We start from the raw sequence: 56677 nt of genomic DNA, 5'->3' as shown, positions 1-56677 counted from the left end.
ACATTCGGGAAGACCCGGTACGAGCGGCCCGCCAGACTCGCCACCAGCTCGGCGTAGAGGTTGCTCTCGCCGGGCGCGAAAAAGTAGTTCCGGGTCTGGATGGTCAGGGCGTCTTGCGCCGGGAACAGCACGTCGTGGCCGGAGTGCAACCGAAACTGCGGCGGCAAATCGAGGTCGTCGTCGGATGATACGATGTCGGCCTGATGGCCCGGCACCCAGCCCAGTGGTGGCGTCCGCCAAGTTTTTAAGAGCCACCAACCCGTCAGTACGACGGCCAGCAGCACCAAGAACACAGTCATAGCCCTGAACCTAGCGTTTCAGCCCTGACAGGAAGCTTGCAAGGGCCACTGGTGCGCTGCCTGAAGACACAGTTCCAACCCCTCCGACTTCGGTTCGCTCAGGCGGACAAGTGGCGTTGGAGGGCCGGGCAATCGCCGATTTCCTTTACCACACAACATTTGGTGCTCTCAGCGCTTGGCTTTGAACGCCCCCACGAAGCCGTCCATGACGGGCTGGAGCGCCGCTTGCTGACCCTGAATGGTCGTGCCGGTCAGCACATAAGCTTTTTTGCCGACCAGGGCATAGGTCTGGGTGAAGTACAGCTTGTACTGTCCCTGCCGCCCGGTGTAGTTGAGCTGGGTGGCCTTAAGTCCGTCCAGGGTCACGGCCTTTTTGCTGATCAGTTTGCCGTCGGTGATCAGCTTGGTGATCTGGTCCAGGGTGACGGCGTCGTAGTCTTTGAGGGTAACGCCTGCGGGCACCGCCTGGACCAGCACGTTGATGTTGGGGTTGAATGCCGAGACCGTCTTTGGAGCCAGAAACACCACCGAGGTGCCTGGATAGCTGGACTGCTTCCAGCCGGTCGGAGCCGTGACCGAGAAGCCGTCGGTGGCGTCGGTGTAAGCCAGCGCGGCGGCACTGAGCAGGAGAGACGAGAGCGTAAGCAGCCGAAACGCCGGGCGATACTGGGTGGTCATGCTTCATAGTAATGGCTGTGTGGAGGTGGAATCCCGCTTCGCCAGTCCGCCTCCTGTGCCCGACGACGCCAGACGCTTGACCCAGCCGGGCCGTACTAAGATGCCAGCATGCAACTGCTGAGCGTCAATATCGGCCAGCGTCAACCCATCGCCGCCAAAAGTGGGCAGAGCGGCATCTTCAAGCAGCCCGTTTCGCAGCCGGTGCTGATCGGCACACTTGGTCCGTCGGGTGACCACATTCAGGACACCCGAAACCACGGCGGCCCAGATCAGGCGGTGTACGTGTTCACCCAGCCGGATTACGACGCTTGGAGCGCCTTCTTGGGCCAGCCGCTCGAACCCGGCATTTTCGGCGAGAACCTGTTGATCTCGGGCCTGGAATCGGCACCGACGCCCATCGGGACGCGGTTGCGGGTGGGCGGTGCTCTGCTGGAAGTCACGGCGGCGCGCATTCCCTGCGATACGCTGGCCGCCCGCATGAATGACCCGCAGTTCGTCAAGACGTTTCGCCGTCAGCGCCGCCCCGGTTTTTATACCCGGGTGCTGGAGGAAGGTGAAGTCGGTGCAGGTGACGCTGTGACGCTGGAGGGCCAGCTGCCGCCCGGCACCCCCACCGTCCTGGACGCTTTCGAGTTCTTCTATACCAAATCGCCTACACGCGAGCAGATGCAGCACCTGCTGGGCGCTCCCATTCATCACAAGCTGCGCGCCGAGCTGGAAGAACGGCTCCGCCGGAGCTGAGTTGTCTGGACCCACAGCCGCGCCGTGCTAGCCTGCTCGGTGCATGAGCAGCCCGGTGATCCCCGAAACCTTCGATACGGTGGTGGTGGCGGGCGTGGGGCTGATCGGCGGCAGCGTGGCGCTGGGGTTGCGCGAGCGCCTGCTGGCGCGGCGCATCATCGGCCTCGACGCCAGCGCGGCGGCTCTGGAAGAAGCCCTGGCGCTGGGCGTTATCGACGAGGCGCGCACCGCTCCCGGCGAGTGGCTGGGCCGCGCCGATCTGGTGGTGCTGGCGGTGCCGGTCAAGGTGCTGGCCTCGCTGGCGCGCAGCCTTGCGCCGCACCTCGCGCCCGGCACACTGATTACCGACGTGGGCAGCGTCAAGATGGGCATCGCTGCCGAGTTCGAGGCGTTGGGGGTACGGGCCTTCGTGCCGGGCCACCCGATGACCGGCTCGGAACGCGGTGGGGTCGCCAACGCCTCGGCGGGGTTGCTCGAAAACGCCGTGTGGGTGCTAACCCCCACCGAGCGCACGCCGCTGACCGCCCTGTCGCGGATGCGCCGACTTGTCGAGCAACTCGGTGCGGCCCCGGTGGTGATGCCGCCCGACGCCCACGACAAGCTGGTCGCCACCGTCAGTCACCTGCCGTATCTGGCCAGCCTGGCGCTGACCCACATGGTCGCCCGCGACGAGCGATTGAGTCTGCTGGCTGCAGGCGGCTTCCGTGATCTGACCCGAGTGGCCAGCGGTGACCCGCTCATGAGCCGCGACATGGTGGTCGAGAACAAGGTGGCCCTGCGCGAGGCCCTGCACAGCTTCTCGCGTCAGCTTTCGCACCTGGCCGACACACTCGACGACCCCGAAGAGTTGCTGCTGGCCGCCAGCGAGGGCAAGCGCACCCGCGACAACCTGCCGGTGGTCAAGCGCAGCCTGCTGCCGCCCAAGTATGACCTTGTGGTGGCGGTGCCGGACAAGCCCAACCAGATCGGGGCCATCACGCGGATTCTGGGAGAAGCCAGCATCAACATCAAGGACATCGAGGTGCTGGCGATCCGTGAACACGGCGGGGCCATTCGCCTGGGGCTGGAGGAGGCCGGGGACGTGGACCGGGCGGCGGCGCTGCTGCGCGAGGAAGGCTACACCACCCGCAACCGGGGCTAGCGAGCAGATTGTCGCCAGCTTAAACTCAAGCTCAGTTGAGGTCGCGTGCGGGCACCGGCACGAAGCTGACCAGGGTTTCCAGACGCTCGGTCAGGCTGGGGGCTTCCAGCACCTGCTGGCGTTCCTCGCCGCTGAGCGGCAGCAGGGCCGAGGCAAACGAGGCCAGCAAGAGCGGCTCGGGCGGCGCATGGTGCACGATGGCCTCGCGGTCGTCGGGGCGCATCCGCAGCAGATCGGTGACCAGTCGGTTGGACAGCGCCCGCAAAATGGTGTCGCTGTGGGCGTCGTCGTCGGCCTGCAAGGGCAGCAGCTCCACCTCGGCGCACAGGTAGTCCTGGTCAGTGACGAGGTGCTGAATCCGGAATCGCTCGCCGCCGACCACCGTGATCGAGGAGGTGCCGTCCTCGTGCGGCGCGACCTCGCGCAGGTGCGCCAGCGTGCCGATCATCGAGAGCCGGGCTTCCAGCGGGCGGGGGTCCTCGGTGGAGGGGGTCAGGATCTGCGGCATGCCGAACGCTTCACCACTTTGCTGCACGCGGGCCAGCAGCGTTCGGTAGCGCGGCTCGAAGACATACAGCGGCACCACCTGGCCCGGAAAAAGCACGAACTGGGGCAGCGGAAACAGGGGGATAAGCATGGCCCTATGCTGGCCCTCCGGCTGGGCTTTGATATGAACAGAAGCTACAAATCGCTTCTTTTTCGCTATGCTGACCGAACTGTGCCGCCCCCATCCCTGCCGTTTTCCTCGCTGGCCGTCGTCCTCAATCCGCAGGCCGGGCGGGGTCTGGCGCGGCGCGAGTGGCCCCGGCTGGAAGCGGCGCTGAACGCTCAGGGGGTGCCGTGGCATTGGCTGAGCGCGGCCAGCGCCGGGGACGCTCTCAGTCGGGTGCAGACGCTGCCGCCGGGTGTGGCGGTGCTGGCGGTGGGCGGCGACGGCACCGTGAACAGTCTGCTGCCCGCGCTGGTCGGCACGGGCCGCTTGCTAGGCGTGGTGCCGCTGGGCACCGGCAACGACTTTGCCGGAATGCTGGGGTCGCGCCCCGGCGACTTCGGAGCGGCCCTTGCTCGCCTGAAGCACCCGCCCCGCGCTGCGGATGTGCTGCACTGCACCTCTGCGGGCCAGGAAAGCTGGCTGATGAACGGGCTGGGCATGGGCTTCGACGCACAGGTGGCCGAGCTGCTGGGGCGTGCTCCGGCGCGGCTCTCGGGGTTCGGGCGCTACCTGTGGGCGGCGCTGAGCGCGGTACGGCAGCTCAAGACCGAAACGGTGGAGGTCGTGTTGGACAACCAGATGCTCTACGCTGGACCGTCGTGTTTGGTGGCGGTCATGAACGGCACGCGCTACGGCGGCGGCTTTCTGATTTCGCCAGCGTCCGACCCTTTCGATGGGCAGCTCAACGTGGTGCTGGGCACCCGGCTCAGCCGCCCGCGCTTGCTGGCGCTGATGGCCCAGGTGCTGCGGGCCAGGCACCTGACGGACCCGCGGGTGCGCTCCGGTGCCGGGCAGCAGGTCACGGTCCGCTGGCAGAGTGCCGTGATGACCCACCTCGACGGTGAGGTGATCGGCCCCCGGACTGAGCTGAGTGTGCGGCTTCTTCCGGGAGCGGTGCAGATGCTGGCCGGGCCAGAGCCGACGGCCCATACCTCTATTCTCAAGGTAGACTGAGCACGTGAACACCACGCAGCAGCTCCGCATGCTGATTCTGGGGGTGCTGGAGCGCCAGCCCGAGCACGGCTACGCCATTGCCCAGGCCATCAAGGGGCGTAGCGAGGGGCTGCTGAGCGCCAAGGAAGGCACCCTCTACCCGGCCCTTCACGCGCTGGAGGCCGAACAGCTCCTGGAAAGCAGCGAGGTGGAGGTCGGTGGGCGGCTGAGGCGCGAATACCGCCTGACTGTGAAGGGCCGCCGCGAACTGGCGCGGGTGCAGGGCGACTGGCAGCGCCAGATCCGGGCCGTGAGCGCGGTGATGGGCGGCAAGACGTGACGCTGGAGCGCTGGCTGGCTGAGGCGACCCGGGGCCTGCCTGCTGCCGCCCGGCTGCGGTTGGAGAGCGAGTACCGTGCCCACTGGGAAGACGAGCGCTGCGACGCCGGGCACGCCAGCAGCCCAGACGAGCTGTTCGGGTCGCCGCTAACGGTGCGGCTGGCGCTGAGGCGGCTGTACCTGTCGCCGCGTCAGCTCGCCTGGCGGCTGGGCGGCCTCTCGCCGGGGATGCTGGTCAATTTGCTGGGTATCGGTGCCGTATTTGCCCTGACGCTGGGGCCAGCGCTGGAGCGGCTGGCGTTCTGGACCGTGCTGACGCTTCCGGCGCTGGCCGCGACTTTGTTCGGGCTGGCTTCTGTGGCTACGCGGAAGCTGGAGCGCGTCCGGCGTTCGTTCGTGATGGACGTGGTATGCGTGCCGCTGAGTTTTGCCCTGCCGACGCCACTGCTGCTGGCAAGCTGGCCCACAGGTCAGCGGCTGAACGGCCTGCTGGCGAGTGGCTGGCCGCTGGCCCTGCTGGGCTTGGGCGCACTGGGCCTGGGTGTCATGCTGTGGCACGAGGCCAGGTTTCGCCGCACGCTGGCCCTGGTCGGGGTGGCATGCGGCTGAATTCTGCTCACGGATTGAGCTGATGGAGCGCTGGCGAGGGCCGACTCAGCCCTGCGGCACCGCGCACGAGCCGTCCTCGCAACCTTGCGCGTCCGCAGAGCCCATCAGCTGGAGGGGAGCCTGCTCGCGCCAGACCTGTTTGAGTGCGCTCAGCAGCGTTTCGGGAGCCTGAGCGCCGCTAACGCCATACTTGCCGCCCAACACGAAGAAGGGCACGCCCTGAATGCCGTAGGCCTGGGCCTGCGCTTCGTCCTGGCGCACGGCATTGGCGTAGGTCTGCGCTTCGAGGGCCGTGCGGATTTCCTCAGTTTTTAGGCCGACTTCAGCACCCAATTTTACCAGCGTGTCCACCTGACCCAGGTGCTGCCCCTCGCTGAAATAGGCGTGTAGCAGCCGCTCCTTCATGGCGTCTTGCAAGCCGTGCTCGGTGGCCAGATGAATCAGCTGATGGGCTTGGAAGGTATTGGCGGGCTGGGCCTGGTCGAAGTGATAGCTCAGGCCCACTTCGGCAGCGGTCTGGGCCATGCTGTCAAGCATGCCCTGGGCTTCGGCAGTGCTGCGCCCGTACTTACTGGCGAGGCCATCGCGCATGGCGTTGAGGCTGCTGGGTTTGCTGATCGGCGCGGACAGATCGAGTTCGAAGCTGTGCCAGACAATGTCCACGTCGTCTTTGCCCTCAAACTGCGAGAGTGCCTGCTCGAAGCGCCGCTTGCCGATGTAGCACCAGGGACAGGCGATGTCCGACCAGATGTCCACTTGCAGGCGTTGGGCAGCGGGGGAGTTCAAGAGTCGAGTCACATCTCTACTGTGCCGCAGCCGCCACCAAGACGAGGAAAGGCAGATGACAATATAAAGCAATTTGATTTATTTAGGTTTTAAAGATTTGAATCTTTATCTGAAATACAGAGGATTTATACAGCTACCGACTGTAGGGTAACCATTCAGCTCTTTCATAGGTTTGCCCTTAGCAACATGCACAACCAGTTGGGCAGATTCAATGGACTGCCGTGCCTTCTGGATATTTTGCATAACCATACATTCCCCTCGCGTCCCACTTCTCCATCCGTGCCATACTCTATTTTTAGAATGCCCAAGCGTACTGACCTTCAAACGATTCTGATCCTCGGCAGCGGCCCCATTCAAATCGGGCAGGCGGCCGAGTTTGATTACTCCGGCACTCAGGCGCTCAAGGCGCTCAAAAAAGAAGGCTACCGCGTGGTGCTGGTTAACTCCAACCCCGCGACCATCATGACCGACCCCGACCTCAGCGACGCCACCTACCTGGAGCCGCTGACGCCCGAATTCGTGGAAAAAGTGATTGCCAAAGAGCGCCCCGACGCCCTGCTCCCCACCCTCGGCGGCCAGACGGCGCTGAACCTGGCGATGGAGCTGCACGAGCGCGGCACGCTTGCCAAGTACGATGTGGAACTCATCGGTGCAGGTGTGGAGGCCATCAAGAAGGGCGAGGATCGCGAGCTGTTTCAGGCGGCCATGAAAAAAATCGGCGTGGAAACGGCCAAGGGCAAGATGGTCCACAGCATGGAAGAGGCCATCGAATACCAGAAGGAACTCGGCCTGCCCGTGGTCATCCGGCCCAGCTTCACGCTCGGCGGCACCGGGGGTGGCATTGCCCACACCTACGAGGAATTCCTCGACATCACCGAGGGCGGCCTGCGCGACTCGCCCGTCACTTCTGTGCTGCTGGAAGAGAGCATTCTCGGCTGGAAGGAATATGAGCTGGAAGTCATGCGCGATACCGCCGACACGGTGATCATCATCACGGGGATCGAGAACTTCGACCCGATGGGCGTGCATACCGGCGACTCGATCACGGTGGCCCCGGCCCAGACGCTCAGCGATGTGGAGTACCAGCGGCTGCGCGATATGTCGCTGGCGATCATCCGCGAGATCGGTGTGGCGACGGGTGGCAGCAACATTCAGTTCTCGGTCAACCCCGACAACGGGCGCGTGATCGTCATCGAGATGAACCCCCGCGTGAGCCGTTCCAGCGCGCTGGCGAGCAAGGCCACCGGCTTCCCGATTGCCAAGATCGCCGCGTTGCTGGCGGTGGGCTACCACCTTGACGAGCTGCCCAACGACATCACCAGGGTCACGCCCGCGTCGTTCGAGCCGAGCATCGACTATGTGGTCACCAAGATTCCGCGCTTCGCCTTCGAGAAGTTCCCCGGCACCTCCGATCACCTGGGCACCCAGATGCGCTCGGTGGGTGAGGTGATGGCGCTGGGCCGCACCTTCAAGGAGAGCTTGCAAAAGGCGCTCAGAAGCACCGAGGCGGACGTGCGCGGAATGTATGCCGAGCTGGACGAAGCGGGTCTGCGCGCTTTGCTGTACCCCAACCCGCGCCGCCTGGAAGCCGTGATCGAGTTGCTGCGGCGCGACCTCAGCGTGAATGAGCTGTTCGACCTGACCCGGATCGACCGCTGGTTTTTGGGGCAGCTCCACGAGATCGTGGCCGCCGAGCGCGAGATTCTGGACCTCGGCCCGATTGCCGAATGGAAGTACGAGTACTGGCGCGAGGTCAAGCGGCTGGGCTTTTCGGACGCCCGCATCGGCGAGATCGTGGGCCTCAGCGAACTGGAAGTCCGTGCCCTTCGCAAAAAGGCCAACGCCACCCCGGTGTACAAAACGGTGGACACCTGCGCCGCCGAGTTCGAGGCGCACACGCCCTACCACTACTCCACCTATGAGTGGGAAGATGAGGTCAAGGCCACCGACAAGCCCAAGATCGTCATTCTGGGCAGCGGTCCCAACCGCATCGGGCAGGGGGTGGAGTTCGATTACGCCACCGTCCACGCGGTCTGGGCCTTGCAGGAAGCCGGATACGAGACGATCATGATCAATTCCAACCCGGAAACGGTCAGCACCGATTACGACACCGCCGATCGACTGTACTTCGAGCCGCTGACCTTCGAGGACGTGATGAACGTCATCGAGCACGAGAAGCCGGTGGGCGTCATCGTGCAGCTCGGCGGGCAGACGCCGCTGAAACTGGCGGGCCGCCTCGAAGCCGCCGGAGCGCCGATCATCGGGACGAGTCCGGCGACCATCAACGAGGCCGAGGACCGGGCCAGCTTCAACGCGCTGTGCGAGCGGCTGGACATTCCGCAGCCGAAGGGCCTGGTCGCTGAGAATCCCGGCGAGGCTCAGGAACTGGCGGCCAAACTCGGCTTTCCGCTGATGGCGCGCCCCAGTTACGTGCTGGGCGGGCGGGCCATGCGGATCGTGGGCAGCGCCGAGGAGTTGCAAACCTACCTGGATGAGGTGTACGCCGCCGTGGAAGGGCAGCCGAGTATCCTGCTCGATCAGTACCTCTCGGGGGCGCTGGAGCTGGACGTGGACTGCCTGTGCGACGGCGAAACAGCGGTGGTGGCGGGCATCATGGAACACATCGAGGCGGCAGGCGTGCACAGCGGCGACTCGGCCTGTATCACGCCGCCGGTGAGCCTCAGCGCTGAGCTGACGCAGACGGTCAAAGAGACCACCGAGCGTCTGGCGCTGGCACTGGGGGTGAAGGGGCTGATGAATGTGCAGTACGCCGTGAAGGATGGGGTGGCGTACATCCTGGAGGCCAATCCCCGCGCTTCTCGCACCGTGCCGTATGTGAGCAAGGCCACCGGGCATCCGCTGGCGAAGTACGCGGCCCGCATCGCGGTGGGGCAGACGCTGGCGGAGATCGGGCTGACCGACACGCCTGTGCCCGCCATGTATAGCGTCAAGGAAGTGCATCTGCCGTTCCTGAAGTTCAGGGGCGTGTTGCCGATTCTGGGGCCGGAGATGAAAAGCACCGGTGAGAGCATGGGCATCGACGCCGACCCGTATCTGGCCTACTACCGCGCCGAGATCGGAGCCAAGAGCAATCTGCCGCTGTCGGGTACGGCGCTGCTGCTGGGCGAGGGGTTAGGCGAGGTGGCGGGCATGCTGGAAGGCGCGGGCCTGAGCGTCATTCGGGAGCAGGACGGAGAGAAGTTGCCTGAGTTACTGATCGATGTCACCGGAAGCCAGCTGCTCCGCACGGCCCTGGAGCGCGGTGTGCCGATCGTGAGCACGAAGGAAGGGGCCGAGTGGACGGCGAAGGCGATAGCGGGGGCGGTGGGAGCGGGAGCGCTGGAAGTGAAGGCGTTGCAGGAGTGGTTGGCAATCTGAGAGAGTACTGAGATACTGCACACTCACAAGGGTCAGAATGAAGGTGCACTTGCCAAGCGCCATGCCGAGGCTGAAGGGCAAACTGGTTGGCAAGTGCACGTAAACAGCAGGGCAAGTCGAGACGCAACTCGGCCCGTTGTTGGGCTTCGTTCGCGAAGTGGTCTTTGATGCGGCTTGCCGGGAGAAAGCAGTGTCTCACTCCACCCGCAAGTCGCCGGACAACCTCCGTCTGGGCGACGCGGCCTGTCTGAGCACAGCTTCCTGATCTACCCTTTACTGTGCAGCTGATTCGCTCACGCACTCTCTGGCTAGGAAGGGCACGGTCACTGTTTCTCTATCCCTACCAGCGCCCCCAGTTTCAGCACCGTGCGCCAGTTGCGCGTCGTCACACCGACCCCCAAGTTGGTTGGATGGACGATCTGGCTCAGTCGGCTGCGGCCCAGGCCCTCTGGGGTGTGCAGGTACAGTTCGGGGCCGCTGAGGTGCCATTCGTCCGCTCCCCGAAAGGCCAGCAACGCATCCAGCCCTGCTGCTGGCAGTGGCGCGTCCAGAAATGCGAGATGCACCTTGCTGCCGTCCACGGCGGCCTGGACAGAGTAGGGGTTGTGGATCATCACTTCCCGCCACTGCTCGGCATTTCGCAGGATCACCGGCACTGGGAACCCGAATGCCTGCTCGATGGCCGCTTCAAGTTCGGCGCTGCCCGTTTCGCCCCCGAAGACCACGTTGCCGCTCTGGATGTAGGTTTGGACTTCCCCAAGCTCCAACGCCTCGAACACTGACTTGAGACGGAGCATCGGCATCCGGCGGTGGCCGCCCACGTTGACGCCGCGCAGCAGTGCGATGGTTTTCAGAAGCGTCACGGGGCGCTCAGTGTCCCACCGTGATGGGCGCTTCGCCCTCACCCGTGTAGACGTGCTGCTCCCAGCGAATGCGTCTGGCCCGCCACATCAAGATGACCAGCTTGGCACTTTCCTCGGCGCAGCGGGCAATCAGCAGGCCCCAGAAGCCCAGCCCCAGTGGAAAGGCCAGCAGGTAAGCCAGCGGCAGCCCCACCACGAAGGCCGATACCGCGTCGCCCAGCAGCACTCCGCGTGGGTCGTTGCTGCCCGGCAGCACGCCGATGCCCAGAATCATGTTCTGCACCTTGATGACCTGAAAGGCCGCGTTGACCAGAATGGAAATGGTGGCGAGCTGGCGCACGCCCGCGTCCACGTGCGGAAACAGCAGGCCCAGCAGCGGTGCGGTGAGCGCGAACAGCAGCCCACACACCAGCGCCACCACCAGGCCCCAGCGCCGCACGCTGCGCGCCCAGGCTGCCGCGCCCGCCGCGCTGCCTCGCCCCAGCGACTGCCCGATCAGCACGGTGGCCGCTGACCCCAGCCCCAGCGAGGCCACGATGAACACGCCTTCCAGGGTGTTGCTCAGCTGCATGCCCGCCAGCGCCTCAGTGCTGATCCGTCCGGCCAGCAGCGCGTACAGAAAGGTGCCGCCGCTCCAGGCCAGTTCGGTGGCGGCCATCGGCAGGCTCAGCGGAATCAGCGGCGCGAGGACGCTTTTCCAGCTTGCCAGGGTGCGCGGCACGCTGGCGTCCAGAATGCCGCGCCCGTAGGTCTGCCAGGCCAGTAGCCCGGCCCGCAGCGCATACGAGGCGGTGGTCGAGATCCCCACGCCGATAACGCCCAGTTTTGGAAACGGCCCGAAGCCGGTAACCAGCGCGTAGCCCAGCACAGTATTGAGAATCACCGCCACGATGGTGACGGTCATTGGCGTGCGGGCGTGCCCGGTGGAGCGCAGGGCCCCGCCGAAAATGGCGGCGGCGGTCACCAGTGGGAGCGACACCGCCACCACGCTCAGGAAGGGACCGCCTGCTCCAGCGACTTCTGGGGTGGCCCCGACCAAGCGCAAAAAGCCTTCGCCGCCGAAAATCAGTGGCAGGGCCAGCAGGCCCGACACCAGCGTGCCGAGGGTCAGCGCCGCGCCGAACAGCCGGGAAGCGGCGGCCCGGTCACCGGCTCCGTGCGCCCGCGCCACCAGAATGCTGGTGCCCGCGCCGATGGCATTGAGCGTAAAAAACAAAATCATGGTGACGCTGTTGGAATAGCCCACCCCAGCTACCGCCAGCGTGCCCAGCAGCGCCACGATAATCTGATCGACCAGGCCCAGCGCCAGTTGCGCCACGAACTCCAGACTGACCGGCAGGGCGATCTTGACGAGTTCGCGTCGGGGGGTGGGCGGCGTGGCGGAGCTGGTGACGGACGCGGACGGGGAAGGCGAAAGCAAACTCACCCGAATACTGTACGCGGCTGGAGTGCAGGCAAGTGTCAGGCCGGCCGGGGCGTGCGCCGTACACTTGGCGCATGCAGCTCGACCCCGCCCACCTACTGAAGGCCGCCGACCTGGGCCGGATCTACCGCAAACCCAGCCAGGTGGTCAGCAACAAAGTCAGTGGCCAGATCAGCGCCGACTTTGCCCGGATCATCGCCCAGTCGCCGCTGGTGGTACTGGCCACCGCCGGGCCGGAGGGCCTGGATTGTTCGCCGCGCGGCGACGTGAGACAGGTCGTGTACGTGCACGACGAGAAAACCCTGCTGCTCCCCGATCGCCCCGGCAACAACCGCATCGACAGCGTGCGCAACATCCTGGTGAGTCCACAGGTGGCACTGATGTTCCTGGTGCCGGGGGTGGCCGAGGTGTTCCGGGTCAACGGCAAGGCTCGCATCACCACCGACCCGGCGCTGCTCGCCCGCTTTGCCTACAAGAACCAGCTGCCGCGCAGCCTGATCGTCATCGAGGTCGAGGAAGCCTTCCTGCACTGCGGGCGGGCGCTGGTGCGCTCCGACGTGTGGAACGACGAGAAGCACGTGTCGCCGTCTGTCTTGCCCAACTTCGTCCAGATGCTGCGTGAGCAGACCAAGGTGGCCTTGCCCGACGACGCCCTGGTGATCGAGGACCGCTAGCTCTCCGGCGCACCGTCCACCAGAATCCGCAGCGCGTCGTTGAGCTGTGTCCATAACAGCTCCCCCAACCGCTCACGGTATTCCTGCTCAATGGCCCGCTTGATCTCCTGGGCGTCGAGCAGGTATTGCCAGCCCGCCGCTGTAAACGCCACCCGCACCGCGCGGCCATCTTGTGGATCGGCCTGGCGTTCGAGGTAACCGTGCTTTTCCAGTTCGGCCACCAGTTGACCGGCGGCCTGTTTGGTCATTCCGGCGCGACCAGCCAGCGTGACGATGCGGCTGCCCTCGGCGCTCAGGTGCGGCAGCAGATTGGTATGGGCCAGGCTGAGGGCGGTGTGCCCACGCCGGTGCAGGTGTTCGAGCGCCAGCACGTTGAAGGCGCGGGCAGCACGGTGAAGCCAGCGGCCAAGGTGATCTTGTCTCGCCTGCTCGAGCGTGGCTGAATCGGGGAAGGGAAGATCAGAGGGTAGTAAAATAGGAAAGCCCCTTGTCTAAGTAGGAAAGTTACCTTACCATAGTGCCGGGTCGGGACCTGAAGCGTTCAGGAGCCCATCCGACAGGAGAGAAAATGATCGTACACCCCATTCAAGACCAGCAACCGATCGAGTCACCCAACGGCAATTTTGGAACAGCGCTGGCAACGCCGAGCCTGGGCGCTCAGGAAGTCAGCGTGGTGCGCCAGCGCCAGACTCCCGGCGGCTTCAACCCGGCCCATACCCAGAACCGCGAGGAAGTCATGGTGCTGCTCTCCGGCCAGGTCACCGTTAGTGGCGGCGAGCAGCCCACCGAGCTGCGGGCGGGTGACACCCTGATCGTCCCCGCCAATGCCCTGCACCGGATAGACAACACCGGCCCGGTGGACGCCGAGTGGCTGATCATCTCGGTGGCGGGCGTTCAGTTTTTCCGCGAAGACGGCGCGCAGGCGCGGCCCGGCTGGCTCAAATAGCCCGGCCGCTGCGGCTTACTTCGTCAGCGCTTTGACCCAGCTCAGATCGACCAGCTTGCCCAGGTCCGGCACGGCACGGGCAAATCCGGCTTCCATGTTGAGCTGCGCGTACTCGGCGAGCGTCTTGAGGTTGATGTCATAAGTGATGCGGGTGCGGGCCAGTCCCTTGAACAAGTCGGCACTGCTGGGGCGCTTGCCGGTAAAGCTATAGATCTCGTCGCTGACGGCTTTCTGCGCTCCGGCATTGCTGGACTTGATGAAATTGATGGCCGCCAAGTGCCCGCGCAGCAGGGCCTTAACCGCCTCCGGGTTCTTCTTGGCGTAATCGGTACTGACGACCAGCACGGTGGTCGTGTAGTCGCCGCCGTTCCAGATGGCCTTTTCGTTGGCGATCAGTTTCGCGCCCTGCGACTCCATCACCGCGCCCCAGGGTTCCTGCACCAGCGCGGCGTCCACCTGGTTGCTGGCGAAGGCGGCGGGCATGTTGGCCGGGTCAATCGGAATCACCGTGACCGTGCCGCCCTCGTCGCTGGCCTTGAGGCCGTTCTCGTGCAGCAGGTGGCGCAGGCTGATGTCCTGGGTCGAGCCGCGCGTGGGCACCGCCACCTTCTTGCCCGAGAGGGCCTTGACGTTGCGAATCCCGCTGCCGTTTCTGGCCACCAGTACCGCGCCCGCGTTGGCGGCTCCGGCATAGATCTGAATCGGCACGCCGCGCAAGAAGGCGTTGATGGCCGGGCCGGGACCGACGTAGGACGCGTCAATGGCCCCCGCCGCGAAGGCCTCGTTGACCTGCGAGCCATTGGCAAACTCGCTGACGACCAGCTTGGTGCTGCCTAGTTCTTTCTGAATTAGCCCCTTCTGAATGCCGACCAGGCCTGCCGCGTGCGTCACATTGGGAAACACGCCGAGGCGCAGCTGGGCGGGCGGAGTGGATTGGGCCTGTGCCAATTGAAATTGGGCCGGGACCGTGAGCGCCAGGCCGAGGAAAAGGGCGGTTCGTTGCATGGTGAGATGATAGCGCACAAGATGACTAACTTTGTCAACTATATCTGGATGTCCCGCTGCGCGGGGCGGCGCGGGATGAGAGCATGCCGTTCGCCCTATCTCCAGTTCGTGTGTCCGTCTGGACGGTGGCTGCTCGGCGCGCTGGTCGAGCGCTGCACGGTGGATTTTCTGCCAATCAGTTCGCGGCAGCACCTGGGCTGGGCGAGCCGGTCACCCAGGACAGTTTTGAGGTGCTGCCGGGCGCTGCTTAAGTCGGGCGCACCGGACCCGGACGGCCTGCGTCGAGTCCAAGCTAGTCATCGGCGGGAGCGCTCCCCGGCGCTTCTATTGCACGGCGGGTCCGCAGGGCGTTTCGTTTCGACTAACTTCCCACTGAGGGGCGCCGCAAGAGAGCCTGAGCTTCAGCTGCTGGACGCATCCAGCAGTCGCCGCACTACCACCAACTGCCCCAGGTGGTAGGCGGTATGGTCGGCGATCAGCAGGGCCTCGCGCAGCCAAGTCTGCTGGCCGCCGTCTGGACCGTCACCATTCGGTACCACCGCCAGCGGATCGGCGGCCGCGAACAGCTCCAAGAAAGTGGCCAGATCGTCCTGAAAGCCCTGCGCCATCTGTGCCCAACTCTGCGGCGTGCCGGGCGATCTGGGCCAGTAATCGGTGGGCCAGATTTTCTCGCGGTATTCCGCGTCGCGCACAAATTCCAGAATGTCGCGCTGGGTAAACCAGAGGTGCCACAGCAGGCCCCAGGCGGTGTAGGGCAGCCCCACGTCCTCATTGATTTGCTCAACGGGAAAGCCCTCCAGCACGTCGCCGAGTTGCAGGTGGGCCTGGCGCTCGGTGAGCAGGTCGCGGACGTGGGCCTTGAGATCATCACTCACAGAATGCCGCCCAGGTACTCGCGGACACTTTCCTTGATCGGCATGAAGTAGACGTGGCCGCCGACCTCCTGCGCGAACGTCAGCACGTCCTGTGCCCAGGCCCGGTTACAGGCCAGGGTTGGCTCGAAACTACTCGGAAACACTGCCTTGTTGCGGTTTTGCCAGTAGCTCAGGCTGCGCTCGGTGGTCACCGAGGTCGCGCCCCAGAAGACCTGTTTGGTGGGCAGCAGCTCGGCCCAGATGTCCATCAATCGGCGGTCGAAGAACGGCTGGGTAAAAAAGCCCACCGCACCCGCTTCCAGTTTGGCCTCGGCGTAGTCGCGCTCACGGGCAAAGCTCTGGCGGTAAGGGTCGAGGCCCGCCCAGACGGCGATCTCAGGCAGCTCACGCCGGAACTTGCGGATGATGTCGAGTGAGGTCACGTCGAAGGTGTGGCTGCTCATGTCGCTTGGCGCGTCGCCCTCGATGACCAGCACCTCACGGATGTCGTGCTGGCGCAGAAAGTCGGCCATCTTCAGCGGCTCACGCGGGTTGATGTCAATGGCCCGGATGTGTGGAATGGCTTCCGGCAGATGTTCGCGGGCCATCCGGCAGCCTTCCCAGCTGCGCATCCGGTAGCGCAGAAAATCGGGAATGTTGACGGTCTGCACGCTGCCGAGTTCGGCACGCAGCTCGGCCAGCTCGCTCGTCAGCGACGTGCGGCTGCGCGGCACCAGCTCCACGCTCACGCGGGTCTGTTTGGGAACGGTCTGCACGGGTTCGGCCAGCACCGAGGTCACGCCGTCACCACTTCGGGGACGGTGGCGGGCGGCGGACTGCTCGGCTGTGGGTCATATGCCAGGTTGGGCGCGAGCCATTTTTCGGCAACGTCGAGCGTCCAGCCTTTGCGAACCGCGTAATCGGCCACCTGATCGCGCCCGATGCGGCCTAGCGCCAGGTACTTGCTGTCGGGGTGCGCCAGATACAGGCCCGACACGGCGGCGGCGGGCAGCATGGCGCAGCTCTCGGTCAGCTGCATGCCGGTGCTTTCGGCGTCCAGCAGGGCAAACAGGGTGCGCTTCTCGGTGTGGTCGGGCTGGGCCGGATACCCGGGGGCGGGCCGGATGCCCCGGTAGCGCTCCTTAATCAGATCGTCGCCGCTGAGGGTTTCGCCCTGTGCGTAGCCCCAGTACTGGCGACGCACGTCCTGGTGCAATTTCTCGGCGAACGCTTCGGCCAGTCGGTCGGCCAGGGCCTTCACCATGATCGAGTTGTAATCGTCGTGGGCCGCCGCGTACTCGCTCGCCAGTTCTTCGGCTCCGTGAATGCCCACTGCAAAGCCCCCGATCCAGTCGGGCGACTCGCTCACGAAGTCGGCCAGGGCGGCGTTGGGCACACTCTGGTCGCGCTGCTGGCGCAGGGTGTGAAAGGCGGTATGGTGTTCGGGCAGGGTAATGTCGTCGCCCACCCGCCGCGCAGGCCATAGCCCGATCACCCCGCGAGCCGTGAAGCTGCCGTCTTCTATGATCTTCGCCAGCAGCGCCTTGCCGTCCTCGTACAGCTTGCGGGCCTCCACGCCCACCGAGGGGTCGCGCAGAATCTTGGGGTACACGCCGGGCATCTCCCAGGCGATGAAAAACGGCGTCCAGTCGATGAAGGCCAGCAACTCCCCGAGGTCCTGTTCGATGACCGTGCGGCCCGGCTGCTGGGGAGCGGGGGCGGGTTTGTCTTCGATCTTGGGCGCTCTCTTGCGGGCTTCATCGATGCTCAGCAGACGGATGTTGCGCTCACCGTGCCGCTCGCGCAGGGTGTCGTACTCGGCTTTGATGCGCTCCGTGATTTTTTCGCGGTGCTGAATCAAATCGCCCGCCACGCCCACTGCCCGGCTGGCGTCCAGCACGTGTACGACGGGGCCACCGTTGTAGGCCGGGTCGATCTTGACCGCCGTGTGCGCCCGGCTGGTCGTCGCGCCGCCGATCATCAGCGGGGTGGTGAGGCCGCGCCGGGTCATCTCGCGGGCCACGTTCGCCATCTCGTCGAGGCTCGGCGTGATCAGCCCACTCAGCCCGATGATGTCGGCATTCAGTTCTTTGGCAGCGTCCAGCACCTTCTCGGCGCTGACCATCACGCCCAGGTCAGTCACCTCGAAGCCGTTGCAGGCCAGCACCACACCCACGATGTTCTTGCCGATGTCGTGCACATCGCCCTTGACCGTCGCCAGCACGATGCGGCCCTTGCTGGTGCTGCCGCCTGCCTTCTCGGCTTCCAGGTAAGGCATCAGGTAAGCCACCGCCTTCTTCATCACGCGGGCCGACTTGACCACCTGCGGCAAAAACATCTTCCCGGCCCCGAACAGATCGCCAACCACGTTCATGCCGTCCATCAACGGCCCCTCGATGACTTGCAGCGGCGACCCCAGCAGCTGATAGGCTTCCTCGGCGTCCGCGTCCACGAAATCGGTGATGCCGGAAATCAGGCCGTGCTTGAGGCGCTCCTGCACGCTGCCGCCGCGCCACTCGCTGACGGCGCTGACCTCGCGCTTGATGCCCTTGTAGCGCTCGGCCAGCTCGATCAGGTTCTCGGTGGCGTCGGGTGTGCGGGCCAGAATCACGTCCTCGACGGCCTGTTTCAGTTCCGGCTCGATGTCGTCGTAGACCGCCAGCATTCCGGCGTTCACGATGCCCATGTCCAGCCCGGCGCGAATGGCGTGATACAGAAACACCGCGTGCATCGCCTCGCGCACGTGGTTGTTGCCCCGGAAACTGAACGACACGTTGCTGATGCCGCCCGACACCTTCGCGCCCGGCAGGTTGCGTTTGATCCAGCGGGTCGCCTCGATGAAGTCCAGCGCGTAGCGGTCGTGCTCGCTCATGCCGGTGGCGACGGTCAGCACGTTGGGGTCGAAGATGATGTCCTGCGGTGGGAAATCGGCCTGCTCGGTCAGCAGCGTGTAGGCCCGCGTGCAGATTTCCTGGCGGCGCTCCAGGTTGTCGGCCTGCCCGGTCTCGTCGAAGGCCATGACCACGGCGGCAGCCCCATACCGGCGCAGCAATCTGGCCCGCTTCAGGAACTCCTCCTCGCCGTCTTTCAGCGAGATGGAATTGACCACCGCCTTGCCCTGCACCCGCTTGAGTCCGGCTTCGAGAATGCTCCAGCGGCTCGAATCCAGCATGAACGGCACGCGGGAAATGTCAGGTTCTCCGGCCAGCAGATTCAGGAAATGAATCATGGCCGCCTCGCCGTCGAGCATGCCCTCGTCGAAATTCACGTCGATGACCTGCGCGCCGTTCTGCACCTGTTGGCGGGCGATCTTGAGTCCGGCGTCGTAATCGCCCGCCAGGATGTGCTTGGCGAATTTGGGGCTGCCGGTGACGTTGGTGCGCTCGCCCACGTTGACGAAGTTGGTTTCCGGCGTCACGGCGAAGCTCTCCAGACCGCTGAGCCGCAAAAACGGCGCGAGCTTTTTCGGGCCGCGTGGCGCGTAGGGGGCCACCGCCGCCGCGATCTGCCTGATGTGTTCGGGCGTGGTGCCGCAGCAACCGCCCACGATGTTCAGCAGGCCCTCCTCGGCAAAGGTTCTCAGCACCTCGGCGGTGTGTTCGGGCAACTCCTCGTACTCGCCGAAAGCGTTGGGCAGCCCGGCGTTCGGGTGAACACTGACCAGGGACTCGGTATTCTCGGCAATCGAGCGCAGATAGGGGCGCAGGTGATCGGCTCCCAGGGCGCAGTTGAGGCCCAAGCTGAAGGGCCTGGCGTGCGCCACGCTCACCGCGAAAGCCTCCGGCGTCTGCCCGGACAGGGTGCGGCCCGAGGCATCGGTGATGGTGCCGGAAACCATCACCGGCACGCGCCGCCCGAGTTCGGCAAAGACCGTTTCCACCGCAAACAGGGCAGCTTTGGCATTCAGGGTGTCGAAAATCGTCTCGATCAACAGCAGATCGGCCCCGCCCTTCAGCAAGCCGCGAATCTGCTGGGCGTAAGCGTCGTGCAGATCGTCGTAAGTCACCGCCCGGAATTCGGGGCGCTCCACGTCGGGCGAAAGGGTGGCGGTGCGGTTGGTCGGCCCGATGGACCCGGCCACGAAACGCGGCTTGCCGTCCCTGGCCTCGAACTCGTCGGCCACCTCGCGGGCGATCCGGGCGGCTTTCACGTTCAGCTCGTCGACCAGATGCTCCAGACCGTAATCCGCTTGCGCGATCACCGTACTTGAAAAGGTGTTGGTCTTGGTGATGTCGGCCCCTGCCTCGAAGTACAGCGCGTGAATTTTGCGCAGCAAATCGGGTCTGGTCAGTTGCAAGAGGTCGTGGTTTCCCTTGTACTGCCGGTCCCAGGCGAATTCGGGGCGGCGGTAATCGGCCTCGGTGAGGTCCTCGCGCTGAAACATGGTGCCCCACGCGCCGTCCAGAATCAGGATGCGTTCTTGAGCGAGTTCGTTCAGGGTGCGGGCATGGGTCATGGGGTGTCCTCGTTTCTGTTGTCGGCCCGTCTGGTGTGGACTGGTCTGAGCGTCAAAAACCGCCCTCGCAGGGGAGCGGGGCGGCCATCTCGGTGTGCCGGAATGCTCCATCGTTCCTGCGCCGGGTGAAAACTCCGGAAGCCATCGTTGGCGTGCAGGCTGGCGTTGAGCACCTTTTCCGAAATGGGGGAGAGGTTGCCGCGCCGTCGTTGAGCCAGGTCTCTCGGGCGCTTCTGGATGGGTGTGGTGGGGGCGCTTGCTTGCGCCTTGACCGCATTCTAGCGGCTTGAGCCAGAAAAGAGGCGGGGCAGGGCAGACAATTGAGGGTAGCCATGAAAAACGGCCCCCGGTGAAGGGAGCCGCTTTGGAAGTTCAGTAACTCAGATGGCCAGGATCTTGGCGTAGGAGTTGCCGTTGGGGAAGTTGCTCAAACCGTTGGGGAAGAACAGGCCCTTACCAGCGCCAGCCTGTCCGAAGACGATGTTGGCGACCTGACGCGGTGTACGGCTGAAGGCTATTGCGTTGCTGTCGGTAGGTACGATATTGGCGCTGCCGTCGGCGTTGACGAGACCCTGGTCCATGTCAACACTTCCGTCGAGGGCGTCGCGCAGGTCGCTGATCTTCTGAATCAGGGTCTGCACGTCGATCCCGAAGCCAGTTTGGGCGGCCCTATAGGGGTAGAGCAGGCTGCGGATTTCGCCAGCATGGTATGCCTCGACAGCCAGAATTCCAGCGGCCTGCTCAAGGTTGCCATTGGCGGTGTCGTCGTAGATGAAGCGGGCTGCGCCCTTGTAAGCGGTGACGCCCACATCTTCAAAGATGAATGCGCCGTGCAGGAAGTACAGATCGGCACTGGGTTCGGTGGTGTAGGGGCTGAAGGCGCTGGCTGCACCGGCACCAGTTGCGGCGACGGCAGCGACACCGAAGGCCGGGCCAATGTCCAGTGTGGGACGGGGAGCGGCGCTACTTCCCAACGCTTTACGCAGGAACTTGACGTGGTTCAGTTCGTCGGTGGCAATTTCGTTGGCGCGCGACTTGACGTCCGCGCTGGCGAAGGTCATGCCGCCGCTACGCGCACCTGTGAAGGCCGGTTGAACCGCGCTGCCGCCGGCAGGGGTCGTGCCGGTAGGCAGGATGATGGCGTTCGTATTACCGGGTTCGAGCGCTTCGAGTTCGCCCAGACGACCAGTGACGGCCAGGTAGAACGCCGCTTCCAGGTACTCCAGGTTCAGGGCGAAGTTCAGGATTTCAACGTCAAGGTTGGCCTTGGTAGGAGCGGCGATAGCAGGCGCGCACGAGGCCAGCACGGCTCCGGCTCCCATCAGTCCAGCGGCGGAAAGGAACTGACGGCGGTTGGGCAACTTACGATCTTCGCTCATAGGAACTCCTTGGTGTTCGAGATGACACCGAACAAACACAACGTGGACAATCCGGCTCACTCGCGAGAGGGCTTTGAGAGGTAACCGACACTGTGTTGTAAGCGGAGAGTACCGGATTGGATGTAGGGTTTGCAGCATATCCGTCTTGGATGAAGTTCCTCTAAATTCTACGGGGGGTGAAGTGATCCTAAATCATAGTTTAGCCGGAACTAAAAAATACAGTCGAACAATCTCAACCCGCAGGCCAGGCCGACGAATCTGCTTTTACCAGACCAATCCGTGACTTGCCACAGCAGGCCGAGACGTCTGCGGGGACATGTGTGGCGCGTCTCCCGGCGTTCCGGCGACCTGCTCTAGCATGCGGCGTGGACTTCTCGCCCGCCGCCACCGAGATTCTGGCCGACTACCGCGCCGAACAGGGCATCTACGCCGCACTGCGCGAGGACGCCATGCGCCTCATCGAGGGCCTGATCGAGGGCGCGGGGATCAAAATTCACCACCTCACCTCGCGGCTCAAGACGCCCAGCAGTCTGCGCGAGAAGATGCGCCGCAAGCCGGGGCGTTATGTTCATCTCGGCGACGTGACCGATCTGGTGGGCCTGCGGATCATCACCTATTTCGAGCAGGACGTGGCAGCGGTGGCGCGGGCGCTCGAAGCGGTCTTCGAAATCGACTGGGACAACAGTATCGACAAGAGCAAGGTTCACGACCCCGACCGCTTCGGCTACCTGGGGGTGCATTATGTGATGCGTTTTGTCAGCCGCGAGTACATCGGCGGGCTGTCACCGAGATTCGAGGTTCAGATCCGCAGCATCCTGCAACACGCCTGGGCCGAGATCGAGCACGATCTGGGCTACAAGAGCCGCGCCGCCGTGCCGAGGGAAGTGCAGCGGCGCTTTTACCGGCTGGCGGGTCTGCTGGAAATGGCCGACGAGGAGTTCATGGCGATTCACCGGCTCTCGCAGGACTACGTGGCCGACTTGCCGGAGCGCATCGCCGAGAATCCTGACGGCGTGTTCGTGGACGCCCAGAGTATGGCCTATTTAACGGGCGACCCCTTCATCCACGGCCTCGATCTGGCGGTGGCCCGCGCCCTGGAGGTGCCGCTGCTGGGCGACTGGCCCGACCCCGAGCGCCCACAGCGCCTGGCCAGCATCCTCGATTACGTCGGCGTGCGCTCGGTGGGGCAACTTCAGAAGGAACTGCGCCGCTTGGAGAGCGAGGTGGTGCAGTTTGCCGCCGCGCTGAGCCCTGAGTTGCAGGGCGTCTGGACCCCGGTGGGCGGCGCGCGCCCTGGAACCAGCATCGTACATTACGCGCTGTGGCGGGCCTGCGGTCACGCGGGGCTGGAGGCCGACGTGGTGGCCCGGCTGCTCGATCTGCGCGGCAGTTCCGGGACGCTGGAGCAGACCGTGCGTGCCGTTTATATCCGGCTCAACGGGCACCAGACATTGTGAAGTGGCCCGCATCCGCTTGACACCTTCCCCGGCTTGTCCTCAAATAGAGCAGACTTATGAAACTCATGTTGCTCAGCAAGCGGCGGCTTTCCAGGCAGCTGGGAGCGGTGGCCGCCTTGACGGTCACCCTTTCGGCGTGCAATACCCTGACGCCTCCAAGCGGCGCGGCGACGCCCTGGCAAGACGAGGTGATCTATTTCGCGCTGACCGACCGCTTCAGTAACGGCGATCCCAGCAACGACAACGGCCCTCACCGGGACGCGGGCGACGTGGCCGACAAGACCAACCCGCTGGGCTGGCACGGCGGCGACTTCAAGGGCATTACCGACAAGATCAACTCGGGGTACTTCAAGTCGCTGGGCGTCACGGCCCTGTGGGTCAGCCCGGTGGTGCTGCAAGTTCCGGCCATTCCGGTGGGTGACGGCCCCAACAAAGGCAAGCTGTTCGCGGGCTACCACGGCTACTGGGCCGAGGATTTCAAGGCGGTCGACCCCCACTTCGGCTCGCTGGCCGACTTCAAGACCCTGATCGCGGCGGCCCACGCCAATCACCTCAAGATCGTTCAGGACATTGTGGTCAACCATGCCGGGTACGGCGCGGCCCTGACCAAAGCGCATCCCGAGTGGTTTCACACCGATGCCGAGTGCAGCGCGTCGGCCAACACCCGCACCGATTGCCCGCTGGCGGGGTTGCCGGACTTCAAGCAGGATCTTCCGGCGGTCACGACCTTTCTCAACGATTTCGTCCGCTACTGGCGCAACACCACCGCCATCGACGGCCTGCGCATCGACACCATGCAGCACGTGCCCGACAGCTACTGGCAGCAGTTCTTCGCGGCGGGCGGGGCGGGCGACGCCAGCCAGATCTGGTCGGTGGGCGAGGTCTTCAACGGTGACCCGACGTTCCTGGCCAACTACCTGAAGCTCGGCTCGCCCAGCGTCTTCGATTTTCCTCTGTATTTCGCCGTCACCGATCAGCTCAGCAGCGCGGGCGGCAATCTGAGCGCCATCGGCGACGTGTTCGCCAAGGACGGCGCGTACCCCGACGCCTCGCGCCTGACCACCTTCGTGGACAACCACGACGTGACCCGCTTCGTGAGCCAGGTGATGAACAAGGGCGGCAGCGCTGAGGAAGCCCAGCAGCGCCTGAATCTGGCCCTGAGCCTGATCTACACCGTGCGCGGCACCCCCAGCATCTACCAGGGCACCGAGGACGCGTTGCCCGGCAAGGGTGATCCCTACAACTACCCGCTTGGCGAGGGTAACCGCGAGGACATGCCGTTTCCGGCCATGCCGGTGCTCGAAAGCCGCCTGGCAGCGCTGGCCCAGGCCAGGCAGGACTACCCGGCCCTGCGGCGCGGTCAGCAGCAGGAACTCTACCGTTCGGCGGGCGTCTACGCTTACCGCCGGGTGATGGACTCGCCCAAGGGCGGCGCGCCGGTGGTCGTGGTGCTCAACAACAGCAATGCACCTATCGATCTCGGCACACTCGGCGGCGGCATTGCGCTGCTCGGCACCTTCGCCGGGCCGCTCAAGGAAATCACCGGGCAACCCAGCAGCCTCAGCGCGGCGGGCGACAAGCTCGTCGGCAGTGTTCCGGCCCGCAGCGCTTTGATCGTCAGCGGTCAGGCCGGGAGCGGTGGCGGCGCGGTGGTGGTCAACCCGGACCTGCCGGAAGTGGCAGGGCTCAGCGCCAGGGTCGGCGACGGCGCGGTGGGCCTGACCTGGACCCCCAGCAGCGGCGGCGCGGTGGCTGGCTACCGGGTCTACGCCACGCCGGCAGGTGGCCAGGAAAGCCAGCTCAACTTCGCGCCGGTGGCCGCTTTGACCGGCAAGTTCGTGGCGCGTGGGCTGCAAAACGGCGTGGCCTACACCTTCCGGGTGGTCACGGTGGATGCCCAGGGCCAGGAAAGCGTCGGGGTCAAGGCGAGTGCGACGCCCAGCGCCTCGGCCACCACCGCCGTCACCTTCACGGTGGACGCCCGCAGTCAGGGCAACGGCCCCATCGAACTGCGCCGCTTCGACACCGGCAGCCAGATCGTCTACCCGATGACCCCGTCGGCGCGCGGCCTGTGGAAGACCACCATCAACCTGCCGCTGTACCGCGACATCACCTTCAAGTTCGGCAACACCAGTGCTGCGGCCAAGAACAGCGGTTACGAGGGGCCGAACCAGGACAACCGCACCCTGAACACTGGCGAGAGCAGCAGTTACAGCGCCACCTACGACTTCATCAGCGTGCCGGTGCCGACAGCCAGCATCGAGGGCAAGGTGACCGGCGGCGGTCAACTGGTCGCGGGCGCGCTGATCGACGCCAGCGGCCCCGGCGCGGATGCTGGCCTCAACTACGCCCTGAGCTTTACCGACGGCAGCTTTACCCTGCTGACCAATCCGGGAGCGCGTCAACTCGCCGTCAGCGCGGCGGGCTTCACTTCCGCAACTCAGGCGGCCACCGCTCCGGCCCAGAACGTGATCATCGATCTGCCCAAAATTCCGGCGGCCAGTGACACCAAGTACAAGATTGACGGCGACCTCGCGGACTGGACAGCGGCTCCGGTCAAGCTCAGCAGCCCCAGCGCTGGGGTCTTCGGCGACAGCAACAACTGGCTGACCCTTCAGACCGACGTGGACGCCAAATACCTGTATCTGGCCTACACCTACAAGGTCGACAATAACAAGGCCATCCTGTACCTGGATGTCAAGCCGGGCGGCCTGACCAAGGCCGACGATTTGGACGCCTGGAAGCAGGCCGCTACCTTCAGCGCCGCCCAGCCCGACTTCTTCCTGGCGCGCTACGGCAACCAGGCCCCCGAGCTGCGCCTGGTTGTCAGCGATGCGGCCACCAGCGTTGTGGGCAGCGGCAGCTACCTGGCGGCGTCCAGTGGCAGCCTGCCCGACCAGACAGTAGAAGTCGCCATTCCCTGGACGGCGCTGGGGCTGAGCGGCAAACCGGCGGGCGGCGTCAACCTCTTCGGCGGCATCTTCGGCGGCGACGGCTACGGCGCAGGCGACATCGTGCCGGATGCGGGCAGCACGCCGCCAGGCGCCAACACCATCGGCAGCGACGCCGAGAGCCGCAGGGCGACGTTCAGCGCGCCGCTGAAGCTGCCCTGAGCGTCTAAGAGAAGAGGCCCCGGCAAGGAAATCACTGCCGGGGCCTCTTCTCTTGCTTTCTAAGTGTCCTACCGCTCGTTGAGCACCCGTCTGAGTTGTTCTAGGCCGACTTCTCGGGTGGGTGCGTCGAGCACCACCTCGCCGCCGCGCAAGGCCACCACCCGTTCACCGAGGGCCAGCGCTTCTTCCAGGTTGTGGGTCACGAACACCACCGTCACCCGCTGGGCCTGCCAGATGCTCAGCAGTTCCTGGCTGATCTCGGTGCGGGTGCGGGCGTCGAGCGCGCTGAACGGCTCGTCGAGCAGTAGCAGGCCGGGCCGGGTCGCCAGGGCGCGGGCCAAAGCAATGCGCTGGCGCTGACCGCCGGAGAGTTCGTGAATGCGGCGCTCGCCGTACCCGCCCAGCCCTACCAGTGCGAGCGTGTCCGAGGTGCGCCGAACCTGCTCCTCACGCCCCAGCTTCTGGGACTTGAGGCCGAAGGCGATATTGCCCGCCACGGTTAGCCAGGGAAACAGGGCATGTTCCTGCTGCACCAGGGTCAGCGCCGGGTGCGGTCCCTTGAGGGGTTGTCCGGCCAGCGTGAGGGTGCCCGATTGCGGTTTCAGAAAACCGGCCAGCACGCTCAGCAGAGTGCTCTTGCCGCTGCCCGACGGCCCCACCACCGTCAGAAATTCGCCTGCGCCCACTTCGAGGCTCAGAGGTCCGAGTCCGGCCCGCTGACCGCGCCGGGCGCTGTAGTGGTAGGCCACGTTCGAGAGTTCCAGCGAAGCCCCACGCGGCTGCTCCGGCACCACCGGCGCGGCTGAAGCGGTCGGGGCAGGGTTGCGGCTCACGCCATGCAGTTTAGTGGACGGGCCGTCCCCGGCAGTTTTGGTTTGCTTAAACTCCTGAACCGCCGGACCGATTGTGCGTTCGTTGGTGCGGTTGACGGTCATGCCTGTACCTCCAGGCCGTAGTCGCGGCGAAGGCGGGTTTCCAGGGCGCGGATCAACAGATCGAACAGGCCGCCGACCACCCCCACGATGACGATGGTGGCGACCACCAGCGCCACGTTGGCAGTGTTGCGCCCGATTTCCAGCAGCTGGCCCAGGCCAGGGTTGGCGGTCAGCAGCTCCGCACCGATCAAAGCGCGCCACGAAAAACTCCAGGCGGTCCGCAGGCCGGTCACGATGTTGGGCAGGGCGGCGGGCAGCAGCACCCGCGTCACCAGAGCGAAATTGTTCGCGCCGAGCGTGCGCCCCGCCGTGCGCCAGGCCGGAGGCACATTCAGCATGGCCCCCGACACCGCCAGCGCCACCGGAATGAAGCCCTCGATAATTACCACGAACATCACGGCTTTTTCGTTGAGACCCAGAAACAGAATCGCGAACGGCACGAAGGCGATGCTCGGCACGCTCTGGAGGCCCTGCAAGTACGCGCCGAGGGTGTCGCGCAGGGGCCGCCATAAAGACATCAGCAGGCCTACCCCGCCGCCGAGCGCCACGGCGATCAGGTAGCCCAGCCCGACGCGCCGCAGCGAGTTGCCCACCGAGGAGAGCAGTTTGCCGTCCTGCGGGCCGCTGCCCCATAGCCCGTAGGCGAACTCCTGCCAGACCGCCTTCGGGGTGGGAAAGACATAGGGCGGCCAGATTTTCAGCACGTCGGTCACAAGCCACCACAGGCCCAGGATGACCAGCAGGCCCAAGACCTGCCACAGCAGCGTCAGGTTGCGCCGGGCCGGTTGCTGTGCCGCGGCCAGCGTCATTATTTACCGCTCAGCGATTTGAGGACGCTCAGATCCACCAGCGTGCCGAAGTCCGGCAGGGTGCGGGTGTATCCGGCAGCCAGGCTGAGCTGGCCGTAATCCTTCAAGGCGTCAATATCGATGTCACTGGTGATCTGGGTGCGCTTGAGGGCGCGTTGCAGCACGCGGGCATCAACCTTCTGGCTGGTCAGCTTCAGCAGTTCGCTGCTGATGGCGGCCTGGGCCGCGACCGGCGACTTGACCATGAAGTTGACGGCTTGTAGGTGCGCCTTCAAGAAGCCCTTGACGATCTCCGGATTGGCCTGGGCGAATTTGGTGTTGACGATCACCACCGCCGAGGGGTACTTGCCGCCGCGCCAGATGGACTTCTCGTCGCCCAGCACCTTGTTGCCCAGGGCTTCGAGCTGCGCGCCCCAGGGTTCGGGCACCAGCGCAGCATCAAGCTGCTTACTCAGGAAGGCGGCGGCCACGTCGGCGGGGGCCACCGGCATGATGGTCACGTTGCCGCCCGAATCCTGCGATTTGAGGCCGTTGGTGTTGAGCAGCGCACGCAGACTGATGTCCTGGGTGTTGCCCAGACTCGGCACGCCGATCTTCTTGCCCGCCAGATCCTTGTAAGCGGCGATGTCGGTTCCCTTGCGCACGATCAGCACCGCTCCCGCCTCGGACGCGCCCGCGATGATCTGCACCGGGATGCCTTTGGCCGCCGCGTTGATGGCCGGGCCAGGACCGATCAGGCCGATGTCGATGGCCCCTGCCGCGAACGCCTCGCTGAGGGTGGTGCCCGACACGAAGGTCTTGACCTCGACCTTGACGCCCTTGAGCTGTGCGGCGTAGTAACCCTTGGCGTCAGCGATGAGCGCCGGGGCATGGGTCAGGTTGGGAAAAAAGCCGATGCGGACGGTGGCCGCAGGCTGGGCCAGCGCTGCGCCGAGGAGGCCCAGTGAAACGAAGGCGGCTGCTGCCAGCGGTGTGCGGGTGCGGTGTGTCATTGTGACCCTCCTGAGAAAGTGTGACTAGGTCGGTGTTGGTCAACTGAAGATGGATGGCCTGGAGCCTGCGCGGCCAGGGCAAAAGCCAGGAGCGGGCGAAGTGTCGGAGCCGCCCGAATGCCAGCGCGTATCCGGTGCTTCAGCAAACTGGAAACGGAGCGTCAGCGGGTGTGAGCTTGATGGACGAAGGCCAAAGGTGGCGGCAGGCTGGGCTGTGGACTTTTTCATGGTGTCTTGCTCTGACCGATTGTTCAGCTCGGCTGCTGGTACGCGGTCCGCAGCACCTCGGCCACTTCCCGGCGGGTAAATTCCGGCGGCAGATTCTCCCCGGCGCGCAGCTTCTCGCGCACTTTGGTGCCGCTGAGGACCAGGTGGTGCGAGGCGTCGTGTGGGCAGGTGCGCGGGCTGACCATCTGGCCGCAGGTCTGGCAATAGAAGGTGTGCTCGAATTTGAGAATCTGAATGCCGAGTTCCTGTGGGGTGTAGGCGCTGAAGATTTCCTGGGCGTCGTAGCTGCCGTAGTAATTGCCCACTCCGGCATGGTCGCGGCCCACGATGAAGTGGCTGGCTCCGTAGTTGCGCCGCGAGAGCGCGTGCAAGATGGCCTCGCGCGGTCCGGCATAGCGCATGGCCGCCGGATAGACGCTCAGCAGGGTGCGCTCACGTGGATAGTACTGGCTGAGCAGCACCTCATAGGACTGCATGCGCGTTCCTGCGGGCACGTCGTCACCCTTGGTCTGCCCGACCAGTGGGTGCAGCAACAGGCCGTCCACGAGTTCGAGCGCCACCTTTTGCAGGTATTCGTGAGCACGGTGCACCGGGTTGCGGGTCTGGAAGGCCACCGTGCTGCGCCAACCACGCGCCAGGGTGACCTCGCGCACCTCCGCGGGCGTGCGGTGGTGCGCCGGAAAGGAGCCGCGCGGCACCTCGAAGACAGTCACGTCTCCGGCCAAGTAGATTTCGCCCGCCGCGTTCAGGGCCGCCACGCCGGGGTGCGCGGGGTCAGTGGTGCGGTAGACCTCCCGCGCCTCGAAGTCCTTGCGCGCTTCAAACTGCTCGCTGACGTCCAGTGTGCCCACCGCTTCCCCGCCGAAGGTGAGCAGCACCTGGCCGCTGTACTGGCGGGCGTCCTCGCGGCTGACCGGCAGGGTAATCGGAATGCTCCAGGGGGTGCCGTCGGCGAGGCGCAGGTGCTCGATCACCGACAGATAATCCTGCTCGCCCAGAAAGCCGGTCAGCGGTGAGTAGGCTCCGGTGGCGATCATTTCCAGGTCGGCGTAGCTGCGGCTGCTCAGCGCCAGGCGCGGCAGATGGGCCAGGCCAGCACCCAGCTCGAAGTTCTCGCCGAGCCGCACGACGCGGTTCACCAGCTCACCGCCCAGCGGGGTCGGCAAGGTCAGGGCGGTGGGCAGGGATTGGGTGAGCGGGGTCAGGGTCATGGGGGTATCTCCGGGGGAAGGGACAGGCAGGTTGGTGTCGCTGGCAGTGTTGATAAAATCGGTCAACAATTGAAGCAAAAAAAGAGGTCTTGAATCAGGGAAGGTTCAGAGCTTGCCGTCTCCGGCCCACAGCCCGCACTCGGTCTTGCCCTTCCCAGCCCAGCGGCCCCCGCGGGCGTCCTCGCCGGGGCGCACGGCGCGGGTACACGGCCAGCACCCGATGCTCAGAAAGCCGTCGAAGTACAGCGGGTTGACTGGCAGATCGTGCTCGGCGGCGTAGGCTTCCAGCATCTCGCGCGTCCAGAAGGCCAGCGGGTTGATCTTGCGCCGCGCCGCGCCCCGCTCCACACCCCCGCCTTCCACGAAGGGAATCTCGGCGCGGGTGCTGGCCTGGTCGCGGCTGCGGGCGTTCAGCAGCGCCGAGGGATTTTTCTCCCTGAGGTAGCGTTGCAGTGGCGCGACTTTCCGCACCGCGCAGCAGGCGTCCGGGTCGGCAGCGTAGAGATCACTCGGCGTCTGATTGTCCTCGGGCGAGGCGCCGGCGTTGAGCGTCACGAACTGCAGCTCGGGGTAGCAGGCCGCCAATCGCTCGCGGGTCGCCAGCGTTTCGGGAAAGTGGTAGCCGGTGTCCACGAACACCACCTCGCCCCGGTAGCCCGCCCTGACGGCCAGATCGAGCAGGACCACGCCGTTGAGATTAAAGGCGCTGGGCATCGTCAAATCGGGGTGGGTTCGCAGCGCCCAGCCGATCACATCCAGCGGGTCGGTGTCGGCACCAAACTGGGGCAGGTGCATGAAGTCGGCGGGCCGGTGTTCCAGCGCGGTCATGCTGTCACTTCCGTACGCAGTCCGGCCAGCGGGCGCAGCAGTTCGAGGCACTCGGCCACGTTGAGCCGGTCGGTTCGCAGGTGCAGATCGGGCGTACTCGGCGCTTCGTAGGGGTCGGAAACGCCGGTAAAATGTGCGATCTCGCCCGCGATGGCTTTCAGGTACAGGCCCTTCACGTCGCGCTCGGTGACGGTTTCGAGCGGCGCGTCCACGAAGATCTCAACAGCGTTGGGCAGCTTGCTCAGCACCTCGCGGCGGGTGTCCTCGTACGGCGAGATGGCGCTCACCAGCACCGTGACGCCGTGACGGGCCAGCAGCCCCGCCACGAAGCCGATGCGCCGCACGTTGGTGTCGCGGTCTTCCTTGCTGAATCCCAGGCCCTTACTCAGGTTCTCGCGCACCGCGTCGCCGTCGAGCAGTTCAGTGCTGATCCCCGCCGAGAGCAGTTCCTGATGCAGGGCGCTCGCCAGGGTGCTCTTGCCCGCGCCGGAGAGGCCGGTCAGCCACAGCACCCGGCCTGCCGCCTGCCTGCTCACGCCAGCACCACTTCGCGGTTCCCGGCCAACACGCTGTCGGGCAGGAAGTTCTCCTGGCCCACCCGGTCGGCGTACTCCACGAAGCTCTCGCCCGGCGATTTGTGCGCCTTGAAGTCGCTGATCACCTTGTCGGTGTACTCGGTGAGGCGCTCGGCGGGCACAGCCCCCTTGAGCTTCGCGCCCACCCGCTCGGCCTGCCCGATGCTTCCGGCCAGATGCACGTTATAGACTTCATCGAACTCGCCCTCGACGCCGCTCTTGCTGGCCCGCTGCGCGCCCATGAAGCCCAGATCGGCCACCTGATAGCGGGTGCAGGCGTTTGAGCAGCCGGTCAGGTTGATGACGAACGGCACGTCCAGATCGCTGTGCTTGACTTCCAGTTCGTCGATCATCCCGGCGACCCGCGCCTTGGTCTCGGTCAAGGCCAGGCGGCAAAACTGCGTGCCGGTGCAGGCGATGGTGGTGCCGCGCAGGGTGGCCTTGGGCGCCAGGTCCAGCGCCCGCAGATCGTCGATCAGCGCGTCGAGGTCTTCGGTCTTCACGTGCGGAATCATCATGTTCTGGAAGGCGGTGGTCCGCAGCACGCCCTTGCCGTACTTGTCGGCGAGGTCAGCCAGCGCCCGCGCCTTCTCGGGGTTGATGCGCCCGACGGTGGTGGACAGCACCACGTAATTCAGGCCGTCACGCTGGGGGTTGATGCCCAGCACGTCGCTGCCACCGAAACGGGCGACCGGGGCGGCGGGGCCGTCCTGCATGGTGTAGCCCAGGTACTCGGTCTCCACCAGGGCGCGGAATTTCTCCGGCCCCAGGTCCTTGATCAGGTACTTCAGACGGCTCTTCTTGCGGTTGATCCGGTAGCCGTGATCGCGGTAGGCCCCCGCGATGGCCCGCCCAACTTCCACGACCTGCTCAGGCTTGATGAACACGCCCAGGCGCTTAGCCAGGTGCGCCACCGCGCCGAGGCCGCCGCCCACCCACACGTCAAACCCCACCTCGCCGCCGACCTCATGCGCCAGAAAGCCGATGTCGTTGATGAGGTGAATGCCTTCGAGTTCCGGTGTGGCCGTGAGGCTGATTTTGAATTTGCGCGGCAGGTCCTCGAACTCGCGGTTGCCGCTCAGCGTGCCTTCCATCGCGGCGGCGATTGGGCGCACGTCGATGCGCTCGCGGGCGTCCAGCCCGGCCAGCGGCGAGGCAATCACGGCCCGCACGGTGTCGCCGCAGGCGCCGCGCGTGTGCAGGCCCACCGTGTCCAGCCGGGCCAGGATGTCGGGGATGTTTTCGATCCTGAGCCAGTGAAACTGAAAGGCCTGCCGGTCGGTCACGTCTAAAAGCCCGCGTCCGTAGTCCTCGGAAATGCCCGCGACCACCCGCAATGCTGTGCTGCTCAGCTCGGCGGTGGGCACCTTCACGCGCATCATCAGGAAGTTGTCTTCCTGCGGGCGCTGCGGGTAGACGCCCGCCCACTTGAGCAGGTCCATCTTCTCGGGGTCGATGACCCCGGCGGCGGCGTACTGCGGAATCAGATCGAAGATTTCAAAGGGCGGCAGTTCTTTTTTCAGCGTTTCGATGTCAGACATGGCAACTCCGGTGGTGGGAGACAAATGCAGTTACGGGCGGGCGGTCAGGCGGTGGCGCAGCATCTTGTACTGGAAGTACATCAGACAGCCCACACAGATTCGGGCCGTCAGGTTGAGCAGCGCCAGCGCGATGACTAGAAAGCCGAGCGCGACGCCCAGCCCGGTCAGTCCACCGAACACCGAGCAGGCCGAGGCCAGCAGAAACATGCCACCGACACCCTGGGCGAAGTGGTGCGCCTCAGGCGACTCGTCTACCACATCGGGCTTCAGGCCCAGCCGGGGAGCGAGGGTGCGGTAGGCCGCCTTCATCGGGCTGCGGGCGGGCCACACGGCCCCGATCAGCATGGCCGCGCCCAGCAGAGCGCTGAGCCAGGGCTGGCGCAGCAGCAGCGCCAGGGCGGTGAGCGTCACCACGCTGAGCTGGTTGAATTTGAGGGCCGAGAGGTCGGTGCGCATGCCGGGTATTATTGACCAGATTGATCAACAATGAAAGTGACCTGTTTGGTCAACTTGTCTATGTTCGCCCGGTTCAAAATAAAAAGCAGCGCTGGCAGGCCCCGGCGCGACGTTGGGCCAGCTTGGAACGAACGGAGACCAAGCGCAATAAAGCAGACAAAAGCTGACGCCTACAGCGCTAGCCTGACGGCATGTCTCAGGCTCTGCCACGCCGCACTGCGCCTCTAGAGGCCGCGCCCTCGGTGGTTCGCCGCCTCTACGGGCTGCTGACGCCCTACCGCCGCACCGTCTTCATCGGCATGACCTGCTTGGTGGGCAGCGTGGCCGCCGAGCTGTATCCGCCGCTGGTCTGGGGCCGGGTCGTCGACCAGGGCCTGATGAAGCGCGACTGGGTCTTTATCGGCTGGCAACTGGCCCTTCTGGTGGGGGTCTTCGCCGTACAGCAATTGCTGGCGGCCTGGCGCGGGCTGCTGCTGGAGCGGGCCGGGCAGCAGCTCACCTTCGATCTGCGGATGCGGCTCTACAACAAGCTGGCCGGGCAATCGGCGGCCTATTTCGAGTCCCAGCGCTCCGGTGATTTGCTCTCGCGCGTGACCGCCGACGTGGACGGCATTCAGGATGTGCTGCTGCGCGGCACCGACGCCGTGCTGGGCAATGCGCTGCGCCTGATCGGTGTCGTTGCCATCTTCATCGCCCTTCAGCCGCTGCTGGGTGTGGTCGTGACCCTGCCGATGCTGGCGGTGGCTCTGCTGCTGCGGCGCTACAACGTCGAGGTGCGCCCGGCATACCGCGCGGCCCGTAACCGGCTGGGCGACCTCTCGGCGCTGGTGGCCGACCGGCTCGCAGGTATCCGGGTGGTGCAGGGCTTTGCCCGCGAGGCCGCCGAGGCCAGCCAGGTCGAGGCCATCGGGCGCTCGCTGTATCAGGAAGGCGTCAAGGCCGTGCAGATGCGCAACCGCACTTTCCCGGTGGTGCGCTTCGTCGCCAACTTCGGCAATATCCTGATGCTGGGCGGTGGGGTGTTGCTGATCGCGCGCGGGCAGTTCACGCTGGGCGGGCTGCTGGCTTACCGGGGCTACGGGCGCTACTTCTACGGGCCGATCGACGATCTGGTCAATATCAATGACCTCCTGCAGCGTGCCGAGGCCAGTGGGCGGCGCATCTTCCAGGTGCTCGACGCGCCTGAGGCTGTGACCGAGCAGCCCGACGCCCGTGATCTGGCGTTGCCCGCACGCGGCGAACTGGCCTTCGAGAACGTCACCTTCGGCTACGACCCGGCCCAGCCGGTGCTGCAACACCTCAGTCTGCGTGTGGTGGCGGGCGAACGGGTGGCTCTGCTGGGCGCGTCGGGCGCGGGCAAGAGCACCCTGATCGGGCTGACCACCCGCACCTACGACCCCCAGGGCGGGCGGGTCACACTCGACGGCCAGGACGTGCGGGAGCTGACCCTGCCCTCGCTACGCCGCGCCGCCGCCGTGATGCAGCAAGACACCTTTCTCTTTCACGACACGGTGCTGGAAAACGTGCGCTACGCCCGCCCCGAGGCCACGCCCGCCGAGGTGCAGGCTGCGCTGGAGGTGGCCGGGGCCGCTGAGTTCGTGGCCGCGCTGCCGCAAGGTCTGGAAACGCTGGTGGGCGAGCGCGGCGTGCGGCTCTCAGGCGGGCAGCGTCAGCGGCTGGCGATCGCACGGGTGCTGATCGCCCGGCCCGCCGTGCTGCTGCTCGACGAACCGACCTCGGCGCTCGACACCGAGTCGGAAGCGCAGATTGTGGACGCCCTGGAGCGGCTGATGCGCGGGCGCACCGCTTTGATCGTCACCCACCGCCTGTCGCTGGCCCGCAGCGCCGATAGAATCGTGGTGCTGGAAGGGGGCCGGGTGGTGGAGGAAGGCACTCCCGCCGCGCTGCGCCGCCGTCAGGGCCACTACGCCGCGCTGGAAGAAGCGGCGCTGGCGAACGACTGATCAAAATTTCGGTCAAGTAGTACTGCAATTAATGTGGACCCAATCAAAGAGCAATTGCCGGAATGGGAGTGATCAAAATGGTGCACTTCCATGTGTAGCGGCTTGAACGACGACCCTATGAGAACGATCTTCAGGCGTCGTGCAGGCGGTACTCGACTCGGTCCCCCAGCGCCCGGCTAAAGGCGCAGAGGGTCTGTCCGCGCTCGACGAGATGCTGGGCCTGCCCACGGCTCAGCTCCGGCAGGGTGATGTCGAGCGCCGCCTGAAGGTCGTGGGCGTCACCGTTGGCGATCAGCCCCACCGTCGCGGTGACCTGCATGGTGCCGAATTCGGGGTACTGCTCGGCCCGCGCTGCCGTACCCATCGCGCTCTCGAACGAGGCCGCCAGCGCCGCCGCGAAGAGTTGCTCGGGGGTGCTGCCGTTGCCGCCACTGCCGCCTAGCTCGGTGGGCACGGCCAGGCGCACCTTGAGGTGGCCGTCCGGACTGTCGACGTGTCCAGCGCGGCCTCCGTGGGCGGTGGCGGAAGTCTCAAACAGGGAAGTCGGCTTGGTCATGTCCGGCAGTCTGAAGAGGCCGACCGCCCGCTTCGGTAGCCGATTTCACCGTTTCCGGCAACGCTGAAGCAAGCCTTCAGGCGTTGGGCTTGAGCAGGTGCTCCAGGCACAAGCTGTAGCTCACGCCCTGAGAGGCGTCGATGACCAGGTCCTGCACGCTGAATTCCTGCAAGACGGCCAGCATGGCGTCGCGCATGCGGGTGTAGACCGTGTTGCGGGCGTGGCAGCGGTCCTCCTCGGGGCAGCTCTCACGCCAGTTGAGGCTGATGCACGACAGCGGCGCAACCGGGCCGTCCACCGCACGCACCACCTCACACAAGGAAATCAGGTGGGGCTTACGCGCCAGGGCGTAGCCGCCGCCGATCCCCTTCTTGCTCTTCACCACGCCCTTGGCGCTCAACGCCGCCAGAATCCTGACCAGGTAGGGCCGGGCGATATGGGTGTGTTCGCTGATCTCGTCGCTGGCGACCCAGCGCTGGGTGTCCTGGGTGCCGAGGTAGCCCAGCGCCTGGAAGGCATAGATATCGGTGGTGGAGAGGCGCATTCGGGTCAGCTTAGCGCTTGTTGACTGAGCTTGGACAGTTCAGTCGGCCAGCCGCGAGGTTGCCCCTGTTCGACTGCATCCCGCGCTAAACCTGAACAAGACTGACTTCGGTGTCCCGGACGCCTGAGTGCTCAGGCTCCCTCGTCTTCCGGCCACTCGGCATTCGAGTACACGTTCTGCACATCGTCGAGGTCCTCGAGCGCCTCGATCAGGGTCATCAGCTTGCGGGTGTCGTCGCCGCTGACCGCCACCGTGTTGCTGGGAATGCGGGCAAGCTGGGCGCTTTCCACTGTGAAGCCGCGCCCCGTCAGGCCCTCCGAGACGGCGTAGAGGTCACCCGGCGCGGTGCTGATCTCCAGCCCATCCTCGCTTTCCTGCATGTCTTCCGCGCCCAGTTCGATGGCGGCTTCCTGGGCGGCCTCGGAGTTTTCAGGCAAGTACACCACGCCCTTGTTCTCGAATTGCCAGGCCACAGAGCCGCTGTTGCCCATGCTGCCGCCCTTCTTGGTAAACACACTGCGTACTTCGGCCACCGTGCGGTTGAGGTTGTCGGTCAGCGTCTCAATATAGATGGCGGTGCCGCCGGGGCCGTAGCCCTCGTAGACCGCCTCCTTGTAATCGGCTGCGCCCTCGCCGACGCTGATGGCCCGCTTGATGGCGCTGTCGATGTTGTCCACCGGTACGTTGTCGGTCTTGGCGGCGGCCATGGCGTTTTTCAAGCTGAGATTGCCTGACGGGTCGCCACTGCCGCCGGAGCGGACGGCTGCCGTGATCGCCCGGAGATGCTTGCTGATGGTGGCCGAACGCTTTTTGTCGTTGGCCCCTTTCTTGCGCTTAATTTGTGACCATTTGCTGTGTCCTGCCATGTCGGCAAGCAGTTTAGCTCATCGGGCCGGGCGACCCCGCCGGGATCCCAGGGCGGTGCAGGCAGGGCCGCGCGGCGCTGGCTTCTCACCCAAGATTATGCTCAGATGAAACGGCCCACCCTCCCTCCCCGGCTGGTTTTTCGTCCGTGGTCCATTGGTTGCGCTCCCTTCTTCCGGCTCTACTCTGAGAGGTCTGCGATGAAACGACTCAGGCGGCGCACCACCACCCTGCTCAGCTTCGCCCTGGCGTCGTCGGCGTTGGGCTTCTGCGGTTTTTTTGTGGCCAAGGGCGACACCAAGCTGTTTAACCGCAGCAATCAGGTGGTCATCGCCCGTGACGGCAACCGCAGCGTGTTTACCATGATGAACGACTATCAGGGCGACGCCAAAGACTTTGCCCGCATCGTGCCGATTCCGGTGGTGCCGAAGCGCGAAGACCTGAGCATCGGCGACCCCAGCATCATCAAGAAGCTCGACGCCTACAGCGCTCCCAGGCTGGTGGAGTACTTCGACGAGGACCCCTGCGCGCCTGTGATGATGGAGGATATGGCGAGGCCGAGTGCGGTTCCGGCTCCGCAATCTGCCAACGCCGCCCGCGCCGACGCCCTCGGCGTCAAGATCGAGGCCAGCTACCAGGTGGGCGAGTACGACATCGTGATTCTCAGTGCCAAGCAGCAAACCGGCCTGGCCACCTACCTGCGCGCCGAGGGCTACAAGCTGCCTGCCGGAGCCGACGAGTTGCTGGGCGGCTACATCAAGGGCGGTATGAAGTTTTTCGTGGTGCGGGTCAATATGGAGCGCTTCGACAAGAGTGGCGGCGGCTTTCTCAACCCCATCGTCTTGTCGTATACCTCCGAGAAGTTCATGCTGCCGATTCGCCTCGGCACGCTCAACTCGCCCGGCGAGCAGGACCTGACGGTGTACCTGCTCTCGCCGTATGGCCGGGTGGAAACCAGCAACTACCGCACGGCTCCGGTGCCCACCGACAAGGAGGTGCCGATGCTCATCAAGGATCAGTTCGCCTCGTTTTACCGCCACGTGTTCCGCAAAGCCTACGAGCGTGAGGGCAAGAGCGTGGCCCTTCTCGAATACGCCTGGAACACCAACAACTGCGATCCCTGTGCGGGTGAGCCGCCCACCGCCGCCGAGCTGAAGCAAGCGGGGGTGTTCTGGAATCAGCAGGAAGGCTTCGGCGGCCCGCCGGTGCCGCTGCCCGCAGCGGGGCAGGGGCCCAGTCAGCAGGCCAAGCCCGTCTTCCTGACCCGGCTGCATGTGCGTTACACCCGCGCCACCTTTCCCGAGGATCTGCACTTCAAACTGACCGACAACCAACAGACCTTCCAGGGCCGCTACATCCTGCGCCACGAGGCCAAAAGCACCAAAACCTGCGCCGCCAGCCAGGGGTATCAGGCCAGCCTCAAACGCCGCGCTGAGCTGCAGGCCCAGACGCTCGCCAACTTGACCGGCTGGGATATCAACCACATCCGGCAGCGCATGGCCGAGTAAGGACCGAAGCGAGGCAGCGCCCGAGAGGTCACGGGGCCAGCATTTCGCCCAGCCCGCCGTGAGACAATGCCCCTTATGACGGATTTTTCTTCTCGCACCGACGCGCCCACCCATTCCGGGTTCGTGGCGATCATCGGCAAGCCCAATGTGGGCAAAAGTACCCTGCTCAACGCCTTTCTGGGGGTCAAGGTGGCCCCCACCAGCCCGCGCCCGCAGACCACCCGCAAGGGCGTGCGCGGCATCTACACCACCGACGAGGCGCAGCTGGTGTTCGTGGACACGCCCGGCATCCACAAGCCCAAGGACGCCATGGGCAAGTACATGAACCAGGAAGTCAACACCGCGCTGGCCGACGTGGACGCGGTGGTGTGGGTCGTCGATCTGCGCCACCCGCCCACCGACGAGGACAAGATGGTCGCCCGCCAGATTCGCGAGTTGCCCAAGCCGCTGACGCTGGTGGGCAACAAACTCGATGTGGCCAAGTACCCCGACGAGGCTATGAAGCTCTACCGCGCCCTGCTGGAAGGCCGTGAGGAACTCGGTGAAGTCATGCTCAGTGCCCAGAACAGCCCGGCCCAGGTGCAGGCGCTGCGCGACCAGCTGATCACCGAGCTGCCGGAAAATCCCTTCTTCTTTCCGCGCGGCGCAAGCAGCGACCAGAGCCGCGAACAGTGGGCCGCCGAGATCATCCGCGAGGAGGCCATGAAAAAGCTGCGCGACGAGCTGCCCTACGCAGTGGCCACCCGTGTCAACACCTGGACCGAGCGCGACGACGGATTGCAGCGCATCGAGGGCGAGATCATCGTGGAAAAGAACGCCCACAAGGGCATGGTCATCGGCGCAGGCGGCAAGCAGCTGCGTGAGATCGGCCAGGCCGCCCGCAAGCAGCTCGAAGTCTTTCTGAACCATAAGGTGTACTTGGGCCTGGAAGTCATCGTGATCAACGGCTGGCGCGAGGATGTGGAGGCGCTGCGCGAACTGGGCTACGAGTAACCCAGAGTCCAGACTTTAATGTGAATCCCGCACGCACGAGCCTGCACTCCTCGCCCGGCCATGCTCTAAACTCCTCGTCGTGACGGCTCCCCCCACCCTGCCCACCTTCCTCGCGCTGGATGTCAGCAAGAGCATGGTGGGCTATGCAGTCAACCACGGCGCACTGGTGTTCGGGCGCGGCAGCTTTGAGCGCACCCGCCTCAAGAACGACATCAAGGCCATCTTGCACAAGCAGCGGCAGGAGGGCGCGTCGGCGCTGGTGCTGGGGCTGCCGCTCAGGACCGACGGCCTGCCGAGTCCGGCAGCAGACCGCATCCGCTCGTTCGGCACCGACCTGGTGCGCGCTGGAGCGCAGGTGGTGTACCAGGACGAGCGCTTCACCACCCGCCGCGCCCGCGAACTCGGCGCAACCGACCTCGATGAGGCCGCCGCCGTGCAGATTCTGGAACTGTACGTGCAGGGCTATGTGGCCCGGCTCCAATCAGATGCGCCGTAGGGAGCTGGTGTATGGGGCATGAATCTCCTGGTGGCGATGCGCTCGGTACTGAATCGGCTCTTTGTTCGCCCCACTCGCCCCGGTAACGAGCCGGGCGGCGATTTCATTTCACTGGCGTAATGGCTCCATATGGCTCACGTCCCCGCCGGGGTGGAGCGCATGCGCCGTTGCCAGGGTCAATAGAAACAGTGTGGAAAGAAGAAGTTCTGAGATAACTCAATCTGTCCTGGGTGGTGTACTCCTGCGGTGGGGTACACCACTTTCCCGGTGTATGGTCTGTGGCGAACACCGCCGCTGAGCACGAATACAACACCCTCCGGCGCGGCGCGGCTCTGCCAGCATGGGGCATCAAAAGAAGACCGGCGCGGGCGGAGAACGGCTCTGTTCGCCCAGGTTTTCTTCACCCCAAAGGAGCCGCCATGACCACCAACCCCCGCACGCCCGCCGAGATTCTGGAAAAGACCTGGCAGACCGAGAAGCGCTGGCACGGCATCAAGCGCAACTACAGCGCCGCCGAGGTGGTCAAGCTGCGCGGCAGCCTCCAGATCGAGCATACACTGGCCAAGCACGGCGCACTCAAGCTGTGGACACTGCTCGGCAGCGAGCCGTTCGTCAATGCCCTCGGCGCGCTGACCGGCAACCAGGCCATGCAGCAGGTGAAGGCGGGTCTCAAAGCCATTTACCTCAGCGGCTGGCAGGTGGCGGGCGACGCCAACAACGCGGGCCAGATGTACCCTGACCAGAGCCTCTATCCGGCCTCCAGCGTGCCGGATGTGGTCAAGCGCATCAACAACACGCTGCGCCGCGCCGATCAGATTCAGCACTCGGAGGGCAAGGACGACATCGACTATTTCGCGCCGATCATCGCTGACGCCGAGGCAGGCTTCGGCGGGCCGCTCAACGCCTTCGAGCTGATGAAGGCCATGATCGAGGCGGGCGCGGCGGGCGTACATTTTGAAGATCAGCTCGCCTCCGAGAAGAAGTGCGGCCACCTGGGCGGCAAGGTGCTGGTGCCGACCTCGCAGTTTATCCGCACTCTCAACGCGGCCCGGCTGGCCGCCGACGTATCGGGCGTGCCGACCCTACTGATTGCCCGCACCGACGCTGACGCCGCCAATCTGCTGACCAGCGACATCGATGAGAACGACAGGTCCTTTTGCACCGGCGCGCGCACCCCCGAGGGCTTCTTCTATGTCAGGCCCGGTATGGAGCAGGCCATCAGCCGCGCCCTGGCCTACGCGCCCTACGCCGACGTGATCTGGTGCGAGACCAGTGTGCCCAACTTGGACGACGCCCGCCGCTTCGCCGAGGCCGTTCACGCCGAATTTCCCGGTAAGCTGCTGGCCTACAACTGCTCCCCTAGCTTCAACTGGAAGAAGAACCTCGACGACGAGACGATCGCCAGGTTTCAGGTCGAACTCGGCAAGATGGGTTATAAATTCCAGTTCATCACGCTGGCAGGCTTCCATAGCCTCAACCACAGCATGTTCGAGTTGGCCCACGGCTACGCCCGCAATCAGATGAAAAGCTTCGTGGAACTTCAGGAAAAGGAGTTCGCCGCCCAGGAGCGGGGCTTCACAGCAGTCAAGCACCAGCGCGAGGTCGGCACCGGTTACTTCGATCTGGTGTCGAATGCGGCGGCAGGCGGCCACAGCAGCACCACCGCCCTGGCAGGGAGCACCGAGGCCCAGCAGTTCGGGCATGCTGTAAAGGAGCCTGTAGAAGCGCTGGCCACCGCGCACGACTGAAGCTCGTGGAGCACCGGAAAAGCCTTCCAGTGGGGCTTTTCTTTGTTGCTGCCGTTCCAACAAAAAACCCCGCCAGAGTGGCGAGGTTTGGTGTGTGGTGGCAAAGGGCGGACTTGAACCGCCGACCCAACGATTTTCAGTCGTTTGCTCTACCGACTGAGCTACTTTGCCGCTGGCGGTCCGGACGGGATTTGAACCCGCGACCTTCTGCGTGACAGGCAGATATGCTAACCGCTACACTACCAGACCAGCGTGGCACTTTCGCCGCTCTCGCAGCGGGTTAAAGGATAGCCGCGCCCCCCGGCATTGTCAACTGCGCCCCACTCCCCGGCCCGGCACACTTCAGGCCCGGCTGCCGGTGCATAGGTGTGCTGGCGACCATTAAGAAACGTGTCGCGGTCGAGGCGGGTTTTCTGGGCCGCCGTTTTTCAGGCTCGGTTAGGCTTGGAGGCAGCGTTCGAGCGCTTCAGGAGGCGACAGGTGCGACCAAACCGACGAACAGAGGGCCCGTTCATTAAGAAGGCGACCGGCAAAATGTCCATCCCCTTGGCACTGGGGCTGTTGACCCTCTGCGCCGGGTGGGCCGGGGCCGAGACTTTCGGCGACCTCACCTACACGCCGCCGCCGGGCTGGACAGCGCAGCCCTCCGCAAGCACCCTCAGCCTCAAGCCGCCGAACCTGGCTGCCGGTGAGGTGGCCCTGATCACGCTTTCCAAGGGCAGCGACTTCAAGGGCGATTTTGCCGCCGCCTTCGATCAGCTCAGCAAAACCGGGCCGACCGGGTACACACTGCTCAGCCGCTCCAAGGCTGTGCCCGACAAGGACCAGAACGGCGTGGCGCTGATCGCCCAGGCAGCAGTGTTTCAGAACGCTTCGGGGCAGCCGCTTTATCTCTACTACGTGGCCGCCAACCCGCCGGGCCGTCTGGAAATCCTGGTCTACACGGCATCGAGCCTATCCACCTTCCAGAAGTACGAGCCTGCTGTGACCGCTCTGGCAGGCTCGGTGACGTTCGGGACCCCTAAAGCAAGCGGGACGGCCACCGCTCCCCCCCCCACCAAACCCCCGCCGACCAAAACGCCACCTCAGACGACCCCACCTGGCACCCAGCCCGCCGTCAGCCTGCCGGTGCCCAATCTGGCCAAGCTGGTGGCGGGCGGCTTCGACCCGGAAAAGCAACCGATTCCCGACGAGTTTTCCTGCTATCCCGACCTCAGCAGCGACAAGTACCAAACCCCGGTGTTCAAGCTGCAGATCCTGAACCAGACCCAGTACCGGGTCGTCACCGGCAAGACGGCCTCGGCGGGCACTTTTACCACTAAGAAGGGCAGTGTCTTCTACGACGTACAGTTCAAGACCGGACCGCTGGCCAGTGTGGACAGCGCCACCCTCTTCTGGGGCAGGGACCGTGAGTACGGCCAGAACATCAAGCTCTACCGCTACCCGCTCAAAGACGACCGCACCCTGAGTCTGGAATGTTACCAGCGTGGCCCCCGCGACGCCCTGGCCCAGCTCGGCTTCAGGCGCAAGGACCCGCAGATCGGCAAGTACGCCTGCCGCAGCAGCGACGGCAAGAACACCGACCAGGGCACGCTGGAGGTGCTGGCGGAGCGGGCCTACCGCTACAAGGGCAGCGGCGGCAAGTACAGCGCCGATATTCTCGGCGATCAGAGCAACGACTTTTCCAGTGTGGACTTCACAGGCGGCCCACTCGACGACACCCACGCCAGCTACTCGGAAGACGATCTCGGTGAGCGCGAATTCAGCTTCAGGGCCATGAAATGCCTGGTGGTGGTCAAGCCGACCCTGCCGCTCAAATACGGCGCGGGCAAGGCCCCGGCTCCACCCAAGGGCACGGGTGGGCTGACGGGGGCGTACTCATTGCAGCGCCAGCAGGTGCAGGTCGGCGGCGGCATCCAGATGGTGCGCGACTTTTACATGTTCTCCAAGAACGGTTACGTTTTCACGGGCGACCCCGACACGTCGCTGGCTGATGCCGACTGCACCCGCATCTTTCCCAACGGCCTGCCGATCTGCGAGGTGTACAGGCTCGGAAGCGGCCAGATCACCATCGGCAGCGACAAGCCCGTGCCGTTTCAGCAAAAAGGCGGTGTCCTCAGGCTGGACGGTGAGAAGCTGGAGCCGGTGCGCCCCCTGAAGGACCTCAAGCTGGCGGGCGATTACAAATCGACCAGCGTGTTCAGCGCGCCCGGCGGCACCGGCGGCGGCATCTTCGAGACGGTGCTGAAATTCGGCAAGGACGGGCGCTTCCGGCGTGAGGCGTCGGGCGGCGTGTCGATCACCACGACCACCACCGGCACCTCACTTGGCGACGTGACCGGCGGCGTGTCGTCGAGCAGCGAGCGCCAGAACGGCGGGAAGTACACCCTCAGCGGCAACACCCTGACCCTGAGCTATGACGACGGGCGCGTCGAGAAGAAGTTCGCCATGCTGCCGCAGCTCACCAAGAGCGGCCAGCCCGATACCGAATGGCTTTACCTGGGCGACGACGATTACTTCCTACAAAAACCTGGCAAGAAGTAGCGCTTTACCTGAGGCCCTTTTGCCGCTATACTCCTGAAGTTGCCCCGGCGAAGGCCGGGAGCGAAAAAGAGCGGGAACCGTGACTGTGAACGCATCTGCTCGCCTCAGGCGGGAAGTGGTGCGGTCCGCCAGCGCAGAGGAGAGACTATGACCCAGAGCAAGATTCCCAAGATCAACCGTGGCGCGATTTTGCGCAGCATCGAGCAGCCGCACATCAAAACCGGCTTGCCGGACTTTCAGGCGGGCGACACTGTCCGTGTGGAAACCAAGGTCGTGGAAGGTACCCGCACCCGGACCCAGGCGTTCGAGGGCGTGGTTATCGCCATCAACCACGGCGGCAGCCGCAAGAGCTTTACCGTGCGCAAGATCAGCTTCGGTGAGGGCGTGGAGCGCGTCTTTCCCTACAACACCCCGCTGATCAGCAAGATCACGGTGCTGGAGCGCGGCAAGGTCCGGCGCGCCAAGCTGTACTACCTGCGCGAACTGCGCGGCAAGGCAGCCCGCATCAAGAACGACCGTGGCCGCGTGATGAAGGATGCCGCCCGCATCCAGCGCACCAAGGCCGACGCTGCCGAGCAGGCGGTTCAGGCCAAGGCCGAGCAGGACGCCCAGGCTGCCAGGGACGCAGAAATGGCTGCCCAGGCCGCTCAGGAAGCCGAAGCGGCCCAGGTTGCCGAACAGCAGGCCGCTGAGCAGGCTGCCGCTGCCGAGCTGCCCGAAACCGAAGTGGCCACGACCGAGCAGGCCGCTTCCGATACCAAGAGCGAGTAAGATCACTGCTCTGCGACCGCTCCACTCTCCGCGTGAGGGTGGAGCGGTTTCGTTTGGCTCGAATTTGTGCTGGACTTGCCAGAGTTGCTCGCTGCCGGGCGTCACCCGTCAAGGAACCGTCAATTGTTCGGCGGGCCGGGTGGGGTAGCATGAATCCGCATTCAAAACGCTCGCAAGACCTGGGAGGAATCAATATGAACGAACCTGTACGTGTGGCCGTCACCGGCGCAGCAGGACAAATCGGCTACAGCCTGCTGTTTCGCATCGCCGCGGGTGACATGCTCGGCCCCGATCAGCCCGTCATTCTTCAATTGCTGGAAGTCACCCCGGCCCTCAAGGCGCTCAGCGGTGTGGTCATGGAACTTAACGACGGAGCCTTCCCGCTGCTGCACGGCGTCGTTACCAGCGACGATCCGATGGTGGCCTTCAAGGACGCTGACTATGCCCTCCTGGTCGGCGCGATGCCGCGCAAGGCGGGTATGGAGCGCGGCGATCTGCTCTCGGCCAACGGCGGCATCTTCAAGCCGCAAGGCGAGGCGCTCTCCGAGGTCGCCAGCCGCAACGTGAAGGTGCTGGTGGTCGGCAACCCGGCCAACACCAACGCCCTGATCGCCCAGCAAAACGCCCCCAAGCTCGATGCCAAACAGTTCACGGCGATGGTGCGCCTCGACCACAACCGCGCCATCTCGCAGCTCGCCGCCAAAACCGGCGCGCCGGTCAGTGCGGTCAGGAACATCACCATCTGGGGCAACCACAGCTCTACCCAGTACCCTGATCTGTCGCAGGCCACCGTGAACGGCCAGCCTGCGCTGGAGCAGGTCGATCAGAACTGGTACGAAACCGAGTACATTCCCACCGTCGCCAAGCGCGGAGCCGCCATCATCGAGGCGCGGGGAGCCAGCAGCGCGGCGAGTGCGGCGAGCGCGGCCATCGATCATATGCGCGACTGGGCGCTGGGCACCCGTGAGGGCGAGTGGGTCAGTATGGGCATTCCCAGCGACGGCAGCTACGGTGTCCCGGAGGGCTTGATCTACGGCTTCCCGGTGACGGTCAAGGGTGGTCAGTACAGCATCGTCCAGGGGTTGCCGGTGAGCGATTTCAGCCGCATCAAGATGGACGCCACCGCCCAAGAACTGACCGAGGAGCGAGATGCGGTGCGCGAGCTGGGCCTGGTCAAGTAAAATCACCTCGATTCAATCGGCGGCTCCCTTCAGCGGGGCCGCTTTTTTGGCTTGCCTTTACCCGCAGCTCATCTTCAGGAACGTCCCGGTTCGTTCACGCATAGTCGTAGGCATGTCCAAGTCGCTTCTCCTGTCGGCCCTGCTCGGTCTCACGCTTAACCCGGCGGCATTGGCCCAGACCACCGCGCCTACCACGTCAACCACTGCCCAGAGCACGCCCGCGCTCACCCCGCAAGCTGCGCTGACTCGCCTGGCGACGGCGATGAAGGTGAATGCCAGTTGGTTCGTTCCGGCGTTCGCCAGCGCGCTCCCGCAGGTGGCTGGCGGCTTTCAGGGCTTTACCAGCCAGTTCGGGGCGCTTCAGGGTGTGGACGATCTCGGCAGCAACCAGTACCGGCTGCGCTATGCGGGCGGCACCGTGACGGTGGAAACCCAGCTCAACGCGGCGGGGCAGTTCACCAGCCTGTTTCTTCGGGGTCAGCAGGCCAGCGTGCCGACTGTGTCCACCCAATCCGCGCCCAACTCGGCCAGCCTGACACCCCAGGCGGCCCTCACCCGTCTCTTCTCGGCCAAAATGCTCAGTCCCGATTGGTTCTCCGCCGACTTCCTCAGTCAGGTCCCGGCTGCGCAGCTCGCTCCGATTCTGGCGACGGCCAGCAGCGGTCTGGGTGCCTTTCAGAGCGTGGAGCCAGGGCCAAACGGCACCTTCACGGCCCGCTTCGCGCAGGGCACCTTGTCGGTCAACCTGGCCAGTCTGGACGCGCAGGGCCGCTTCACCGGGTTGCTGCTGGGCGCGGGCGTGCCCACCCAGAAGCCCAATCTGGCCGAGGCGGTGGCGGCGTTTGGCAAATTGGCGGGGCAGAGCAGCGTGGTCGTGATTGAAAACGGCAAAACAGTGGGCAGTCTCAGCCCAGACAGCAAGCTGGCGGTGGGGTCGGCCTTCAAACTGGGCATCCTGGCCGAACTCCTGGCCCAGGTCAAAACCGGGCAGCACCAGTGGTCCGAGGTGACGACCTTGCAGGCGGGCGACAAGGCGCTGCCCAGCGGATTTTTGCAGACCTGGCCCGACAACGCGCCGCTGACGGTGCAGACGCTCGCCACCTTGATGATCTCGCAGAGCGACAACACCGCCACCAACGTCTTGCTGCGGCTGGTGGGTAGAGACGGCGTGGGCCAGCGCCTGGGCCTGGGCGCAGTACCGAGTACCCGCGACCTCTTCGCGCTCAAGAATCCGGCCAACAAAGCGCTGCTGGACGCCTACCTGAAGGGGAACGATACCCAGAAGAGAGCAGTACTGGCGCAGGCAGCCACCGCGCCCCTGCCATCCGTGGGCCTGTTTGCCGGGGACGCGGTGGTGTCGCCGCAACTGGAATGGTTCGTGCCGGTCACGACGCTGTGCGCCCTGATGAACGAGGTCGCCGTCCTGCCGCTGATGCAGGTCAATTCCGGGGTGGCCGATCCCAGCTTGTTCAAGACCGTCAGCTTCAAGGGGGGCAGCGAGGGCGGCGTGCTCAACTTCACCACCCAGGTCACGACCAACGATGGCCGCACCGTTTGCCTGAGCGCCACCGGCAACGACAGCAAACCCATCGATCAGAACGCTTTTGCGGGGGCGTACAGCAAGTTGCTTCAGGCAGTCCGCTGAATCACGACAAGCCCAGATACCCCTGGTAAGCCTCAATGATCGCTGCGCCCCACAGCAAGGCCACCACCGCGCCCATCGCCAGATACGGCCCGAATTTCAGCTTGTTCTCGCCGCCCATGAAACGTTGGATCAGGCCCAGCACGGCACCGAGGACCACCGCGACAGCCAGCGCCACCAGTAAGCGCTCGAAGCCTAAAAATGCCCCGATGACGGCGGCCAGCTTGACGTCTCCGAAGCCCATGGCGGTGGGGTCGCCGGGGCTGTCGTCGTCCTCGGCCACTTCATGGCGGCCGCCGATCCACCAGTACAGCCCCGCCAGCAAGCTCACGGCACCGGCGGCGGCCAGGCCTCCTTGCAGGCCAACCAGCAGCGAGCTTGAGGCGCGCATGCTGAAAAAAGCCAGTGCCAGCAGCGAGCCGCCCAGGGTCAGCAGTTCGGGAATGCGGACGACCCGCCGGGCCGCCAGGTTGATGAGCGCCGAGATGAGGCCCAGCACCGCCCCTCCCGCCAGCGCCGCCCACCAATTGCCCCATAGCCCGCCCGTCAGCAGGCCGCCGAACAGTCCCAGCGCGATCTGCTGGTAGCCGATGGGCAACTCGGGATACAGCCGCTCGCGAAACCGCCGCAGCACCCAGCCGCCCAGCAAGCTGATGACCACCAGCACGCCTGCGCCCATCAAGGCTCCGCGCAGGGCGGCTTCAAAGTTGGGCAATGGCGAGAGGGCCGCGCCGTTGACCGCCCCGAAGATCAGCCCGATGGCAGTGCCGGGCAGGGTCAGCTCGTCGGGGATGGTGTAGGTCTCGAAGTCGATGACCGAGGCGGCCAGCAAGATGGTAACCAGCAGACACAGCCCGATGACGCCCGCGCCGAAGCTGCTGAGCGGAAACAGCAAGGCGATGGCCGCGTAGGCCAGGCCGCTGATCAGTTCGATGATGGGGTAGCGCGGGCTGATGGGGGCCTTGCAGTAGCGGCATTTGCCGCCGAGAGACACCCACGACAGCACCGGCACCAAGTCGAGCGGGCTGAGCGGGTGGTCACAGTTGGGGCAGTGGCTCGGCGGAAAGGCCACATTCTCGCCCCTGGGCAAGCGCCAGATCAGCACGTTGGTAAACGAGCCGATCAAGAGGCCCAGCACTAGCAGAACAACGACTCCGAAGGCGTCCACGTTCACAGGTCCCTCTTCTCGAAGGCGAACACCGCCAGCAGCGAGAAGCCCACCGTGTAGATGACCATCAGGATGATGGGTTGGGTCAGGTCACCCTGGCGGCTGTAGAGATCGAGGTAGGTGGTGATCAGGATTTTTTGCAGCGCTTCGGGAAAGACCACCAGCATGTTCATGATCTGAATGGTGGCCAGGGTCGCCAGCGCCGCCGCCGCCGTGTTGAGAAACGCCACCGCGTAGAGTAGCGAGAGCGCGGCGATCGGCATCAAGGCCAGGGCGTCGAGCAAAAATGAGCGCAGCACCTGCCCGAAGGCCTCGCTGCTGCTGAGCTGCCCCACGCCGACGAACAATCCCGGCCCCAGCCCGGTGCCGCCGCTGAAATCGCCGAAGCCGAACCTCAGACCCGCCACCAGACTGGCCAGAAACAGGATGGCCAGCAGCAGCGCCGGGTAGATCAGCGCCGTGATCAGCTTGGCGACGATGATGCGGCTGCGGTTGATCGGGCGCAGGATCAGCGGGGCCAGGGTGCCCTGCGAGATCTCGGTGCCGATCATCTCGGCGCAGGTCAGCGCCACCAGCAGCGGCAGCAGGAACTGGGTAATGGTGATCAGCGACAAAGTCGGCACCTGCCAGCCGCTGACGATCACCAGGTTGTAGACGGCCTTGAGGCGCGGCGCGAGCGGCCAGATCCACGGCAGCAGCACGCAGATGAGGGCGGCCAGGCGGGCGCTGCGTGCGCCGAACAGCTTGCGGAATTCCAGCAAAATCAAGGTGAGCATCAGTATTGTTCCACCCGTTCGCGGTAGTACTCGTAGAGATCGAAATGGTCGGGGCTGGCCTCGAACACCCGGATGCCTGCCGCCGAGAGGTGCGCCAGAGCGTCAGGCACGCGGGCCTCGCCGCCGATGTGGGCGATGGCGTAGGGGGTGCGGGCACTGGCCTTCTTCACGAACGGCAGCGCCGAGAGCGTCTGCACTGCGCCCAGCGGATCGTCCACCCGGAAGCGGTAAGCCGCCTGGCGGGCGCGCAGATCGACTGAGTCCACCATCCGGCCCCCCGTCAGAATGCCGACGGTGTGGGCGTAGGTGGCGATCTCGCGCAGGTGGTGGGTGCTGAGAATCACTGCGCAGCCGCTGGTGGCCAGCCCGGTCACGATTCGGTGAATCAGCCCGATGCCCAGCGGATCGAGGCCCGAGGTGGGTTCGTCGAGAATCAGGACCTTCGGCTCGGCCAGAATGGCGGCGGCGACGCCCAGGCGCTGACGCTGGCCCAGCGAGTACTGTCCCACCGGGCGCTCGGCCATGCGGGTGAGTTCCAAGAGGGCCAGCACCTCGCGCACCCGGTCGCGGCTGACCCGCTTGACCTTGCCGCCGGAGCCCGCAGGACCGGGGGCCATCGCCGCGAGCTGGGCGTGCATGCTGAGGTTTTGCGATCCCGTGAACTGCGGGTAGAACTTGGCCGGGGCTTCCACGACTGCGCCCAGGTTGGCGCGGGCGCGCGGGCCGTCGGTGTGCACGTCGCGGCCCAGGATGGTGACCTCGCCGCCGGTCGGAAAGGCCAGGCCGGTCATGCAGCGGATCAGGGTGGTCTTGCCCGCACCGTTGGGGCCGGTCAGGGCGTAGACCTCGCCGGGTTTAACGCCCAGCGAGACCTCTTCGAGCACCACCTGATCCTTGTATTTCTTTTGCAGTCCCTTGACCTCGATGGCAGGGCGCACGGAAGAGGGCGAGGATTTGGACACGCCGCCAGCTTAGAGGAAGTGGGCAGACGGGGTTCTTACACGCCCTGCACCAGGGTTAGTCCACCTGATAAAAGGTTTCCTCAACGATACGCTCGGGAAACTTGCGAATGAAATCCACGGTGCTCAGGGCCTGGGTGCGGTGGCAGGCGATGGCCTGCAACTTGCGGGTGATGTGGCGGCTCACGTCGCGCTTGAGGTTGGGCGCAAGCCAGAGATCCCGCAGCACCTCGTTTTCCGGCGGCGTTTTGGAAGCGTAGTACCACAGTACGGGCCGCTCATCCTCCAGCAAGCTATCCCAGGCAGTCTTGACGGCTCTGTGGGCAGTGACGTGGTCGGGGTGGCCGTTGCTGCCGTTGGGCGGAAACGCCAGCACGGTTTCGGGGCGGTGGCGCTGCATGGCGCTGCGGGCCACCGCGACCAGCTCATCCAGCGGCTGATCCTTGAGGTACTTGTCAGGAAAGCTGCACTGCTCATGCACCTGCACGCCGATCACGTCCAGGCAGGCCCGCAACTCCACTTCACGCAATCCGGCCAGCTCGGCGGGCGTCTCGCACAGGCCCAGCGTGCGCCCCGCCTCCCCGCGCGTCAGGGTCACCAGGCCCACTGTGTGGCCCTCCTCAATCAGATCCATCAGGGTGCCGGACGCGCCGTACACCTCGTCGTCGGGATGCGGCACGATTAGGAGGAGTTTGAGTCTGGGATTGGTTTCGGTCATGGCGGTCAGGATACGCTGAGTTTCTGGTGGGTGCTTGACCACTGTCCCACACACCGGAGCTGAGTCTGGCCTGATTCTGCATAGACATAGAAGTGGACGGCTGACTTTGGATGACAGGCCTGAGCGAGGTGCTGGACTTTTGCCGTTTCCCCAGCCGGGCGCGCTCCAAACTGAAGCTCGCAAAGAGCTGCGCCTCGTTCTGAACAACGAACAGACGGTACTCCGGGCGCCGGAGGTCTGTCCCGAACGCCTGCCACCCGGCAGCGTAAGCTGGGGCGGTGAACGTTCCCGGCCTGACCAGTCTCGCCCTACAGACCTTTCTGACCATGCTGGTGGTCATGGACCCCATCGGCCTAGCGCCGCTGTATATCGGCTTGGCGGGAGGGCGTCCGACCAGCGAGCGCCGCGCCATTGCCCTGAAAGCCTCGCTGGTGGCGGGCGGCATCATCTTGGTGTTCGGTCTCCTGGGCAAACCGCTGCTCGACCACCTCGGCATCAGCCTCGACGCTTTCCGGGTGGCGGGCGGCATCCTGCTGTTTCTGATTGCGCTCGACATGGTCTTCGGGCGCGGCAACGCCACCCGCGAATCGGAAGAAGGGGAGCCGGTTCAGGCGCGTCCCGACATCAGCGTGTTTCCGCTGGCGATTCCGCTGATCGCCGGGCCGGGCACGCTGGCCAGCATCATGATCCTGGCGGGCGGCGCGCACGGCAACCCGCTGCTGCTCGGCGGCGTCTTCGTGGTCACGGCGGGGGTGCTGCTGCTGTGTTATCTGGCGCTGCGGGTCTCCAACCACCTGGCACGCGTCATGGGCGAGTCGGGCATTCACGTCATCACGCGGGTGCTGGGGGTGCTGCTGGCAGCGCTGGCGGTGCAGTACGTCGCTGACGGTGTCCGGGGGTTCCTGGGCTGAAGCCTGATTCAGCTAATTGCTAAGCCGTTCGGCGCAACAATTCTCCGGCGATTTGGCTCTAAAATGGCTCAATGAACGGGCCAGAGCTTTTTACTGCGCCTCTGCGGGTGGCCACGGATCTGAGCGTGCCGCGCGTGCTGGTGCTGAACGCATCTTACGAACCGCTGCACGTCACCAGTGCCAAGCGGGCCATCACTCTTATTCAGTACGGCGTGGCCGAGGTGCTCGAAAACAGCGCCGACGTGGTCCGGTCGCCCAGCACGGTGCTGCCGGTGCCGAGCGTCATCCGGTTGCGGCGCTACATCCGCCGCCCGCGCATTCACCCGATTCCCTTCAACCGCCGCAATGTGCTCAGGCGTGACGCTTATACCTGCCAGTACTGTGGCGAGCGGGGTGACCTCACCTTGGATCACGTGCAGCCGCGCTCAAAAGGTGGGCGGCACGGTTGGGAGAACGTGGTCGTGGCCTGCCGCAGTTGCAACCAGCGCAAAGGGGACCGCACCCCCGAGGAAGCCGCCATGCCGCTGCGCCTGCGCCCGCGCGCGCCCAGCTTCGGCTTCTACGCCCAGGGCCAGTTCGCCCAGGACCGCAGCGAGTGGCACAAGTACCTGGGAGGATAGCGGTCAACAGTCGCCGCGCCGCTGCTGGCCGAGCTGCTTTCTGACATACTCTCGCCATGACGCCCCAGTACCTGCCGGTCAATAGGACCCGACTCTCTGCTGACGTGCGCGGCCCCGAGCAGTTTCCGCCGCTGATCGTGCTGCACGGCGGCCCGGGCCTCGACCACCACGAGTTTGCAGACTTCCTCGATCCGCTGACCGATACGGTGCGGCTGGTGTTGCTGGACATGCGTGCCCAGGGCGAGAGCGACCGTGACGCGCCCGAGGACACCTGGACACTGGAGCAGATGGCCGCTGACGTGGGTGGGGTGGCGCGGGCACTGGGCGCAGACCGGTATGCGGTGCTGGGGCATTCTTACGGCGCGTTCGTGGCTCTGCAGCAGGCCATCAGTGAGCCGGGTGCGGCGGCGGCCAGCATCGTGTCGTGCGGCGTGCCGTCGAGTCGGTTCCTGGAGGGTATCGAGGCCAAACTCGCCGCCTTCGAGCCACTGCACCTCCGCCAGCAGGTGCAGGACTCGTGGGCGGGTGAAGCAGCGGTCAAAACGGAGGCCGATTTCGCCCGTTTGATGGCTGAACAGATGCCCTGGCACTTCGCCAACCCGGAAGACCCTCGCTTGCCCGACTACATCCGGCGCAGTGAGGGCCGCTATGCTCCCGACGTGCTGCGCAAGTTCTCGGCAGCGGGCTACGGCATGATCGAGGCCGAGTCAGAGCTCAGCCGGGTCACGGCCCCAATGCTGGTGCTGGCGGGCCGCTACGACCGCACGTGCCCGCTCGAGGCGTCTCAGGTCACGGTGGCGGGGGTTGAGGGCGCGCAGCTCCACGTCTTCGAGGAAAGCGGCCACATGCCCTTCGTGGAGCAGCCCGAAGAATTTCTGGCGGTGGTTCGCCGCTTTCTGCAATCGGTGCTGGGCTAAGTCCCACCAGAGCAAAGAAAAGCGCCGCCCGTAGCCTGGGCGGCGCCGCTGTTGCTGTATTACACAACGCTCAGGCCTGGACGCTGCTACTCTTGCGGCCCGGCTGAGCTGTCCCACTCTGTTGCTGGCCGGCGCTGAAGCCCACCTGCGCTCCGAGTTGCCAGGCCAGCTTGAGCATGAACAAGATGGCCTCGTCGTCGCCTTTGGCCATCAGATCGCGCAGGTGCTCCGGCAAACCTTCCGGCAGCGGCATCTGCTTGAGCTGTTCGCCGTACTCGGCCCGCAGCCCGTCGAACCATTCCACGTACGGATTCGTCGGATTCGTCATGGTCCAAATCTAACACAACCACGCTCAAGGAATGTAAGCGGTGTGCCTCGTCGGCTGGGTGGCCTTTCCGGTAAGCAGGCGGACAGACGCCGCCGCCCCGTCGCCTAGACTGCCCGCATGGCGTTTCCAGATTTGCACTCCTTCATGGCCATGCTCGAAGCCCGCGGCGAACTGCTGCGCGTCAGCACTCCGGTGAGCAGCGACCTGGAGATCACCGAGATCGCCGACCGGATGGTCAAGGCGGGCGGCCCGGCCCTGCTGTTCGAGAACGTCCGGCTGATGGACGGCTCTCGAAGTGCTTTTCCCGTCGTGATCGGCTTGATGGGCACCCGCGAGCGCACGGCACTGGCGCTGGGCGTTTCCGACCTCGACGAGTTGGCCCATCGGGTCCGCGCTTTGATTGATCTCAAGGGCAGCGGGGGCGTGGGCGGGCTGCTCTCTAACCTTCCCAAGCTGCGCGACGCAGCCCACCTGCTGCCGCGCCGAGTCCGAAGCGGCGCGGTGCAGGAGGTTATCTGGCGTGGCGACGAGGTCGACCTGACGCGCCTGCCGGTTCTCAAATGCTGGCCGCTCGACGGCGGTCCCTTCGTGACGCTGCCACTGGTCATCACCAAGGACCCTGAAACTGGCGAGCGCAACATGGGCATGTACCGGATGCAGATCATGGGCAAAACCATCACTGGGATGCACTGGCAGCGCCACAAGACAGGCACGCGCCACCTCGAAAAAGCCCGTGAGCGCGGTCAGCGTCTGGACGTCGCGGTGGCGCTGGGCGGCGATCCGGCCCTGATCTACGCCGCCACCGCGCCCCTGCCCCCGATACCCGGCCTCGACGAGTTTGCTCTGGCCGGGTACCTGCGCGGCCAGCGCTACCCGGTGATCAAGGGCGTCACGGTCGACCTCGACGTGCCGGCCAACGCCGAAATCGTGCTGGAAGGCTACGTCGACCCGCAGGAAGACTGGGCGGTGGAAGGCCCCTTCGGTGACCACACCGGCTTTTACACCCTGCCGGAACTTTACCCACGCTTTCACGTCACCGCCGTCACGATGCGGCGAGAAGCTGTTTACCCGGCCACCATCGTGGGCCGACCGCCGATGGAGGACGCTTACCTGATCGAGGCCAGCGAACGCCTGTTCTTGCCCGCTGCCCAGCTCGTCTTGCCCGAGATCACCGATTACCACCTGCCTCCAGTAGGTGTGGCGCACAACCTGGTGGTCGTCGGCATCAAGAAGAGTTTTCCCGGCCACGCCTATAAGGTCGCCAACGGGCTGTTCGGTCTGGGACAGATGATGTTCGCCAAGGTCATCGTGGTCGTCGACGACGATTTGGCCGTGACCGATATGGACGCCGTGTGGCGGCGGGTGGCTGAGCTAGCCCGTCCAGGCCGCGACACCCTGATCTCGCGCGGCCCGATCGACGTGCTCGATCATTCCAGCCGCGCCTGGAGTTATGGTGGCAAGCTGATCATCGACGCCACCCGCAAGCGCCCTGAGGAACTCGGCTCGGCGCTCAGCAGCCGTGAGGCGCAGGTGGAGTCTGGAATGGGGGAGCGCGCGTTCACGCCGCATGCTGAGGGCGACCTGCCGACCTTTGAGGGCGTCAAGGCCCAGCTCCAGACGCCTGACGGTTACTGGTTCGTTGCTCTCCATAAGACCTATCCCCACCAAGCACAAGCGCTTGCTGAAGCGTTCGCCGCCCATCCTGCAGCGGCAGGGGTATGTCACCTGCTGATCGCCGACGACCGCACCAATGTCCATGAGACGAACGATGTGTGGTGGACCATCCTCAACAACGTCGACCCCGAACGCGACGTCAGGGCATTAGGTCAACTGCTGGTCTGGAATGGCACGCCCAAGCTGCCGGAGGAAGGCTTCGTGCGCCCCTGGCCGCCCAAGATCGAGATGAACGCCAACGTCGTATCGCGTGTCGAGGCCCTCTGGCACGTCTATCCGCTGCCCGAACGCTGGCGCTCCTGAAACAGGCAGGGCAGGAGGGGTTGACAGATTTAGGGGTGGGGTGTATTGTTTCTGAGCCTCCGAGCGAGGCGGGACACATGACAGTTGAACGGTAAGTGACGATGACGGTCCTCCTGACAGGGAGGCGTGAA

51 protein-coding genes, 2 tRNA genes and 1 pseudogene (1 of these 54 cut by a window edge) are annotated in these 56677 nt (G+C 65.1%); 24 read left to right on the top strand and 30 right to left on the bottom strand.

Annotation, left to right across the window (positions count from 1 at the left end; translation table 11 throughout):
- Both GUI70_RS13740 and GUI70_RS13735 read right to left on the bottom strand, forming a co-directional pair.
- Positions 1-299 carry the beginning of a DUF2726 domain-containing protein gene (locus tag GUI70_RS13740; RefSeq protein ID WP_161882884.1) on the bottom strand. Its footprint begins 310 nt before the window's first position, so only the first 299 of its 609 coding nucleotides appear in the window; the start codon lies at positions 297-299; its stop codon lies off the left edge, out of view.
- 168 nt (positions 300-467) lie between these two features.
- Positions 468-977 carry a DcrB-related protein gene (locus GUI70_RS13735; protein WP_161882883.1) on the bottom strand — a complete coding sequence of 170 codons (510 nt, stop codon included), beginning with the start codon at positions 975-977 and terminating at the stop codon, positions 468-470.
- A 108-nt stretch (positions 978-1085) separates the two neighbouring features.
- Between GUI70_RS13735 and GUI70_RS13730 the strand changes: the two genes are divergently transcribed.
- Positions 1086-1718: an MOSC domain-containing protein gene (locus tag GUI70_RS13730; protein ID WP_161882882.1), complete on the top strand. Its 633-nt coding sequence runs from the start codon at positions 1086-1088 to the stop codon at positions 1716-1718.
- A 43-nt stretch (positions 1719-1761) separates the two neighbouring features.
- Entirely contained in the window at positions 1762-2859 is a 1098-nt protein-coding gene (locus tag GUI70_RS13725; protein ID WP_161882881.1) for a prephenate dehydrogenase, read from the top strand.
- 31 nt (positions 2860-2890) lie between these two features.
- Here the strand turns inward: GUI70_RS13725 and GUI70_RS13720 are convergent, their stop codons facing one another.
- Positions 2891-3496 (bottom strand): LON peptidase substrate-binding domain-containing protein, encoded by a 606-nt coding sequence (locus tag GUI70_RS13720; RefSeq protein WP_161882880.1) that lies wholly within the window; start codon positions 3494-3496, stop codon positions 2891-2893.
- 81 nt (positions 3497-3577) lie between these two features.
- On the opposite strand from GUI70_RS13720, the gene GUI70_RS13715 reads away from it, so the two are divergent.
- The 3 genes from GUI70_RS13715 to GUI70_RS13705 are packed head-to-tail and all read left to right on the top strand — an operon-like array spanning position 3578 to position 5452.
- Positions 3578-4525 (top strand): diacylglycerol/lipid kinase family protein, encoded by a 948-nt coding sequence (locus GUI70_RS13715; RefSeq protein WP_237724913.1) that lies wholly within the window; start codon positions 3578-3580, stop codon positions 4523-4525.
- 4 nt (positions 4526-4529) lie between these two features.
- Positions 4530-4844: a helix-turn-helix transcriptional regulator gene (locus GUI70_RS13710; RefSeq protein WP_161882879.1), complete on the top strand. Its 315-nt coding sequence runs from the start codon at positions 4530-4532 to the stop codon at positions 4842-4844.
- Complete coding sequence (locus GUI70_RS13705) at positions 4841-5452, top strand: hypothetical protein (RefSeq protein ID WP_161882878.1); 612 nt, start codon at positions 4841-4843, stop codon at positions 5450-5452. The genes GUI70_RS13710 and GUI70_RS13705 overlap by 4 nt, the downstream gene beginning before the upstream one ends.
- Positions 5453-5497: 45 nt before the next feature.
- Here GUI70_RS13705 and GUI70_RS13700 read toward each other — a convergent pair whose 3' ends face one another.
- Positions 5498-6250, bottom strand: coding sequence for a DsbA family oxidoreductase (locus tag GUI70_RS13700; protein ID WP_202630482.1), 753 nt, complete (start codon positions 6248-6250; stop codon positions 5498-5500).
- A gap of 288 nt (positions 6251-6538) precedes the next feature.
- On the opposite strand from GUI70_RS13700, the gene carB reads away from it, so the two are divergent.
- Positions 6539-9616 carry a carbamoyl-phosphate synthase large subunit gene (carB, locus tag GUI70_RS13695; RefSeq protein WP_161882877.1) on the top strand — a complete coding sequence of 1026 codons (3078 nt, stop codon included), beginning with the start codon at positions 6539-6541 and terminating at the stop codon, positions 9614-9616.
- A 323-nt stretch (positions 9617-9939) separates the two neighbouring features.
- Here carB and GUI70_RS13690 read toward each other — a convergent pair whose 3' ends face one another.
- Entirely contained in the window at positions 9940-10479 is a 540-nt protein-coding gene (locus GUI70_RS13690) for a DUF1697 domain-containing protein (RefSeq protein WP_161882876.1), read from the bottom strand.
- Positions 10480-10486: 7 nt separating this feature from the next.
- Positions 10487-11905, bottom strand: a complete 1419-nt coding sequence (locus GUI70_RS13685) for an MATE family efflux transporter (RefSeq protein WP_237724912.1) — start codon at positions 11903-11905, stop codon at positions 10487-10489.
- 71 nt (positions 11906-11976) lie between these two features.
- On the opposite strand from GUI70_RS13685, the gene GUI70_RS13680 reads away from it, so the two are divergent.
- Positions 11977-12576: an MSMEG_1061 family FMN-dependent PPOX-type flavoprotein gene (locus GUI70_RS13680; RefSeq protein WP_161882875.1), complete on the top strand. Its 600-nt coding sequence runs from the start codon at positions 11977-11979 to the stop codon at positions 12574-12576.
- Here GUI70_RS13680 and GUI70_RS13675 read toward each other — a convergent pair.
- Positions 12573-12947 (bottom strand): MarR family winged helix-turn-helix transcriptional regulator, encoded by a 375-nt coding sequence (locus GUI70_RS13675; RefSeq protein WP_237724911.1) that lies wholly within the window; start codon positions 12945-12947, stop codon positions 12573-12575. The two genes, GUI70_RS13680 and GUI70_RS13675, sit on opposite strands and share 4 nt — an antisense overlap.
- A 197-nt stretch (positions 12948-13144) precedes the next feature.
- On the opposite strand from GUI70_RS13675, the gene GUI70_RS13670 reads away from it, so the two are divergent.
- Positions 13145-13522: a cupin domain-containing protein gene (locus tag GUI70_RS13670; RefSeq protein WP_161882874.1), complete on the top strand. Its 378-nt coding sequence runs from the start codon at positions 13145-13147 to the stop codon at positions 13520-13522.
- Positions 13523-13537: 15 nt separating this feature from the next.
- Here GUI70_RS13670 and GUI70_RS13665 read toward each other — a convergent pair whose 3' ends face one another.
- From GUI70_RS13665 to GUI70_RS13645, 5 genes are all read right to left on the bottom strand, one after another.
- Positions 13538-14527 (bottom strand): ABC transporter substrate-binding protein, encoded by a 990-nt coding sequence (locus GUI70_RS13665; protein ID WP_161882873.1) that lies wholly within the window; start codon positions 14525-14527, stop codon positions 13538-13540.
- 401 nt (positions 14528-14928) lie between these two features.
- Positions 14929-15402, bottom strand: a complete 474-nt coding sequence (locus GUI70_RS13660) for a DinB family protein (RefSeq protein ID WP_161882872.1) — start codon at positions 15400-15402, stop codon at positions 14929-14931.
- Positions 15399-16181, bottom strand: a complete 783-nt coding sequence (locus GUI70_RS13655; protein ID WP_237724910.1) for a methylenetetrahydrofolate reductase — start codon at positions 16179-16181, stop codon at positions 15399-15401. Before GUI70_RS13655 ends, GUI70_RS13660 begins: the two co-directional genes overlap by 4 nt.
- A complete protein-coding gene (gene metH, locus GUI70_RS13650; RefSeq protein WP_161882871.1) occupies positions 16178-19837 on the bottom strand; it encodes a methionine synthase in 3660 nt (1219 codons plus the stop codon). The genes GUI70_RS13655 and metH overlap by 4 nt, the downstream gene beginning before the upstream one ends.
- A gap of 380 nt (positions 19838-20217) precedes the next feature.
- Positions 20218-21216 carry a ferritin-like domain-containing protein gene (locus GUI70_RS13645; RefSeq protein WP_161882870.1) on the bottom strand — a complete coding sequence of 333 codons (999 nt, stop codon included), beginning with the start codon at positions 21214-21216 and terminating at the stop codon, positions 20218-20220.
- 365 nt (positions 21217-21581) lie between these two features.
- Here GUI70_RS13645 and GUI70_RS13640 point away from each other — a divergent pair, with 365 nt between their 5' ends.
- Positions 21582-22673 carry a GTP pyrophosphokinase gene (locus GUI70_RS13640; RefSeq protein ID WP_237724909.1) on the top strand — a complete coding sequence of 364 codons (1092 nt, stop codon included), beginning with the start codon at positions 21582-21584 and terminating at the stop codon, positions 22671-22673.
- Between the two features lie 56 nt (positions 22674-22729).
- Positions 22730-25786, top strand: coding sequence for an alpha-amylase family glycosyl hydrolase (locus GUI70_RS13635; RefSeq protein ID WP_237724908.1), 3057 nt, complete (start codon positions 22730-22732; stop codon positions 25784-25786).
- Positions 25787-25854: 68 nt separating this feature from the next.
- On the opposite strand, the gene GUI70_RS13630 is transcribed toward GUI70_RS13635, so the two are convergent.
- The 8 genes from GUI70_RS13630 to GUI70_RS13595 all read right to left on the bottom strand — a co-directional run bounded on the left by GUI70_RS13630 (position 25855) and on the right by GUI70_RS13595 (position 33361).
- Complete coding sequence (locus GUI70_RS13630) at positions 25855-26619, bottom strand: ABC transporter ATP-binding protein (RefSeq protein WP_438503490.1); 765 nt, start codon at positions 26617-26619, stop codon at positions 25855-25857.
- 98 nt (positions 26620-26717) lie between these two features.
- Positions 26718-27530, bottom strand: coding sequence for an ABC transporter permease (locus GUI70_RS13625; RefSeq protein ID WP_161882868.1), 813 nt, complete (start codon positions 27528-27530; stop codon positions 26718-26720).
- Positions 27530-28522 carry an ABC transporter substrate-binding protein gene (locus GUI70_RS13620; RefSeq protein WP_161882867.1) on the bottom strand — a complete coding sequence of 331 codons (993 nt, stop codon included), beginning with the start codon at positions 28520-28522 and terminating at the stop codon, positions 27530-27532. The genes GUI70_RS13625 and GUI70_RS13620 overlap by 1 nt, the downstream gene beginning before the upstream one ends.
- 251 nt (positions 28523-28773) lie before the next feature.
- Positions 28774-29961 carry a sulfate adenylyltransferase gene (gene sat / locus GUI70_RS13615; protein ID WP_161882866.1) on the bottom strand — a complete coding sequence of 396 codons (1188 nt, stop codon included), beginning with the start codon at positions 29959-29961 and terminating at the stop codon, positions 28774-28776.
- Between the two features lie 105 nt (positions 29962-30066).
- Positions 30067-30789 (bottom strand): phosphoadenylyl-sulfate reductase, encoded by a 723-nt coding sequence (locus tag GUI70_RS13610; protein ID WP_161882865.1) that lies wholly within the window; start codon positions 30787-30789, stop codon positions 30067-30069.
- A complete protein-coding gene (cysC, locus tag GUI70_RS13605; protein WP_161882864.1) occupies positions 30786-31325 on the bottom strand; it encodes an adenylyl-sulfate kinase in 540 nt (179 codons plus the stop codon). Before cysC ends, GUI70_RS13610 begins: the two co-directional genes overlap by 4 nt.
- Positions 31322-32905, bottom strand: a complete 1584-nt coding sequence (locus GUI70_RS13600) for a nitrite/sulfite reductase (RefSeq protein ID WP_161882863.1) — start codon at positions 32903-32905, stop codon at positions 31322-31324. The genes cysC and GUI70_RS13600 overlap by 4 nt, the downstream gene beginning before the upstream one ends.
- Before the next feature lie 30 nt (positions 32906-32935).
- Entirely contained in the window at positions 32936-33361 is a 426-nt protein-coding gene (locus tag GUI70_RS13595) for a DUF4395 domain-containing protein (RefSeq protein WP_161882862.1), read from the bottom strand.
- Positions 33362-33381: 20 nt separating this feature from the next.
- On the opposite strand from GUI70_RS13595, the gene GUI70_RS24360 reads away from it, so the two are divergent.
- Together GUI70_RS24360 and GUI70_RS13590 are read left to right on the top strand one after the other, a co-directional pair.
- The gene (locus GUI70_RS24360; protein WP_237724907.1) at positions 33382-33528 is read left to right on the top strand and encodes a hypothetical protein; all 147 of its coding nucleotides are present in this window, start codon (positions 33382-33384) and stop codon (positions 33526-33528) included.
- 24 nt (positions 33529-33552) lie between these two features.
- Positions 33553-35325 (top strand): ABC transporter ATP-binding protein, encoded by a 1773-nt coding sequence (locus tag GUI70_RS13590; protein WP_161882861.1) that lies wholly within the window; start codon positions 33553-33555, stop codon positions 35323-35325.
- 130 nt (positions 35326-35455) lie between these two features.
- Here GUI70_RS13590 and GUI70_RS13585 read toward each other — a convergent pair whose 3' ends face one another.
- The 3 genes from GUI70_RS13585 to GUI70_RS13575 form a co-directional block, all read right to left on the bottom strand.
- Positions 35456-35881, bottom strand: coding sequence for an Ohr family peroxiredoxin (locus GUI70_RS13585; RefSeq protein ID WP_161882860.1), 426 nt, complete (start codon positions 35879-35881; stop codon positions 35456-35458).
- Positions 35882-35957: 76 nt separating this feature from the next.
- On the bottom strand, positions 35958-36425 hold the full coding sequence (locus GUI70_RS13580; RefSeq protein ID WP_161882859.1) for an Rrf2 family transcriptional regulator: 468 nt from the start codon (positions 36423-36425) through the stop codon (positions 35958-35960).
- Positions 36426-36556: 131 nt separating this feature from the next.
- Positions 36557-37291 (bottom strand): YebC/PmpR family DNA-binding transcriptional regulator, encoded by a 735-nt coding sequence (locus tag GUI70_RS13575; RefSeq protein ID WP_161882858.1) that lies wholly within the window; start codon positions 37289-37291, stop codon positions 36557-36559.
- Positions 37292-37489: 198 nt separating this feature from the next.
- Between GUI70_RS13575 and GUI70_RS13570 the strand changes: the two genes are divergently transcribed.
- The 4 genes from GUI70_RS13570 to aceA all read left to right on the top strand — a co-directional run bounded on the left by GUI70_RS13570 (position 37490) and on the right by aceA (position 42034).
- Positions 37490-38797, top strand: a complete 1308-nt coding sequence (locus GUI70_RS13570; protein WP_161882857.1) for a DUF2330 domain-containing protein — start codon at positions 37490-37492, stop codon at positions 38795-38797.
- A 75-nt stretch (positions 38798-38872) separates the two neighbouring features.
- On the top strand, positions 38873-39790 hold the full coding sequence (gene era / locus GUI70_RS13565; protein WP_161882856.1) for a GTPase Era: 918 nt from the start codon (positions 38873-38875) through the stop codon (positions 39788-39790).
- A 79-nt stretch (positions 39791-39869) separates the two neighbouring features.
- Positions 39870-40286, top strand: a complete 417-nt coding sequence (locus GUI70_RS13560) for a RuvX/YqgF family protein (RefSeq protein WP_272952879.1) — start codon at positions 39870-39872, stop codon at positions 40284-40286.
- A 419-nt stretch (positions 40287-40705) separates the two neighbouring features.
- Positions 40706-42034, top strand: coding sequence for an isocitrate lyase (gene aceA / locus GUI70_RS13555; protein ID WP_161882855.1), 1329 nt, complete (start codon positions 40706-40708; stop codon positions 42032-42034).
- 95 nt (positions 42035-42129) lie between these two features.
- On the opposite strand, the gene GUI70_RS13550 is transcribed toward aceA, so the two are convergent.
- Together GUI70_RS13550 and GUI70_RS13545 are read right to left on the bottom strand one after the other, a co-directional pair.
- A tRNA-Phe gene (locus tag GUI70_RS13550) sits at positions 42130-42205 on the bottom strand.
- Between the two features lie 2 nt (positions 42206-42207).
- Positions 42208-42283 (bottom strand) — tRNA-Asp (locus GUI70_RS13545).
- 285 nt (positions 42284-42568) lie between these two features.
- On the opposite strand from GUI70_RS13545, the gene GUI70_RS13540 reads away from it, so the two are divergent.
- From GUI70_RS13540 to GUI70_RS13525, 4 genes and pseudogenes are all read left to right on the top strand, one after another.
- Entirely contained in the window at positions 42569-44578 is a 2010-nt protein-coding gene (locus GUI70_RS13540; RefSeq protein WP_161882854.1) for a hypothetical protein, read from the top strand.
- A 147-nt stretch (positions 44579-44725) separates the two neighbouring features.
- A pseudogene (rplS, locus tag GUI70_RS13535) lies at positions 44726-45178 on the top strand (50S ribosomal protein L19); the annotation flags it as partial.
- A gap of 365 nt (positions 45179-45543) precedes the next feature.
- Positions 45544-46530 carry a malate dehydrogenase gene (locus GUI70_RS13530; RefSeq protein WP_202630481.1) on the top strand — a complete coding sequence of 329 codons (987 nt, stop codon included), beginning with the start codon at positions 45544-45546 and terminating at the stop codon, positions 46528-46530.
- Positions 46531-46642: 112 nt separating this feature from the next.
- On the top strand, positions 46643-48175 hold the full coding sequence (locus tag GUI70_RS13525) for a serine hydrolase (protein ID WP_161882852.1): 1533 nt from the start codon (positions 46643-46645) through the stop codon (positions 48173-48175).
- Position 48176: 1 nt separating this feature from the next.
- Here GUI70_RS13525 and GUI70_RS13520 read toward each other — a convergent pair whose 3' ends face one another.
- Genes GUI70_RS13520 through GUI70_RS13505 form a run of 4 tightly spaced genes read right to left on the bottom strand, consistent with a single transcriptional unit; the run spans position 48177 to position 51793 of the window.
- Positions 48177-49346: a prepilin peptidase gene (locus GUI70_RS13520; RefSeq protein WP_161882851.1), complete on the bottom strand. Its 1170-nt coding sequence runs from the start codon at positions 49344-49346 to the stop codon at positions 48177-48179.
- Positions 49343-50116 carry a DUF2705 family protein gene (locus GUI70_RS13515; RefSeq protein WP_161882850.1) on the bottom strand — a complete coding sequence of 258 codons (774 nt, stop codon included), beginning with the start codon at positions 50114-50116 and terminating at the stop codon, positions 49343-49345. Before GUI70_RS13515 ends, GUI70_RS13520 begins: the two co-directional genes overlap by 4 nt.
- Positions 50116-51078 (bottom strand): ABC transporter ATP-binding protein, encoded by a 963-nt coding sequence (locus GUI70_RS13510; protein ID WP_161882849.1) that lies wholly within the window; start codon positions 51076-51078, stop codon positions 50116-50118. Before GUI70_RS13510 ends, GUI70_RS13515 begins: the two co-directional genes overlap by 1 nt.
- A 55-nt stretch (positions 51079-51133) precedes the next feature.
- Positions 51134-51793, bottom strand: coding sequence for a PIG-L deacetylase family protein (locus tag GUI70_RS13505; RefSeq protein ID WP_161882848.1), 660 nt, complete (start codon positions 51791-51793; stop codon positions 51134-51136).
- A 278-nt stretch (positions 51794-52071) separates the two neighbouring features.
- Here GUI70_RS13505 and GUI70_RS13500 point away from each other — a divergent pair, with 278 nt between their 5' ends.
- The 3 genes from GUI70_RS13500 to GUI70_RS13490 all read left to right on the top strand — a co-directional run bounded on the left by GUI70_RS13500 (position 52072) and on the right by GUI70_RS13490 (position 54241).
- Positions 52072-52704, top strand: a complete 633-nt coding sequence (locus GUI70_RS13500; RefSeq protein WP_161882847.1) for a MarC family protein — start codon at positions 52072-52074, stop codon at positions 52702-52704.
- Between the two features lie 71 nt (positions 52705-52775).
- Positions 52776-53324, top strand: a complete 549-nt coding sequence (locus GUI70_RS13495) for an HNH endonuclease (RefSeq protein ID WP_161882846.1) — start codon at positions 52776-52778, stop codon at positions 53322-53324.
- Positions 53325-53380: 56 nt separating this feature from the next.
- Positions 53381-54241 (top strand): alpha/beta fold hydrolase, encoded by an 861-nt coding sequence (locus tag GUI70_RS13490; protein ID WP_161882845.1) that lies wholly within the window; start codon positions 53381-53383, stop codon positions 54239-54241.
- Positions 54242-54311: 70 nt separating this feature from the next.
- Here GUI70_RS13490 and GUI70_RS13485 read toward each other — a convergent pair whose 3' ends face one another.
- Positions 54312-54569: a DdrH gene (locus tag GUI70_RS13485; RefSeq protein ID WP_161882844.1), complete on the bottom strand. Its 258-nt coding sequence runs from the start codon at positions 54567-54569 to the stop codon at positions 54312-54314.
- 117 nt (positions 54570-54686) lie between these two features.
- Between GUI70_RS13485 and GUI70_RS13480 the strand changes: the two genes are divergently transcribed.
- On the top strand, positions 54687-56546 hold the full coding sequence (locus GUI70_RS13480; RefSeq protein ID WP_161882843.1) for a menaquinone biosynthesis decarboxylase: 1860 nt from the start codon (positions 54687-54689) through the stop codon (positions 56544-56546).
- Positions 56547-56677 lie beyond the last annotated feature (131 nt).

Origin of the sequence: Deinococcus alpinitundrae, from assembly GCF_009982895.1 — a bacterium.
Classification (GTDB): domain Bacteria; phylum Deinococcota; class Deinococci; order Deinococcales; family Deinococcaceae; genus Deinococcus; species Deinococcus alpinitundrae.
This window is presented reverse-complemented; position numbering and strand designations above follow the sequence as displayed.

Coding starts and splice junctions, on each gene's coding strand:
- GUI70_RS13725 (WP_161882881.1), top strand. CDS start 1,762: ATGAGCAGCCCGGTGATCCCCGAAACCTTCGATACGGTGGTGGTGGCG.
- GUI70_RS13495 (WP_161882846.1), top strand. CDS start 52,776: ATGAACGGGCCAGAGCTTTTTACTGCGCCTCTGCGGGTGGCCACGGAT.
- GUI70_RS13645 (WP_161882870.1), bottom strand. CDS start 21,216: ATGAGCGAAGATCGTAAGTTGCCCAACCGCCGTCAGTTCCTTTCCGCC.
- GUI70_RS13490 (WP_161882845.1), top strand. CDS start 53,381: ATGACGCCCCAGTACCTGCCGGTCAATAGGACCCGACTCTCTGCTGAC.
- GUI70_RS13720 (WP_161882880.1), bottom strand. CDS start 3,496: ATGCTTATCCCCCTGTTTCCGCTGCCCCAGTTCGTGCTTTTTCCGGGC.
- GUI70_RS13600 (WP_161882863.1), bottom strand. CDS start 32,905: ATGTCTGACATCGAAACGCTGAAAAAAGAACTGCCGCCCTTTGAAATC.
- sat (WP_161882866.1), bottom strand. CDS start 29,961: ATGACCCTGACCCCGCTCACCCAATCCCTGCCCACCGCCCTGACCTTG.
- GUI70_RS13680 (WP_161882875.1), top strand. CDS start 11,977: ATGCAGCTCGACCCCGCCCACCTACTGAAGGCCGCCGACCTGGGCCGG.
- GUI70_RS13730 (WP_161882882.1), top strand. CDS start 1,086: ATGCAACTGCTGAGCGTCAATATCGGCCAGCGTCAACCCATCGCCGCC.
- GUI70_RS13635 (WP_237724908.1), top strand. CDS start 22,730: ATGAAACTCATGTTGCTCAGCAAGCGGCGGCTTTCCAGGCAGCTGGGA.
- GUI70_RS13515 (WP_161882850.1), bottom strand. CDS start 50,116: ATGCTCACCTTGATTTTGCTGGAATTCCGCAAGCTGTTCGGCGCACGC.
- GUI70_RS13540 (WP_161882854.1), top strand. CDS start 42,569: ATGTCCATCCCCTTGGCACTGGGGCTGTTGACCCTCTGCGCCGGGTGG.
- GUI70_RS13665 (WP_161882873.1), bottom strand. CDS start 14,527: ATGCAACGAACCGCCCTTTTCCTCGGCCTGGCGCTCACGGTCCCGGCC.
- aceA (WP_161882855.1), top strand. CDS start 40,706: ATGACCACCAACCCCCGCACGCCCGCCGAGATTCTGGAAAAGACCTGG.
- GUI70_RS13585 (WP_161882860.1), bottom strand. CDS start 35,881: ATGACCAAGCCGACTTCCCTGTTTGAGACTTCCGCCACCGCCCACGGA.
- GUI70_RS13670 (WP_161882874.1), top strand. CDS start 13,145: ATGATCGTACACCCCATTCAAGACCAGCAACCGATCGAGTCACCCAAC.
- metH (WP_161882871.1), bottom strand. CDS start 19,837: ATGACCCATGCCCGCACCCTGAACGAACTCGCTCAAGAACGCATCCTG.
- GUI70_RS13625 (WP_161882868.1), bottom strand. CDS start 27,530: ATGACGCTGGCCGCGGCACAGCAACCGGCCCGGCGCAACCTGACGCTG.
- GUI70_RS13525 (WP_161882852.1), top strand. CDS start 46,643: ATGTCCAAGTCGCTTCTCCTGTCGGCCCTGCTCGGTCTCACGCTTAAC.
- GUI70_RS13610 (WP_161882865.1), bottom strand. CDS start 30,789: ATGACCGCGCTGGAACACCGGCCCGCCGACTTCATGCACCTGCCCCAG.
- GUI70_RS13530 (WP_202630481.1), top strand. CDS start 45,544: ATGAACGAACCTGTACGTGTGGCCGTCACCGGCGCAGCAGGACAAATC.
- GUI70_RS13570 (WP_161882857.1), top strand. CDS start 37,490: ATGAAACGACTCAGGCGGCGCACCACCACCCTGCTCAGCTTCGCCCTG.
- GUI70_RS13620 (WP_161882867.1), bottom strand. CDS start 28,522: ATGACACACCGCACCCGCACACCGCTGGCAGCAGCCGCCTTCGTTTCA.
- GUI70_RS13575 (WP_161882858.1), bottom strand. CDS start 37,291: ATGGCAGGACACAGCAAATGGTCACAAATTAAGCGCAAGAAAGGGGCC.
- GUI70_RS13480 (WP_161882843.1), top strand. CDS start 54,687: ATGGCGTTTCCAGATTTGCACTCCTTCATGGCCATGCTCGAAGCCCGC.
- carB (WP_161882877.1), top strand. CDS start 6,539: ATGCCCAAGCGTACTGACCTTCAAACGATTCTGATCCTCGGCAGCGGC.
- GUI70_RS13580 (WP_161882859.1), bottom strand. CDS start 36,425: ATGCGCCTCTCCACCACCGATATCTATGCCTTCCAGGCGCTGGGCTAC.
- era (WP_161882856.1), top strand. CDS start 38,873: ATGACGGATTTTTCTTCTCGCACCGACGCGCCCACCCATTCCGGGTTC.
- GUI70_RS13595 (WP_161882862.1), bottom strand. CDS start 33,361: ATGCGCACCGACCTCTCGGCCCTCAAATTCAACCAGCTCAGCGTGGTG.
- GUI70_RS13505 (WP_161882848.1), bottom strand. CDS start 51,793: ATGACCGAAACCAATCCCAGACTCAAACTCCTCCTAATCGTGCCGCAT.
- GUI70_RS13485 (WP_161882844.1), bottom strand. CDS start 54,569: ATGACGAATCCGACGAATCCGTACGTGGAATGGTTCGACGGGCTGCGG.
- GUI70_RS13590 (WP_161882861.1), top strand. CDS start 33,553: ATGTCTCAGGCTCTGCCACGCCGCACTGCGCCTCTAGAGGCCGCGCCC.
- GUI70_RS13735 (WP_161882883.1), bottom strand. CDS start 977: ATGACCACCCAGTATCGCCCGGCGTTTCGGCTGCTTACGCTCTCGTCT.